Raw genomic sequence first — 56,955 nt, forward strand, 5'->3', positions numbered from 1 at the left:
AACGGGCCGCCGAGCTGGGCGGAAATGGAGCGGGTGCTCGACAGCAAGCCGCGCCATGCCGGCGGGTCGGCGGAGCCGGAACAGGACGGGCCCCTGTCGCGCAAGCGCGCGACGTATCGGCCGCCGGGTGACCGCCGGGCGTCCCGCTCGTCCGTCGCCTATGCCGAACTGCATGCGCATTCCGCGTTCAGCTTCCTCGACGGGGCGAGCACGCCCGAGGAGCTGGTCGAGGAGGCGGCCCGGCTGGGCCTGCGTGCCCTGGCGCTCACCGACCACGACGGCTTGTACGGGGCGGTGCGGTTCGCCGAGGCCGCCGCCGAACTCGACATGCGTACCGTGTTCGGCGCCGAACTGTCGCTGGGCTGCGAGGCCCGCACCGAGCGCCCCGATCCGGCCGGGCCGCACCTGCTGGTGCTGGCCCGCGGCCCCGAGGGTTACCGGCGGCTGTCGCGGCAACTGGCCGCGGCGCACCTGGCCGGCGGCGAGAAGGGCAAGCCCCGTTACGATTTCGACGCGCTGACCACCGCCGCCGGTGGGCACTGGCACATCCTGACCGGATGCCGTAAAGGCCATGTGCGCCAGGCGCTTTCCAGTGGTGGGCCGGACGCGGCGGAGCGGGCGCTGGCCGACCTGGTGGACCGGTTCGGCGCCGCGCGGGTCAGCATCGAACTGACCCACCACGGTCAGCCCCTCGACGACGAACGCAACGCGGCGCTGGCCGCGCTGGCCCCGCGCTTCGGGGTCGGCGTCGTCGCCACCACCGGTGCGCATTTCGCGGGGCCGTCGCGGCGCCGGCTGGCCATGGCGATGGGCGCCATCCGGGCCCGGGAGTCCCTGGACTGCGCCGCCGGGTGGCTGGCCCCGCTGGGGGGTTCGCACCTGCGCTCCGGTGAGGAGATGGCCCGGCTGTTCGGGCAGCGGCCCGACGTGGTGACCGCGGCCGCCGAGCTGGGCGAGCAGTGCGCGTTCGGGTTGGCGCTCATCGCGCCCCAGTTGCCCCCGTTCGACGTGCCCGACGGGCACACCGAGGACAGCTGGCTGCGGCAGTTGACGATGGCCGGGGCGCGCGAACGCTACGGGCCGAGCGCACCGCGCGCGTACTCCCAGATCGAGCACGAGCTGAAAGTCATTGCCCAGCTGCGGTTTCCGGGCTACTTCCTGGTGGTGCACGATATCGCCCGATTCTGCCGGGACAACAACATCCTGTGTCAGGGTAGGGGGTCGGCGGCCAACTCCGCGGTCTGCTACGCCCTCGGCGTCACCGCCGTCGACCCGGTGGTCAACGAACTCCTGTTCGAGCGCTTCTTGTCACCGGCCCGCGACGGCCCGCCCGACATCGACATGGACATCGAGTCCGACCAGCGCGAAAAGGTCATCCAGTACGTCTATGGCAAATACGGTCGGGACTACGCCGCCCAGGTCGCCAACGTCATCACCTATCGCGGAAAGATCGCGGTGCGCGACATGGCCCGCGCCCTGGGCTTCTCGCAGGGGCAGCAGGACGCCTGGAGCAAGCAGATCAGCCACTGGAGCGGGCTTGCCGACTCGCCCGATGTCGAGGGCATCCCCGAGCCGGTGATCGAGCTGGCGAACCAGATCCGGAACCTGCCGCGGCACATGGGCATTCACTCCGGCGGCATGGTGATCTGCGACCGCCCGATCGCCGACGTGTGCCCGGTGGAGTGGGCGCGGATGGAGAATCGCAGCGTCCTGCAGTGGGACAAAGACGACTGTGCGGCAATCGGTTTGGTGAAGTTCGATCTGCTCGGGCTGGGCATGCTGTCGGCGCTGCACTACGCCATCGACTTGGTGGCCGAGCACAAGGACATCGAGGTGGACCTGGCCCGCCTCGACCTCTCCGAGCCGGCGGTGTACGAGATGCTGGCCCGCGCCGATTCCGTCGGCGTCTTTCAGGTGGAGTCGCGCGCGCAGATGGCCACCCTGCCGCGGCTGAAGCCGCGGGTGTTCTACGACCTGGTGGTGGAGGTCGCGCTGATCCGCCCCGGCCCCATCCAGGGTGGGTCGGTGCACCCCTACATCCGGCGGCGCAACGGCCTGGACCCGGTGCTCTACGATCACCCGTCCATGGAATCGGCGCTGCGAAAGACGCTGGGGGTACCGCTCTTTCAGGAACAGCTGATGCAGCTCGCGGTCGACTGCGCCGGCTTCTCCGCCGCCGAGGCCGACCAGCTGCGCCGCGCGATGGGCTCCAAGCGCTCCACCGAACGGATGCGACGGCTGCGCGGCCGGTTCTACGACGGCATGCGCGCGCTGCATGGCGCGCCCGACGAGGTGATCGACCGCACCTACGAAAAGCTGGAGGCGTTCGCCAATTTCGGTTTCCCGGAAAGCCACGCGCTGAGCTTCGCGTCGCTGGTGTTCTACTCGTCGTGGTTCAAGCTGCACCACCCGGCGGCGTTCTGTGCCGCGCTGCTGCGCGCCCAGCCGATGGGTTTCTATTCGCCACAGTCGTTGGTGGCCGACGCGCGCCGGCACGGCGTGACGGTGCACGGCCCGGACGTCAACGCCAGCCTGGCGCACGCCACCTTGGAAATCAGAGGAACCGAGGTGCGCCTCGGTCTGGGGGCCGTCCGTCACATCGGCGACGACCTGGCCGAGCAACTGGTCGAGGAACGAAAAACCAACGGCCCGTTCACCTCTCTGCTGGACCTGACCACCCGGCTGCAGCTCTCCGTGCCGCAGACCGAGGCGCTGGCCACCGCCGGGGCGCTGGGCTGCTTTCACATGTCCCGGCGCGAGGGGCTGTGGGCGGCCGGGGCGGCGGCCACCCAGCGGCCGGGCCGATTGCCCGGGGTGGGCTCGTCCTCGCACATCCCGGCGCTGCCCGGGATGAGTGAGCTGGAACTGGCCGCCGCCGACGTGTGGGCCACCGGCGTCTCCCCGGACAGTTACCCGACGCAGTTCCTGCGGGAAGACCTGGACGCCATGGGGGTGGTGCCCGCCGAGAGGCTGGGATCGGTGACCGACGGCGACCGCGTGCTGATCGCCGGTGCGGTGACCCACCGGCAGCGCCCCGGGACGGCCCAGGGGGTGACGTTCCTCAACCTGGAGGACGAAACCGGGATGGTCAACGTGCTCTGCGCGCCGGGGGTGTGGGCGCGGCATCGCAAGCTGGCGAACTCGGCGCCGGCGCTGCTGGTGCGCGGGCAGGTCCAAAACGCCAGCGGCGCGATCACCGTCGTCGCCGAGCGGTTGGGCCGCATCACCCTGGCGGTCGGCTCCCGCTCGCGCGACTTCCGGTGAGGATGCGTCGCGAGACTGCAACTAGCGACGGGTGCACTCGAGAAACGCGTCGTGGAATACAGTTTCGCGGTCGAAGGTAACCTCCACACATGACCCTCAACCTGTCCGTGGACGAAGTCCTCACCACCACCCGCTCGGTCCGCAAACGCCTCGACTTCGACAGGCCGGTGAGCCGTGACGTGCTGACGGACTGCCTCGAACTCGCGCTGCAGGCGCCCACCGGCTCCAACGCGCAAGGCTGGCAATGGGTCTTCGTCGAGGACGCCGAGAAGAAGAAGGCGATCGCCGACATCTACCTGGCCAACGCCCGCGGCTACCTCAGCCTGCCGTCCGCCGAATATCCCGATGGCGACACCCGTGGCGAGCGGATGCCCAAGGTCAAGGACTCCGCGGTTTATCTCGCCGACCACATGCACGAGGCGCCGGTGCTGATGATCCCCTGCCTCGAGGGGCGGGTGGAGAAGGCGCCGCTGGGGCTGAGCGCGTCGTTCTGGGCGTCGCTGTTCCCGGCGGCGTGGAGCTTCTGCCTGGCGCTGCGCTCGCGCGGGCTGGGCACCTGCTGGACCACGCTGCACCTGATCAACGACGGTGACCGGCAGGCCGCCGAGGTGCTCGGCATCCCGAACGACCGCTACAGCCAGGGCGGCTTGTTCCCGATCGCCTACACCAAGGGCACCGACTTCCGACCGGCCAAGCGGCTGCCCGCCGAGCAGGTCACACACTGGAACACCTGGTAGGCCAGCCGTGGCGATCGCGAGGGCGGCGCAGCCGGACGAAGCGGGTCGCCACCATCAGATGTCTACACCGCCCCGGCGTACCCCTGCTGCCGCCACGCCTCGTAGACGGCGATCGCCGCGGCGTTCGACAGGTTCAGCGAACGCCGGCCCGCCAGCATCGGAATGCGAACCTGCGCGGTGATGTGCGCGTCGGCCAGCGTCGCCGCGTCTAACCCGGTGGGCTCGGGACCGAACATCAGCACGTCCCCGGCGCGGTAGCGCACGTCGGCGAACGAGGTGGGCGCGTGCGAGGTGAACGCGATCACCCGCTGCGGCGACAGCGCGTCCCAGGCGGCCGCCAGCGACGCATGCACCGTGACCGAGGCCAGGTCGTGGTAGTCCAGCCCGGCCCGCCGCAGCTTGGGTTCGGACAGGTCGAACCCCATCGGCTCGACCAGATGCAACTCGCAGCCCGTCGCCGCCACCGTCCGGATGGCGTTGCCCGTATTGGGCGCGATGCGTGGGGAGTGGAACATCAGTTTGAACACAACGCGATAATGGTCGCATGGTCGAACAGAGCATTTGGATGCAGAAGGTCGCCGCCGATCCCGGGCATTCGCAGTGGTATATCGAGCGATTCCGGGCCATGGTCCGTGCGGGTGACGACCTGGCCGGCGAGGCGCGCTTCGTGGATGCCATGGCGCCCCGCGGCGCCCGGATTCTCGATGCCGGGTGCGGGCCCGGCCGGCTGGGCGGGTTCCTGGCCGCCGCCGGCCACCAGGTGGTCGGCGTGGACGTCGACCCGGCGCTCATCGAAGCGGCCGAGCAGGATCATCCCGGCCCGCGCTGGCTGGTCGGTGACCTCGCCGAACTCGACCTGCCCGCGCGCGGCATCGCCGAACCGTTCGACGTCATCGTCTCCGCCGGCAACGTCATGACATTCGTAGCCCCGAGCACCCGGGCCCAGGTGCTGAGGCGCCTCCGCGCCCACGTCGCCGCCGACGGGCGCGCGGCGATCGGCTTCGGGGCCGGCCGCGACTATGACTTCGACGTGTTCCTGGGCGACGCGGTCGACGCGGGATTCGCGATCGATGTGCTGCTGTCCACCTGGGATGTGCGCCCGTTCACCGACGATTCCGACTTCCTGGTGGCGGTTCTTCGGCCCGCTTGAGTTTTCGCGGCCTTTCGCGATCCCGGTGTTTGCCAGGGGTGACCGCGGGCGCGCGGCACCACCTTGGAGGGACCTGTCTGCTCAGTAACGATTCTGGTGGGCTGGGCCGCGGGCTGTCATACTCGTCGGATTGCCACACTGACACGCGCGCGCCTATCTGGCGCGGGACGGGTGGAAATAAAGCAGGAAGTTTCATGAGCCTCTCGTTTTGTTCAGCGCTTCGCGTCAGCGCAGCGGCCGGTCGCGCGGCCGCGATGACGTGACCATGTTCACCCGCCCGGCCACGCCGGCCGAGGCGGACGCCCCCCGGCCCGCACCGATCCGCGCCACCGACACCGCGGCCGCCAAACGCCCGCCCGCCTGGTCGCTGGGCAACTGGCCGGTCGGCTGGAAAGTGCTGGCGATTGTGCTGGTCCCGCTGGTATTGGCGACGGTTTTCGGTGCGCTGCGCATCCACACCGCGATGGCCAGCTCGGCGGGTCTGCGGCTGGCCGCCACCCGCGCCGACGTGGTTCCGGTGATCACGAAGTACATGTCGGCTTTGGACGTCGCGCTGCAGGCCGGCTCCGCCGGACGCGACGTCGAGGGCGCAAAGAAGAACTACGAGGCACGCAAACTCGAACTGCAGGGCAGGCTGGCCGACACCGACGTCACCGACGATGTCCGATCGGGCGTGACCACCCTGCTCGACGGCGGTCAGATGCTGGTGAACAAGGTGGCTGACAACGGCCTCGGTTTGCGGGAGCGGGTGACCCTCTACGCGCCGATCCTGTTGACGGCCGAAGACGTCATCAACGCATCGGTGCGCGTCGACAACGAGCAGATCCGCGCCCAGGCGCAGGGGTTGAGCCGGGCGGTCGGCGCGCGCGGGCAGATGACGATGCAGAAAATCCTGGTCACCCGTGGTGCCGATCTGCCCGAGCCGCAGCTGCGCACCTCGATGGCCACCCTGGCGGGCACCGAACCGTCCACGCTGTTCGGCATGAGCGAAGTGCTCGGGGCCGGGTCGCCGGAGGCCAAGACACTGCAACAGCAGATGGTGAGCCGGATGGCGATCATGTCCGATCCGGCCAGCGTGCTCGTCGACAACGCCGATCTGCTGCGATCCATCCAAACCACCGACGAGATCGCCGAACAGGTCATCAAGAACGTCACTGCCTCGGTGACCAAGTCGGTGCACGCCCAGGCCGCCGATCGGCGCGGCGCCGCGATCCTGGACACCGTGTTGGTGCTGGCCGCGATCGTCATCGCGCTGGCCGTGGTGCTCCTGGTGGCGCGCGCGCTGGTGCGGCCACTGCGCATCCTGCGCGACGGCGCGCTCAAAGTCGCCCACACCGATCTCGAGGAGGAGATCGCCCGCGTGAAAGCCGGTGGGGCCGAACCGGTTCCGACGCCGCTGCCGGTGTACACCACCGAGGAGATCGGCCAGGTCGCCCACGCCGTCGACGAACTGCACACCCAGGCCCTGCTGCTTGCCGGCGACGAGGCGCGGTTGCGGCTGCTGGTCAACGACATGTTCGAGACCATGTCGCGGCGCAGCCGGTCGCTGGTCGACCAGCAGCTGGCGGTCATCGACCGGCTGGAGCGCAACGAAGAGAATCCCGAGCGCTTGGACGGCCTGTTCCGGCTGGACCACCTGGCGGCCCGGCTGCGCCGTAACAGCGCCAACCTCCTGGTGCTGGCCGGCGCGCAGCTCGCGCGCGACCAGCGCGACCCGGTGCCGCTGGCGACGGTGATCAACGCCGCGGTGTCCGAGGTCGAGGACTACCGCCGCGTCGAGATCGCCGGGCTGCCCGAGTGCGCGCTGGCCGGTGCGGCCGCGGGCGGCGCGATCCATCTGTTCGCCGAGCTGATCGACAACGCCCTGCGCTACTCGCCGCCGGCGACGTCCGCGCGGGTGTCGGCGTCGCGAAGCGGCTCAGATCCTCAACGGGGAGTCGTGGTGCGGATCGCCGACGCCGGGCTGGGAATGAACGACGCCGACCGGCGCATCGCCAACATGCGGCTGCAGGCCGGCGGCGATGTCAGCCCCGACAACGCCCGCCACATGGGTCTTTTCGTGGTCGGCCGGATCGCGGCCCGGCACGGCATCCGGGTGGGGCTGCGTGGCCCGGCGGCGAACGAGTCGGGCTCGGGCACCACCGCCGAGATCTACCTGCCGCCCACCGTGCTCACCGGGCTGGGCGCGGTGGAAGCGGCCGCGCCCCGGCATATCCGGGCGGTGTCGTCCCCGAGCGCCAAACTCGCCAGTTCGATCGCCGCGCCCGCACCCGCCGGCGACGCCGGGCGAGGCGACGGCACGCACGAACCGGCGGCCCGCAGCGCCCCGGACGCGGCCGGGCCGCCTGTCACCCTGCTGCCGCGCCGCAATCCGGGTTCCAGCGGCATCACCGAGGTCCCCACCCCGCCCGCCGAACAGCGGCCCCCGCGGCAGCGCCGCGAGCTGGCGACCCCGTGGTGGGAAAGCGCGCCCAAGGCCGCGCCGGCTCCCAGACCCGCTGAGCCCCAGCCGGCGCCCGAGCCGGCGGCGCCCGCACCCAAACCGGTTCCGGCGCAACCGGTTCGGGCGGCATCGGACACCTCGGCCTTCTTCGCCGCCCGGTCCCGGGAGCCCGGGCAAGACACCCCCGCCAACCCGGCGGCCGACGATGACGTCATCTACCGGCGGATGCTCTCGGAGATGCTGGGCGATCCGCATGACCTGGTCAACAGCCCCGACCTCGATTGGCAGTCGGTCTGGGACCGCGGCTGGACCCTGGCGGCCGCGGCCGAGGACAAGCCCGTCGAGGCGCAGACCACCGACCACGGCCTGCCGGTCCGCACCCCCGGCGCCCGGCTGGTGCCAGGCGGCGCCAACGGAACCGGTCTGACCGAGCGGGACGAGCCCGAGCACGGCCTCAACGGCGGATCGGCGTCGCACCGAGAGCCGCAGCACGCGGCCGTCACCCGGGACCCCGAGGCGGTTCGCGCCTCGTTCAGCAACCATTTCGGTGGCGTGCGCACCGGACGCTCGCACGCCCGTGAGACGGATCGTGACAGTAGTGAAGGACCCGACCAACAATGACGTCACCCGACAACTCCTCCGAGGGGTCCCTGGACTGGCTGGTGACCAGGTTCGCCCGCGAGGTCCCCGGCGTCGCGCACGCGCTGCTGGTGTCCGTCGACGGGCTGCCCATCGCCGCCAGCGAGCACCTGCCCCGGGAACGCGCCGACCAGCTGGCCGCCGTCGCCTCCGGACTGGCCAGCCTGGCGACCGGCGCCGCGCAGCTGTTCGAGGGCGGGCAGGTGCTGCAGTCGGTGGTCGAGATGCAGAACGGCTACCTATTGTTGATGCGCGTCGGCGATGGCTCGCATCTGGCGACGCTGGCCGTGACGTCGTGCGATATCGGTCAGATCGGCTACGAGATGGCCGTCCTCGTCGAACGGGTGGGGGGCGTGGTGCAGTCGGCCCGCCGGTCAGCCGTGCAGCACCACTCGTGAGCCGCGATGGACACCCCCGAGACCTGGCCCGCACACCGTAAGGGAAACCTGGTCCGCCCGTACACCCTGACCTCGGGACGGACCGACACCAATGTCGAGCTGCCCCTGGAGGCGCCGATTCAGACCCTGCAGGCCGGCCTGACCCACCGGTGGCCGCCCAACGATGCGCGCGGCAGAATCATCCAGCTGTGCGGCCAGGGCCCGCCGAGCCCGTCGGTGGCCGAAATCTCGGCGCGCCTGGACCTGCCGCTCGGCGTCGCGCGCGTCCTGGTCGGGGATCTGGTCCTGTCCGGTTACCTTCGGGTGCACAGGACTTTGTCCGAGCGTTCTAGCTCCGATGAGCGCCACGAACTCATAGGAAGGACCCTGCGTGGCTTACGCGCACTCTGAGGTGCAGCCCGACTCCAGCGCCCACGCGTCGACGAAGATCGTGATCGCCGGCGGATTCGGGGCGGGCAAGACCACGTTCGTCGGCGCGGTGTCGGAGATCATGCCGCTGCGCACCGAGGCGATGCTCACCGACGCCTCGACCGGCGTCGACGCGCTCGAGGCCACCCCGGACAAGCGGACGACCACCGTCGCGATGGACTTCGGCCGGATCACGCTGGCCGAAGACCTGGTGCTCTACCTCTTCGGCACCCCGGGGCAGCGCCGCTTCTGGTTCATGTGGGACGACCTGGTCCGCGGCGCCATCGGTGCGGTGGTGCTGGTCGATTGCCGGCGCCTGCAGGACAGCTTCGCCGCCGTCGACTTCTTCGAGCACCGCAACCTGCCGTTCCTGGTCGCGGTCAACGAGTTCGACGGCGCGCCGCGCTACCCGGTTGCCGAAGTGCGCGAAGCGCTGACCTTGCCGCCGCACATTCCGATGATCACGGTCGACGCCCGGGATCGCCGGTCGGCGACCGACGCCCTGATCGCGGTCAGCGAATACGCTCTGGCCAGCCTCACGCCCAATTGACCGACGCCGATCTGGGGCAACTTCAGCGGCGAGGCCTGATCGCTCAGCGTTTCAGCCGGATATGCCAGCGGACGAAGCCGGTGTAGGCGATCGACAGCAGCGTGAGCATGGCCATGTCGAAGACGAAGATGTGTTTCGAGTGCTGCCAAATCGGGTCGTTGAGCGGGATCTGCCTGACCTTCACCAGCGACGGGAAGTCGATCGAGGACGCGCCCGCGGCGTACCCCCAACGCGCGGGTGTCAGCCACGCCAGCTGTTCGAGACCGATCCGCTGGTAGACCGGGATCATCCCACTGGAGAACACCAGCTGCGACATGATCGACACCACGAGCAGCGGCATGATCTGCTCGTTGGACTGCGCCAACGCCGACAACAGCAGGCCGAGCATCGCCGACGCCACACAGGTGCCCGCCACGGTGACGAACAGCGAGAACGTGGAGTTGCCGAAGAACTGGGGATGTGCTGTCGGCGCCCCCTTGCCCAGCCGCACGATGATGGTCGCCACCGCGGCCTGGGCGGTCGCGAACACGCAGAACACCGCGATCTTGGCCAGCAGATATGCGGTGGTGGACAGGCCGACGGCCTGCTCCCGCCGGAAGATGGCGCGCTCGCCGATCAGATCTCGGATGGTCAGCGCGGTGCCCATGAAGACGGCGCCGATGTTCAACAGCACCATGATGTACTGCGGTTGCGTGGGCGCGGGGCCCATCGGGTCGGCCGGCCCAAGGCCGGGGTGCGGGCCCTTCACCGTCAGCGACAACGCGCCGATGAGGAACGGAAGGACCGCCAGGAAGATCGTGTACCCGCGGTCGGACACGACCAGGCGGACCTGGCGGCGGGCGATCGTGGATAGCTGCCGCCACAGGTTGGATTGGGGTGGCTCGCCCAGATCCGCCGGACTCTGCGGACTCGGTGGCCGCTCCGATCGCTGGTCGCGCTCCTTGAAGCGCCGGTTGGCCTCGTCCGGGTCTGCACCCACCTTGGCGAAAATGTCGGCCCAGTTGCGGGTGCCCATGGCGGCCTCGACCTGGTCGGGCGGACCGCAGAACGCGGTCTTGCCGCCCGGCGCGATCAGCAGGATCTGATCGCACACGTCCAGGTAGGACACCGAGTGGGTCACCACCAGCACCACGCGGCCCGCGTCGGCGAGCTGACGCAGCATCAGCATGACCTGACGGTCCAGCGCCGGGTCCAGGCCGGACGTCGGCTCGTCGAGGAGCAGCAGCGACGGCTGGGTGAGCAGCTCGAGGGCGACCGAGGCGCGTTTGCGTTGGCCACCCGAGAGCTTGTCCACCCGGGTGTCGGCGTGCTGGGTCATGTCGAGTTCCTCGAGCACCTGAGCGACGACGCGGGCCCGTTCCTCGTCGCTGGTGTCGGGCGGCAAACGCAGTTCGGCGGCGTAGTTCAGGGCCTGGTTGACCGTGAGCTGGCGGTGCACCACGTCGTCCTGCGGGACCATGCCGATCCTGCTACGCATGGACGCGTACTCGGTGTGGATGTTGTGGCCCTCGAAGGTCACCATGCCCGACGTGGGGCTGGTGTAGCCGACGATCAGCCGTGACAGCGTGGTCTTCCCGGCGCCCGAACCGCCGATGATGGCCGTCAGCGTCCCGGGCCGGGCGGTCAGCGAGATGTGGTCGAGCAACTGCTTGCCGTGGTCGACGGTGTAACAGACGGAGTTGACCTCCAGCCCGCCGGTCCGCGTGGCCGCCTCGGTGCGCCGGACCAGGCTGTCGCCGGTGAACACCAGGTCGACGTTTCCGATGGTGACCACGTCGCCCTCGGTCAGCACCGCCGAGCCGACCCGGACGCCGTTGACGAAGGTGCCGTTCACGCTGTGCGAGTCGCGGATCTCGGTGCCCAGCGGCGTCGGGATCAAAAACGCGTGGTGGCGTGAGGCCAGCACGTCCTGGATGACGATGTCGTTGTCGGTGGCCCGGCCGATGGTTTGCGAGCCGGCCGGCTGCTGGATCGCGCCGGACCGCGACGGCAACAGCGCGTGGAACATCTTCGTCGCCAGGTTCGCGACCTCGGGCGGCTTGGCGTAGGCGGGCGCCGCTCGGGTGTGCGGGGGCGCCGCGGGGGCCATCGAGCCGGGGGCCGGCGGGGCGTTGTGCAGCGGGGGCGGCGGCGCGGGCGGGTATGCCGGCGGTCGCCCACCGCCGCCGCCGTACATGGTGTGCCCCGGGGGCCCGGGCCGGTGCACCGGCGCGGGCTGCGGCCGCCTCGGCGGCGCCGCCCAGTTGGGTGCGCGCCCGGCCGGGGGCGGCGGGCCGGGTGGAGCGGCGACGGGCGAAGCCGGTTGCGCCGACCACGCCGCGGGCGGCGGCGCCGCCATCGGGATGCCCATCGATTCGGTCTTGGGGGGCCGCCCGGCCATCCCTTGGTGACGGCCGACGTCGAACGTCAGCAGCGGTCCGTCCGGGTTTCCGATGTTGAGGGTTTGCCCGTCATGGATCTCGACCACCGGCACGCGCCGGCCGTTCACAAAAGTTCCGTTGAGCGAACCGTTGTCGATGGCCAGCCACTTGCCCTGGTCGAAACGCAGCAACAGGTGGGCGCGTGAAATCAGTGGGTGCGTGATGCGCATGTCGGCTCGCAGATCGCGTCCGACGACCACATCGTGGCCCGCTGCGAAGGTACGTTCGGATCCTTCGTGATGGACGGTTAGCGCTGGCTGGGCTGGTGCTGACATCGCCACAACTGTAGCTTGCGGCCCTGTGGATCAGCGTGGAGCGCCGACGGCGTCGGGCGCCCCCGTGACCACGCAGTGGGTTCGGGTGTAGATCGTGGGCATGCACCGGTTGCAGTGCGTGCACGCCGAGTGCACCCGATGCTGGGCGTCCTCGGCGGCGATCCGGTTGATCAGATCCGGCTCGGCCAGCAACGCCCGGGCCATCGCGACGAACTCGAATCCCTCCGCCATCGCCAGCTCCATCGTGTCCCGGTTGGTGATGCCGCCGAGCAGGATCAGCGGCAGCGTCAACTCGGCGCGGAACAGCTTGGCGTCGCGCAATAGATAGGCCTCGCGGTAGGGGTATTCGCGCAGGAACTTCTTGCCCGTCATGCGCATGCCCCAACTCAGCGGTGGCTTGAACGCACCGGCGAACTCCTTGAGCGGCGCGTCGCCGCGGAACAGGTACATCGGATTGACCAGCGAGCTGCCCGCGGTCAGTTCGATCGCGTCCAGCCCGCCGTCGGACTCCAGCCACTTGGCGGTGGTGAGCGATTCCTCGGTGCTGATGCCGCCGCGCACGCCGTCGGCCATGTTCAGCTTGGCGGTCACCGCGATCGGTGTGCCTTCCTTTTCCACCGCACGCCGAACGGCCATCACCATGCCGCGGGCGACCTTCGCCCGGTTCTGCAGCGATCCGCCGAACTCGTCGTCGCGGCGATTGATCAGTGGGGACAGGAACGAACTCGCCAGATAGTTATGGCCCAGATGGATTTCGACGGCGTCGAAGCCGGCTTCGATGGCCAGCCGCGCGGCGTTGGCGTGTCCGGCGATGACGTCGTCGATGTCCTCGCGGGTTGCCTTCTTGGCGAACCGCATTCCGATCGGGTTGAAGAACCGGACCGGGGCCAGGGCCTTGGCCTTGTTGGACTTGGCGTTGGCCACCGGGCCGGCGTGGCCGATCTGGGCGCTGACCGCGGCGCCCTCGGCGTGGATCGCGTCGGTGAGCCGGCGGAACCCGGGCACCGCTTCCGGTCGCATCCAGATCCCGTTGCCCTCGGTGCGGCCGCCCGGGGACACGGCGCAGTAGGCGACGGTCGTCATGCCGACGCCGCCGGCCGCCGGCAGCCGGTGGTATTCGATGAGGTCGTCGGTCACCAGGGCGTCCGGCGTGCGCGCCTCGAACGTGGCGGACTTGATGGTCCGGTTACGCAGCGTTATCGGACCGAGCTTCGCGGGGCTGAACACGTCCGGAGGACTAGACATACCGGGAGCCTAATGGCGATCGCAAGCGCGGCGAAGCCGGGCGTGGCGGGTCGCCATCATCGGACACCGTGGCGATCGCAAGCGCGGCGAAGCCGGGCGTGGCGGGTCGCCATCATCGATATCTGCCAGACTGTCAGCGTGGGAGCAATCACGCTGGACGGCAAGGCCACCCGCGACGAGATCTTCGTCGACCTCAAAGAGCGGGTGGCCGCGTTGACCGCATCGGGACGCACCCCCGGTTTGGGCACCATCCTGGTGGGCGAGGACCCGGGCTCGCAGGCTTACGTGCGGGGCAAGCACGCCGACTGCGCGAAGGTCGGGATCACCTCGATCCGCCGCGACCTGCCCGCCGACATCAGCACCGCCACGCTCAACGAGACCATCGACGAGCTGAATGCCAACCCCGACTGCACGGGGTACATCGTGCAGTTGCCGCTGCCCAAGCACCTGGACGAGAACGCGGCGCTCGAGCGCGTCGACCCGAACAAGGACGCCGACGGGCTGCACCCGACCAACCTGGGCCGGCTGGTGCTCAACAACCCGGCCCCGCTGCCGTGCACCCCGCACGGCATCGTGCACCTGCTGCGCCGTTACGACGTCGAGATCGCCGGGGCGCACGTGGTCGTCATCGGCCGCGGTGTCACGGTCGGCCGCCCGTTGGGGCTGCTGCTGACCCGCCGTTCCGAGAACGCCACGGTGACGTTGTGCCACACCGCAACTCGCGACCTGCCGGCGTTGACCAGGCAGGCCGACATCATCGTCGCCGCCGTCGGAGTCCCGCACCTGCTGACCGCCGACATGGTGCGTTCGGGCGCCGCGGTGCTCGACGTGGGGGTCAGCCGCACGGACGACGGACTCGTCGGCGACGTACACCCCGATGTGTGGGATGTGGCCGGCCACGTGTCACCCAACCCCGGCGGCGTGGGCCCGTTGACCCGCGCGTTTCTGCTGACCAACGTTGTCGAGCTGGCCGAGCGGGAATGACCGCGCGGACGATGCTGCGGGCCCAATGGCCGATCCTGTTGGTGGGTCTGACCTTTGCCGCGGCGCTGGCCCTGGTGGGGGCCAACTTCTGGCGTCGCGGTTCGCTGCTGATCGGCATCGGGGTGGGCGTGGCCGCGCTGCTGCGATTGGTGCTGCCCGAGGAACGGGCCGGCCTACTGGTGGTGCGCGGCAAGGGAATCGACTTCATGACCACCGCGGCGGTCGGAGCGGCAATGGTCTATATCGCGTGGACCATCGACCCGCTGGGCACCGTGTAGCAGGTCGGCTCAGATACCTGGCAGCGCCGGAACCTGTCCCGGCAGCTGACCGGTCATTCCCGTCATGCCCGGTATCTGGCCCGCCATGCCGGGGACCTGCCCCGTCATGCCCGGGATCTGTCCCGCCATCCCGGGCATTCCCGGGATCTGCGGCATGGCACCGGACAGGTTTCCGCTGGCGATGTTCGCCATCGCCCCGGGGCAGTACGTCTGAATCGCGATCGTGGTGAACATGCTGGCCATCTGCGGTGACATGCCCCGACCGGAGACGCTGGACGCGGCCGCGGCGAAGCTGCCGCCGGGTTGCGAGAGCATCGGGCAGATCGACTCGCCGACGGCCATCGCGTTTCCGGGTTCGCCGAAGTCGATGCCGGCGTGATTGAGCGCGTCGATGAAGTCGTCGCCGTTTCCCTCCGCCCCGGCCGGCGCGGCGAACGCCGAGGCCAGGGTGAGCAGGCCGGCGGCCGCGGTCAGCAGGCGAATGGTGAGGGGCTGGTGACGAAAATCCCAGATCCGTCGATGAGTTCGTGCAAGTGCCTTCACGCCAGCCTCCCCGTCCGCATGGAGTGCACCGACGGCACTCGAATCACGCCTACGAACTCTGATCTATCACTGTCACGTTTGTGAAACGGTGGGGTAAAGGTTCGCACAATAAGCGTTTCGTGAGGTCGGTGTGCTCGCGGTGTCGATTATTGAGCCGCCTCATCGGGCGGGCGGATCGACGCCACACTGTGATCAGAACACGGGTCGCGCCAGCGGATTTCCGGGCGCACCATGGGCCAGAATCCGCCCCATGACGACGAATCGCAACCGTCCGTCCGACCATGAGATCTCGCGCCAGACCTTTCTTCGCGGCGCCGTCTCAATGTTGGCGGCGGGAGCGGCGTTCGGCGCCCCGCCGGCGGCCGCGGACCCCGCCGCCGGTTGGGGCGGCTTGGCCTCGTCCATCGGCGGCAGTGTGCTGCTGCCGGCCAACGGGGCCCAATTCTCCACCGGCAAGCAGGTTTTCAACTCGTTCTACAATGGCTCCAATCCCGCTGCGGTGGTGAAGGTTTCGTCGCAGGCCGATGTCCAGAAGGCAATGGCGTTCGCCAAGGCCAACAATCTCAAGGTCTCCCCACGCGGCGGCGGACATTCGTATGTCGGCGCGTCCAGCGCCAACGCCACCATGGTGCTGGATCTGCGCGGTCTTCCCGGTGCGGCGAACTTCGACGGCGGCAACGTCACGGTGACCCCGGCGACGAATCTGTATGCGGTGCACCAGGCGCTGGCCGGCGCCGGCCGCGCGGTACCCACCGGCACCTGTCCCACGGTCGGCATCGGGGGATTGGCGCTCGGTGGCGGGGTGGGGCCGGACGTGCGGCGCGCGGGGCTCACCTGCGACGCGTTGCGGTCGGCGACCGTGGTGGTCCCCAGCGGCGACGTGGTCACCGCGTCCGCCAGCGACAATCCGGATCTGTTCTGGGCGCTGCGCGGTGGTGGCGGTGGCAATTTCGGGGTGACGACCTCGATGACCTTCGCGACGTTCGCCACCGGCGACAGTGATCTGGTCCGGCTCGATTTCCCGCCGTCGTCGGCGGTTCAGGTGCTCACCGGGTGGCAGTCCTGGCTGGCCAACGCCGACCGCAACACGTGGGGGATGGTGGACCTCTCGGTCGGCTCGGCCCAGGCGAATTGCCATGTGCTGGCGACGTCTCCGCCCGGCACCGGCTCCGGCGTGGTCGACGCCCTCAAATCGGTGATCGGGCTGGCGCCCACCGCGGTGGCGAACAAGACGATCGGCCACATGGACCTGGTCACCTATCTGGCCGGCGGCAGCGCGACCAGTCCGCCCCGCGCCTTCGTGGCCGGATCGGATGTGCTCGGTCCGATGACTTCCGCTGCGGCGCATGCCATTGCGACCGCCATCGGACAGTGGCCGGCGTCGGGTGCGGGACAGGCCTCGGTCCTGATCGATCCGCTGGGCGGGGCCGTCGCCGAGGTGGCCCCCGGCGACACCGCGTTTCCGTGGCGCAACCAGTCCGCGGTGGTGCAGTGGTATGTCGAGCCGTCGAGCAACCGGGTCGCCGCCGCGAACACCTGGCTCGGCACCGCACACCAAGCGGTGCAACAGTTCTCGGTGGGCGGCTACATCAATTACCTGGAGGCCAACGCCGCACCGGCGCGCTACTTCGGCGCGAACTTGCCGCGGCTGACCACCGTCCGCCAGAAATACGATCCGAACCGGCTGATGTTCTCGGGACTGGATTTTTAACGAAATCAATTGCGCGAGTGTGAATCTATGGCGGTCTGGTCGGCGATTCTTGTCGGTGGTCGCCGCTAGTTTGGCGGTGTGAGTTCAACCGGTCTGCCCGATGTCGACGCGGTGTTCGACGCGCTCGAGGCCGAGGTGGACCGCGCCTGCGCGCTGGTGCTCGACGCACTGAACGTCCAGCAGCAATTGGCGGTGTTGGAGCGCTGCGAGAGGTTGCGCCGGCGCATCCCGGCCATCGAGCATCCGCTGATCAATTCCCTTGCCAGCCAGGCCCCATCCCAGGAACTGGGCGGCACGTTATCCCATGCGCTGACCGAATCGGTGCTGATCAGCCGCGCCGAAGCCTCCCGGCGCGTCAAAGAGGCCGCCGATCTAGGTCCACGCCATGGGCTGACCGGTGAACCCCTGCCAACCTCGAGCGCGGTCAACCCCGCACCAACACCTTCCACCACCCCGAAAAGCTGTTGCGCGACGGGGATGATGACGACACGTGGTAACTCGCTTGGAAACTTGGATTACGGTTAGGAGTCTGAGAAGTCGGGCACTGTGATCGTGCCGTCCTCGGCCAGCGCGAACCCGGGGTTGTGGGCGATCTCCCACGCGTGGCCATCGAGATCGCGGAACGCACCCGCATATCCGCCGTAGAACGTCTCGGCGGCAGCGCGGGTAATGGTCGCGCCCGCACCCTCTGCCGCGGCCATGATCTCGTCCACCTCGGTGCGCGAGCGCAGGTTGTGAGCCAAAGCGACGCCGCCGAAACCGTCATCGCCTTGGTCGGTGATGCCGAGATCGGCTGAAAGCTTTTCCCTCGCCCACAGACCCAGCGCGAGACCGCCGGCCTGGAAGAAGACCGTCTCCTGCACCTCTTGACCGTGCCAGCCAAGGCGCTCGTAGAAGCGGCGGGCGCGATCCAGATCGGCAACGCCCAGGGTAATCAGACTCACCCGTTGCTCCATGCCGTTACCCTGCCAGCGTCGCCCGGGTGCACATGGTGACATAGGGCAGCGCCAAGCCGGTCGCATTCGCCAGCGCGGGATGGGTGGCCAGCAACTGGCGCACCTGGTCGAGCGTTTGCGTGCGGACCTCGGTCGGGGACGTGATGCAGTAGCTGCGCGACGCGACGAGGTCGATCAGTGCTTGCGGCGTAAGGTAACTCGTCCACTCGACCCGATGCTGTGCGAGTTCGGTGAACGGCTCGGGGAGCTTCACCTGGGTGCGGCCGCCGTCGCCGTCGCTACCGATGATCTGTCCGAGTTCGCGCACCCAGCCGAGCCGCTCGTCGCGGGTGTTCCACACCAGGCCCAGCCGCCCGCCCGGCCGCAGCACGCGTGCCACCTCCGGAATCGCGCGCTCGGGGTCCACCCAGTGCCACGCCTGCGCCACCAGCACCACGTCAACGCTGTTGTCGTCCAACGGAATCTCTTCCGCCGTACCCAGCAGGGCCCGGGTTTCGGGCAGCGAGGTCCGCAACACCTCCAGCATGTCCGGGATCGGGTCGACGGCCACCACGTCCAGGCCGCGCTCCACCAGCCGGGTCGTCAGCTTGCCGGTGCCCGCACCGAGGTCGAGCACCTGACGCGCGCCGACCGGCAACAGCCAATCGATCGCCTCGGGGGGATAGGAGGGGCGGCCACGCTCGTAAGCTGCGGCCGCCGAGCCGAACGACAAGGAGCGGTCCTGCCGCGAGCGGGTCACCGTTGCGACGTGCCTTCCCTGCTGTCCGCGTCGGCCAACGCCAGTGTCTCGCGGATCAATTCGCCGACCGCGTCGGATTCCACCAGGAAGCCGTCGTGCCCGCAGGGGGAGTTGACCACCCGCAGAGCGGCGCAGCCCGGCAGCTGCTCGGCCAGCTCCTCCTGCAAGCGCAGCGGGTACAGCCGATCGGACGTGATGCCGCCGACCACCACCGGCACCGGGCAGCCACCCAACGCTTCGGGCACCCCGCCGCGCCCCCGGCCGACGTCGTGACTGTTCAGTGCCTCGGTCAACACCACGTAACTGCCCGCGTCGAAGCGCTCCAGCAGCTTGTCACCCTGGTACTCCAGGTAGCTCTGCACCGCGTAGCGGCCGCCGTCGGCGGGATCCTCGTCGCTCTGCCCATCGTTGGCGAACCGGGTGTCGAGGTCGACTTCACCGCGGTAGGTCAGGTGGGCGAAGCGCCGCGCGATCGCCAGCCCGGTGTCGGGCGTGGGTCCCGTGTCGTGATAGTCGCCGCCCCGCCAGTTCGGGTCGGCCTTGATCGCCGCGATCTGCGTGGACTGGGTGCCGATCTGATCGGCGGTGGCGCGCGCGCCGACCGCCAGCAGCAGCCCGGCCCGAACCCGGTTCGGGTGACCGACGATCCACTCCAAAGCCCTTGCGCCGCCCATGGATCCACCGACCACAGCGGCGACCTTGTCGATCCCCAGCGCGGCCAGCGCGGCGATGTCGGCTTCCACCTGGTCGCGGATCGAAATCCGCGGGAACCTTGAGCCCCAAGGCTTTCCGTCCCGGTTCCGCGAGCTGGGCCCGGTCGAGCCGCGGCAACCACCCAGCACGTTGGTGGCCACCGCGCACCAGCGGTCGGTGTCGATCGGCGCGCCCGGCCCGACCATCCCGTCCCACCAGCCGCCGGTGGGATGTCCGGGTCCGGCCGGCCCGGTGATGTGCGAGTCACCGGTCAGCGCGTGCAGCACCACCACCACGTTGTCGCGCGTCGGCGACAACTCGCCCCAGCGCTGCACGGCGATATGCACGTCGTCGATCACCGCGCCGCTTTCGGTGGTCAGCGAGCCGATATGGACGAAGCCGATTTCGCCTTCGTCGGGCAGCGTTTGCGTGGGCATGTCGGAGATCGTCATCGGCCGGGCTCCTCTAGAACGCCGCCACAGCGTGCGGATCGGTGCCCGACGCCCCCGCGGCCGCAGCGAATTTGCTTGCCGCGGCGAAGCCGAGCTCCAGGTCGGCCAGGATGTCGTCGATCCCCTCGATGCCGACGGACAGTCGCACCAGCCCCGGGCTCACCCCGGTGCTCAGCTGCTCCTGCGGGGACAGCTGGGCGTGCGTCGTGGAGGCCGGGTGGATCACCAGGGAACGCACGTCGCCGATGTTAGCGACGTGGCTGTGCAGCTTCAGCGCGTTCACGAAGGCCTTGCCGGCGTCGACGCCGCCGGCCAGCTCGAAGGCGAGCACCGCCCCGGCTCCCTTGGGCGCCAGCTTCTTTGCCCGCTCGTACCAGGGTGAGCCGGGCAGGCTGGCGTAGTTGACCGACAGCACGCGCTCGTGGCCCGCCAAAAACTCGGCCACGCGCCGCGCGTTGGCGACGTGGCGTTCCATGCGCAGGCTCAGCGTCTCGATGCCCTGGGCGACCAGGAACGCGTTGAACGGTGCGGCGGCCGAACCGAGATCACGCAGCAGTTGTACCCGCGCCTTGAGCGCGTAGGCGGGCGGACCGAGTTCGGCGTACACCACGCCGTGGTAGCTCGGGTCGGGCGTGGTGAATCCCGGGAAACGACCCTGCGTCCAGTCGAAGGTGCCGCCGTCGACGATGACTCCGGCGATCGCGGAGCCGTGCCCACCGAGGTACTTGGTGGCCGAGTGCACCACGATGTCCGCGCCGTGCTGCAGCGGCTGGATCAGGTACGGCGTGGCGATGGTGTTGTCGACGATCAGCGGGACGCCGTTGGCGTGGGCCACCCCGGAGACCCCGGGGATGTCCAGGACGTCGATCTGCGGGTTGGAGATGGTCTCGGCGAAGAAGGCTTTGGTGTTCGGCCGTACCGCGGCCTGCCACGAATCCAGATCGTCGGGGTCCTCCACGAAGCTGACCTCGATACCTAGCTTGGCCAGCGAATAGTGGAACAGGTTGTACGTCCCGCCGTAGAGGCGCGGGCTGGAGACGATGTGATCTCCGGCACACGTCAGGTTCAATATGGCGAACGTCTCAGCGGCCTGCCCGGAGCTGAGGAAGAGCGCGGCCACGCCGCCCTCGAGCGCGGCGATGCGCTGCTCGACGACGTCGGTGGTCGGGTTTCCGATCCGGGTGTAGATGTTGCCCGGAACCTCCAGCCCGAACAGGGCGGCGGCGTGTGTGGTGTCGTCAAAGACGTACGACGTGGTCTGGTAGATCGGCAGCGCGCGGGCGTTGGTGGTCGGGTCGGGATGCTGACCGGCGTGCACCTGCTTGGTCTCGAACGACCAGTGTGCGGTCGGATCGGTGTCGTCGCCGCTGGTAGTGCCCTCGGAAGAGGCGTGGGAAGGGGCGTTGTCGGAACTCACGGGGGTTGGCTTTCTCCTGGGAAGTGGGCTTCTGATCTCAGCGGGATCTTCAGCGGGGTCTCAGCGGGATCTTTGCGGCGGCCGGCCGGCTAGCACCGGCACACGATTGCGCACGTCGGTGGATCTGAAAGGGTGAGCCGATCGCAAGGAGCTGGACAGAAGCACATCACGTGTCCCCTCTAGTCAGGGGTCCGTTATGGCGGACCCGCGCTTGCCGCGCAGCCTGTGGCTACTAGACCTGGTCATCACCCGGGGCACCCCACCGCGGTTGGAGGGTTGCCGGCCAGCAAGCCGGGGCTTGACGCTGGCGCTCATGACCAATACGAAGACTATCTTATTGAGCCGACCCGCTGCCAACCCTGGCGGCGCACATGCAGGTCGACACGTGTCCAAACACCCTTGATAACGTGGCAGTTAGATTGCCGAGCCCCCCACAGATTTGTCCGATATCGAAGATCTTGCCGCCGGGAGAGGGACCGTGAGCGCCGAAGAGCCGACCGTCATCTACACGCTGACCGACGAGGCGCCGCTGCTGGCGACCTACGCGTTCCTGCCGATCGTGCGTGCCTTCGCCGAACCGGCGGGCATCGAGATCAAGACCAGCGACATCTCGGTGGCGGCCCGGATCCTCGCCGAGTTCCCCGAGCACCTCACCGACGAGCAGCGGGTTCCGGACAACCTGGCCGAACTGGGCCGGCTGACGAAGCTGGCCGACACCAACATCATCAAGCTGCCGAACATCAGTGCCTCGGTGCCCCAGCTGATTGCCGCCGTCAAGGAACTGCAAGGCAAGGGATTCAAGGTTCCGGACTTTCCGCAGAGTCCGAAGACCGACGAGGACAAGGAAATTCGCGCTCGCTACGCCAAATGTCTGGGCAGCGCCGTGAACCCGGTACTGCGGCAAGGTAACTCGGACCGACGCGCCCCCAAGGCCGTCAAGGAGTATGCGCGCAAGCACCCGCACAGCATGGCGGACTGGTCGCCGGCATCGCGCACGCATGTCGCGACCATGCGGGTCGGCGACTTCTACCACGGCGAGAAGTCGATGACGCTGGACCGCGCGCGCAACGTGAAGATGGAGCTGGAGACCGAAAGCGGTGAGACGATCGTGCTCAAGCCGATGGTGTCGCTGCGCAACGCCGACGTCATCGATTCCATGTTCATGAGCAAGAAGGCCCTGATCGAGTTCTACGAAGAGCAGATGCAGGACGCCTACGAGACCGGCGTGATGTTCTCGCTGCACGTCAAGGCGACGATGATGAAGGTCTCCCACCCGATCGTCTTCGGCCATGCCGTGAAGATCTTTTACAAGGACGCCTTCGCCAAGCACGAGGCGCTCTTCGACGAACTCGGCGTCGACGTCAACAACGGATTGGTCGATCTGTACAGCAAGATCGAGTCACTGCCCGCGTCGCTGCACGAGGAGATCATCCGCGACCTGCACGCGTGCCACGAGCACCGGCCCGAGCTGGCGATGGTCGATTCAGCCAAGGGCATCACCAACTTTCATTCGCCCAGCGACGTGATCGTCGACGCGTCGATGCCGGCGATGATCCGTGCGGGCGGCAAGATGTGGGGTGCCGACGGGCGGCAGAAGGACACCAAGGCCGTCAACCCCGAGTCCACCTTTTCCCGGATCTACCAAGAGATCATCAACTTCTGTAAGACCCACGGGCAATTCGATCCGACGACGATGGGAACGGTCCCCAACGTCGGGCTGATGGCGCAGCAGGCCGAGGAGTACGGCTCGCACGACAAGACGTTCGAGATCCCCGAGGGCGGCGTCACCAAGATCGTCGACCTCGACACCGGGGAAGTCCTGCTGACCCAGAAGGTGGAAACCGGCGACATCTGGCGCATGCCCATCGTTCGCGACGAAGCGATCCGCGACTGGGTCAAGCTGGCCGTCACCCGCGCGCGCAACTCGGGCATGACGGTGGTGTTCTGGCTGGACACCGAACGTCCGCACGAGGTCGAGCTGCGCAAGAAGGTCAAGGAGTACCTCAAGGAGCACGACACCGAGGGCCTGCAGATCCAGATCATGCCGCAGGTGTGGGCCATGCGCTACACGCTGGAGCGCGCGATGCGCGGCCAGGACACCATCGCCGCCACCGGAAACATCCTGCGCGACTACCTCACCGACCTGTTCCCGATCCTGGAACTGGGCACCAGCGCCAAGATGCTGTCGATCGTGCCGTTGATGGCCGGCGGCGGAATGTATGAGACCGGGGCGGGCGGTTCGGCGCCCAAGCACGTCCACCAACTGGTCGAGGAGAATCATCTGCGCTGGGATTCCCTGGGCGAGTTCCTCGCCCTGGGAGCGTGTTTCGAGGACATCGGCATCAAGACCGACAACGAGCGCGCCAAGCTTCTGGGCAAGACGCTGGATTCCGCGATCGGAAAGCTGTTGGACAACAACAAGAGTCCGTCGCGCAAGACCGGTGAACTCGACAACCGGGGCAGCCAGTTCTATCTGGCGCTGTACTGGGCGGCCGAACTTGCCGCGCAAAACGACGACGAGGACCTGCGGAAGCGTTTCGCCGCGCTGGCCGACTCGTTAGCCGAGAACGAGGAGGCGATCGTGACCGAACTCGCCGAGGTGCAGGGCGAGGCGGTCGACATCGGCGGCTACTACTACCCGGACAACGAGAAGACGACGGCAGTGATGCGGCCGAGCAAGACGTTCAACGAGGTGCTAGCGGCTGCGCAAGGCTGAGGCAGCAGGGAGGTTTCGGACGCCGTGAAACCAAGCATGTCCAACTCGGCTTCCAAAGAAGCCAAGATCAAAGTCAAAGGCCGCGTGGTCGAGCTCGACGGCGACGAAATGACCCGCGTCATCTGGAAACTGATCAAGGACTTGTTGATCCTTCCGCACCTCGACATCGATCTGGACTACTACGACCTGGGCATCGAGCACCGCGACCGCACCGACGACCAGGTGACGATCGACGCCGCCTACGCGATCAAGAAGCACGGTGTGGGCGTCAAGTGCGCGACGATCACCCCCGACGAGGCGCGCGTGCAGGAGTTCAACCTCAAGAAGATGTGGCTCTCGCCGAACGGGACGATCCGCAACATCTTGGGCGGCACCATCTTCCGCGAACCGATCGTCATCTCCAACGTGCCGCGCCTGGTTCCGGGCTGGACCAAGCCGATCGTCATCGGCCGCCACGCTTTCGGCGACCAGTACCGGGCGACCAACTTCAAGGTCGACCAGCCCGGCACCGTCGCCATCACCTTCACCCCCGCGGACGGCAGCGAGCCGATGGTGCACGAAATGGTGTCCATCCCCTCCGACGGCGGTGTCGTGATGGGGATGTACAACTTCAAGGATTCCGTGCGCGACTTCGCGCGCGCGACCTTCAAGTACGGCCTGAACGCCAAATGGCCGGTGTACCTGTCCACCAAGAACACCATCCTCAAGGCCTACGACGGCATGTTCAAGGACGAGTTCCAGCGCATCTACGACGAGGAATTCAAGGAGCAGTTCGAGGCCGCGGGCCTGACCTACGAGCACCGGCTGATCGACGACATGGTCGCCGCCTGCCTCAAGTGGGAGGGCGGCTACGTGTGGGCGTGCAAGAACTACGACGGCGATGTGCAGTCCGACGCCATCGCGCAGGGCTACGGCTCGCTGGGCCTGATGACCTCGGTGCTGATGACGGCCGACGGCAAAACGGTCGAGGCCGAGGCCGCGCACGGCACCGTCACGCGGCACTTCCGGCAGTATCAGGCCGGCAAGCCGACCTCGACCAACCCGATCGCCTCGATCTTCGCCTGGACGCGCGGGTTGGCGCACCGCGGCAAGCTGGACGACACACCCGAGGTGATCGAGTTCGCGCAGACGCTGGAAACCGTCATCGTCTCCACCGTCGAGAGCGGGAAGATGACCAAGGACCTCGCCATCCTGATCGGCCCCGATCAAAAGTGGCAGCAAAGCGAGGAATTCCTCGACTCGATTGCCGAGAACCTGGAAAAGGAGCTGGCTAACTAGCCGAGGGGTTGGCGCCCCGGGCCGCCGGGTTGCACTCATCGAGGAAGCCGGTGATCAAGTCGGCGACGCGCTCCGGGGCCTCGAACATGGGGATGTGTCCCACGCCGTCGAGCTCGGTGACCTGGTGGTCGTGGGGCAAATGCGTGGTGAAATGCCGGCTGAACCTGGGCGCGGGCACAACGCGATCCTTTTCGCAGATGACCAGGTGCGCCGGGACGGCGTTCTCGGCCAGTTCCCGCAGGCCGGGCAGCAGCAGGGACTTGACCAGCAGCTGGAAGTAGGCGGGGCAGTGCGCGACGTCGTCGATGCAGCCCAGCAGCTGTTCGTCGCTGACTCCCTCCGGCGATGCGCTGATCGCATAGGTGGCCAACCGGCGACTGAACGGCAGCCGCATCACCTTCGGGCCGAACAGCGCGGCCAGCACCAGCAGCGGAATACCCAGGATGAACTTGGCGATCACCTCGAACTTCGCGGGGCTCCATCGCGTCCAGCCGCCGGCCGGGGCGATGCCCATCACGCTGCGCGCCCGTCCGCGCCGCTCGAGTTCGAACGCGACCCAACCACCCAGCGAATTGCCCACGATGTGCGCGGTGTCCCAGCCCAGCTCGTCCATCTGCCGCTCCACGTGGTCGGCCAGCACCGCCGAGGACAGAAACCAGGTGCCCGCGGACGCACCGCCGTTGTGGCCGGCCATCGTCGGGGCGAACACCTCATACCGCCCGGTGTCGGCCAGCCGTTGAGCGACGTCCTCCCACACCGCCTGGGACAGCAGGAATGGGTGCAGCAACACCACCGGTTCCCCCGAACCGAGGTGGATCGGTGGACGGACCGAAGGCGACGCCGAGTGAGCGGGGCTCACGAGGAGGCAGCCGAGCAGACGAGCTTGCGCATAGCCCGACATTAAAGGCGGTACCGCCGGTACCGCAAGACGGGCTGATCGCGAGCGTGCGGCAGGCCGCACACACGGCACCGAGGGTGAAGCTGGCCGCGCACTCGGCGGCGCGGCGGCGCGTGAAAAGATCGGTGCATCATGAGCACCGCTACCGGATCCAGCCGCATTTTTTCCGGCGTGCAGCCCACGTCCGACTCGCTTCACCTGGGTAACGCGTTGGGCGCGGTCACACAGTGGGCCCAGCTGCAGGACAACCATGACCCGTTCTTCTGCGTGGTGGACCTGCACGCCATCACCATCGCCCAGGATCCCGCGGCGCTGCGTCAGCGGACCCTGGTCACCGCCGCGCAATACCTGGCGCTGGGCATCGACCCGGCCCGCAGCACCGTCTTCGTGCAGAGCCATGTGCCCGCCCACACCCAGCTGGCCTGGGTGCTGGGTTGCTTCACCGGCTTCGGGCAGGCGTCGCGGATGACGCAGTTCAAGGACAAGTCGCTGCGCCAGGGCGCCGACTCCGCCACCGTGGGCTTGTTCACCTACCCGGTGCTGCAGGCCGCCGACGTGCTGGCCTATGACACCGATCTGGTGCCGGTGGGCGAGGACCAGCGCCAGCATCTCGAGCTGGCCCGCGACGTGGCGCAGCGGTTCAACGCCCGATTCCCGGGCACGTTCGTGGTGCCGGACGTGCTCATTCCCAAGGCCACCGCGAAGATCTACGACCTGGCCGACCCGACGTCGAAGATGAGCAAGTCCGCGGCCACCGATGCCGGGCTGATCAACCTGCTCGACGATCCCGCGTTGTCGGCCAAGAAGATTCGCTCGGCGGTGACCGACAGCGAGCGTGAGATCCGCTTCGACACCGACGCCAAGCCCGGCGTGTCCAACCTGCTGACCATCCAGTCCGCGGTCAGCGGTGTCGGCGTCGACAAGCTCGTCGAGGCCTATGCCGGAAGGGGTTACGGCGATCTGAAGAAGGACACCGCGGAGGCGGTGGTCGAGTTCGTCGCCCCGATCAAGGCCCGAGTCGACGAACTGACGGCCGACCCGGCCGAATTGGAGGCCGTTTTGGCGGCCGGAGCCGAAAGGGCCCAGGAAGTGGCCGGCAAAACGGTCCAACGCGTCTACGATCGGCTTGGGTTCCTTCCGCAACGGGGGTACGAAGTTTCACCATGAGCGAGCCGGCGGAGGCGGGCATTTTTGATCGGCTGCGGGCCCGCTACGGGTGGCTCGACCATGTCATCCGCGCCTACCAGCGTTTCGACGGGCGCAACGGCGGGTTCTTCGCCGCCGGCCTCACGTATTACACGATCTTCGCGCTGTTTCCCTTGCTCATGGTCGGTTTCGCGATGTTCGGATTCGTGCTGGCCCGGCGGCCTCAGCTGCTGAGCTCGATCGACGATCACATCCGCTCCCAGGTGTCGGGCGCGCTGGGCAATCAGCTGCAGGAGTTGATGAACTCGGCCATCGATGCCCGGACGTCGGTCGGTGTCATCGGTCTGGTCACCGCGGTGTGGGCGGGCTTGGGCTGGATATCGCACCTGCGGCAGGCGTTGACCGAGATGTGGTGGGACCGCCACTTTGAGCCACCGGGCTTCGTTCGCGGCAAGTCCTCCGATCTGCTGGCGATGGTGGGGACGTTCGCGGTGATCGTGGCCACCGTCGCGCTGACCACCGTCGGCCAGGCCGCACCCATGGCCACGTTGTTGAAATGGCTTGGCGTACCGCAGTTTGTGGTGCTCGACTGGCTTTTCTGGCTTTTCTCGATCCTGATCGCGACGCTGGTGTCGTGGCTGCTGTTCACGTGGATGATTGCGCGCCTGCCCCGGGAAAAGGTGAGCTTCGTCGATTCGATGCGGGCCGGGCTGATCGCGGCGATCGGCTTCGAGGTGTTCAAACAGGTGGCGTCGATCTATCTGAAGGCGGTGTTGCGCAGCCCGGCGGGCGCCGCCTTTGGTCCGGTGCTGGGGTTGATGGTGTTCGCTTACATCACCGCCTATCTCGTCCTGTTCTGCACCGCGTGGGCGGCGACGGCGTCCACCGATCCGCGCGACCAACACGTCGAGCCCCCGGCCCCGGCGATCATCGCGCCGCGGGTGCACCCGGATGAGGGCCTGGGCACCCGCCAGGTGCTGACCGCGATGGCATTGGGAGCCGTTGGGGCGCTGGTGCTTTCCCGCATCGCGGGTTTTACCCACCGGAATCGCTAGCTGACCAGCTTCAAACCCGCGATGCAGGCCACGATCCCGGCGATCAGCGACAGCTTGGTCAACGACGCCGGTTCGTCGCCGGTCAGCGCCGCGTAGCCCACGGTGAGCGCGGCCCCGATGCCGACCCATACCGCATAGCTGGTTCCGACCGGCAGGGTGCGCATCGCGGTCGCCAGCCCGGCCATCGAAAGCCCGAGCGCGACAACGAAGACCAATGACGGGCCAAGCCGGGAGAAGCCGTCGGACTTGCTCAGAGCGGTCGCCCACACCGCCTCCAAGACACCCGACGCGATCAAGACGAGCCACGCCATCACGCACCTCCGCGGCCCGGATGGTCATGCCAGTCGCCCCGCCGCATGACGGCCATGACCCGTAGATCGGGGTCCAGCACAACAAGGTTGGCGTCGTAGCCGGGCCGCAGGCTGCCGACCCGATCCAGGCCCAGAGCCCGGGCCGGCGTCGTCGCGGTCGTCTGAACCGCGGCAGCGAGCGCGGCATCGGGGTCGGCATTGGGCCCCGGCCCGGCCGCGGCGCGGAAGAGCCGGTCCATGGTGGCCGTGCTGCCCGCGATCGTCGACGTCCCGTGCACCCGCGCGACACCGGACACCACATCGATGCGCACCGCGCCGAGCCGGTACGCGCCGTCGGCGCGGCCCGCCGCGGCGATCGCGTCGGTGATCACGGCGACCCGGTCCGCGCCGGCCGCCTCGATCACCGCGTGTACCACGCCCGGGTGCAGGTGCACGCCGTCGGCGATGAGCTCGACGGTCACCCGCGGGTCCCGCAGCAGCGCGAGCGCCGGGCCGGGCTCGCGATGGTGCAGCGGCGGCATCGCGTTGAACAGATGCGTGCCGACCGTGGCGCCCAGCGCGACGGCGTGCCGCGTTTGCTCGTACGTCGCGTCGGTGTGTCCCACCGCCACAACGACTCCCGCATCCACGAAACGCCGGATCGCGGCATCGGCCCCGGGCAGCTCGGGCGCCAGGGTGACCATCTTGATCGCGTCGCCGCCGGCGCTCAGCACCGCGTCGATCTCTTCGGGGTCGGGGTACCGCATCTGGGTGTGGTCGTGCGCTCCGCAACGCGCCCGGTTCAGCCAGGGGCCTTCCAGATGAATGCCCGCGACGACGCCGGCCCCGGCCGCTTCGGCGAGCGCGCGCACCCCGCTGAGCAGCTCCGGAGGCGAGGCGGTCACCAGGCTGGCGAGCGTGGTGGTGGTGCCGTGGCTCAGGTGAAAGGCGGCGGCATCGCCGATGCCGTCGGCGTCGGTGTAGGAAGCCCCGCCGCCGCCGTGCACGTGCATGTCGATAAAGCCCGGCGCCACAGTGCAATCGGGAAAATCACGGTCGGCCGGGCGCGGCGGCGGGCCGGACGCGCAGGCCACGATCCGTCCGCCGGAGGCCTCGAGCCAGCCCGGCCGGCAGATCCGCCCGCCGAGCACCATCGTTCCCGCGGCGATCAATCCCACCGGCCGCCGTTTTCCCAGAAGTGGCGGATGTCCTCGAGCTGGCGGCCCTTGGTCTCCGGCGCATACCGGTAGACGAAGGCGAACGCGACCACCGTGAGCACCGCGAACACCGCGAAAGCCCCTGCGCCACCCAATGAATGCAACATGGTGAGGAAGACGGCGGCGATGATGGCGTTGGCCACCAGGTTGGAGGTCAGCATGGTGCTCGACCCGAGGGACCGCAGCCGGGACGGGAAGCTTTCGCTGGCGTACACCCAGCCCAGGGAGCCGAAACCCATGGTGTAGCCGAAGATGAACAGCAGCACGCCGGCGAACCCGGCGGCCGCGCCGCCGGCACCGCGGCCGAACACGGCCATCAGGACCACATCGGCGGCGATCATCATGGCGGTGCCGCACAACAGGATCGGCCGCCTGCCCAGCCGGTCGACCAACAGCAGCGCCGCGCCGACGGCCGCCAACCCGGCCACCTGCACCAGCGCCGGCAGCCCCAGCAGCGCGAAATCACCGGTGAAGCCCATGGCCTGAAATATCCGGGGGCTGTAGTAGATGATCGCGTTGATGCCGGTGATCTGGATCAGGAAGCCGAGGACGACCACGAACACGGTGGCGCGAAGATAGGGCCTGCGAACCATTTCCGGCAGCATCTCGGAGACGCTGCCGCCGCCCACATTCAACGCGCGGCCGATCTCGGCCAGCTCGTCGTCGACCTGCGCGTCGGGCTCCACCCTCAGCAGCGCCCGCCGGGCGTCGTCGACCCGGCCTTTGAGCAGGTACCACCGCGCGGTGTCGGGCATCCGAATCACCAACGGCGCCAACAGCACTGCGGGCACGCAGGCCAGCCCCAGCATCCACCGCCAGCTGTGGGTTCCCGCCAGCAGGTAACCGGTCGAGTAACCGACGATGAGCCCGCTGACGATCGCCAGCTGATAGGCCGTCAACAGCGAGCCGCGCACCGCCGTCGGCGCCGATTCGGCCACGTACACCGGGACCACCACCACCGTCACGCCGATGGTCAGGCCGACGAGCAGTCGCGCCGCCAGCAGCATCGGCAGCGAGACCGAAAACGCGGCCAGCAGCGCGAAAACCGCGTAGGCGAACAGGATCAGCACCACCGACTTTTTCCGCCCGATCACGTTGGCCAGCACGCCGGCGCCGAGCGCTCCGATGATCTGACCGATCACCACCATCGTCGTCAGCAGTTCCTGTTGCCGGGTGGACAGTCCGAAATCCTCGGTGACGAACAACTGCGCGCCGGCGATGATGGACAGGTCGTAGCCGTAGACGACACCCACGCTGGCGGCGGTCAGCCCGACCAGCAGGCCGCGCCGCGATCCGGTGGTCACCGGCGCTCAGCGGTGTTGGGGTCGACGGTTCATGGAGCGTGCGGCCATGATCAAGCTAAACACGACGATGCTGCCGATGACACCGACGCCCACCCGGACCGGCAAAGCGTCCGCCGAGCGGATGATCCCGCCGGCCGCAGCGTTATTGGCGATCCGGTCGGCGGCGGTGTCGTGCTTGGCGGGCGCCAGGGACGGGTCGGGCGCGACCAGCGAGCCGACCTGAGTGCCCTGCGGGGTGGCGAACCCGTAGTCCAGCAGGTGCGCGGCCTGTTCCCACGGTGCGATCGGCTGCCGCGTCCCGTGCAGCAGCACCGCAACCAGCCGCCGCCCGTCGTGGTTGGCCGCGCCGACGAACGTCTGGCCCGCGTCGTCGGTGTACCCGGTCTTGCCGCCCAGGGCGCCGGGATACTGGTAGAGCAGCTGGTTGTCGTTCTCCAGCTCGTAGCCCGGGTGGTCGCCGTGGCCGGGGAAGTCGAAGGTCCGCGTCGCGACGATGTCGGCGAACGTGGGGTTCTGCCACGCGTAGCGGTAAAACAGCCCGACGTCGTAGGCCGAGGTGCTCATGCCGGGCGCGTCCAGCCCCGACGGCGTCGCCACCCGGGTGTCCTGGCCGCCCAGCTTGACGGCCAGCACGTTGATCTTCTCCAGCGCCTGCTGCATGCCGCCGAGCTGCATGGCCAGCGCGTGGGCGGCGTCGTTGCCGGAGTGCATCAGCAGCCCGTGCAGCAGCTGGTTGACGGTGAACACGCCGCCCTCCTGGACGCCGACCTTGGTGCCCTCGGCGGCCGCGTCGTCGGCGGTTCCGGGAACCGATTTGTTCAGGTTGAGTGTGTTGATGGAGGCCATCGCCACCAGCACCTTGATGATGCTGGCCGGGCGGTGCCGACCGTGCGGGTCTTTGGCGGCGATGACGGCGCCGCTGTCCAGGTCCGCCACCAGCCAGGCCTCGGCGGACACGTCGCCCGGTGGCGGCGCCGTGTTCGGCGCGGCGACGATGCCGCAGCCGCCCAGGGCGTCACCGCCGACGGGCTTGGCGGGCACCGCCAGCGGGATCGGGGGGTCGCCGGCCGTGGGGACCTCCGACGAATCCACCGCCGCCGGGGTGTTCACCTTGTACGGGCAGCTCGCGGGTGCGGCATTGGGTTCGGCGCCGGGTTCGGCCCGTCCCAGCGGCAACGCCGCCGGTACCGCGACCGTGGCCGGGGCGGCCATCAGGAAAAACGCCGCTGCCAGGCATGATGCGGAACGTAACAGGGTCATCGTCTGTGCACAGTAGGCGATCGAGGGCCCGAATCCGGGGAGCCGCGCTGTGACTGATGAGACGGAAGTTACTCGGCCGGGCCGAGGGACCCGGGTTAGGCTGGGCGGCGGTCAGCGGGAACGCGCCCGCCCGCACCGATTCCAGAGGTTTGCCATTTCCGACGATCGATTGTGGACCAGGTGGCGGCGGCGCCAGCGCGATGGCGCGGGTGCGGCGCCCGGCGCGGGCCCACGCGCGCTGAAGGATCTGCTCAAACAGGTCGAGAAGGCAACCCAGGTGCGGCGTTCCGGGCTGGATCAGGTGCTGGCGGAGCTGAAGCTGCATCGTGACGCCACCACCGAGCCGGAGCGGCGGTCGGCGCTCGCCTGGCTGTGCAACTCCGTGTCGCGGTTCGCGCACAGCCCGAGCGCCCCGCACGCCCGCGAGGTGATGCTGGCCGCCGATGCGGTCAGGCGCGCGCCCGCCGGTTAGTGGCGATCGCAAGTGCGGCGCAGCCGGGCGCAGCGGGTCGCCACCATCGGGCTAGAGCCGCTCGGACTCCTCGCGCAGGACGCCGCGCAGGATGGATTCGATGGTGTCGAATTCGGCCTGGCCGCTGATCAGCGGCGGCGCCAGCTGGATGACGGAATCGCCGCGGTCGTCGGTGCGGCAGTACAGCCCGGCAGCGAAGAGCGCCGAGCCCACCCGGGCCAGCAGCGGGCGGCGCTCTTCGTCGCTGAAGGTCTGCTTGGTCGCCTTGTCCTTGACCAGTTCCACGCCGTAGAAGAAACCCTCGCCGCGCACGTCGCCGACGATGGGCAGGTCGTAAAGCTTTTCCAGGGTGGCCCGGAGGGCGGGCGCGTTGGTCTTGACGTGATCGTTCAGCCGCTCGCGCTCGAAGATGTCGAGGTTGGCCAGCCCGACGGCCGCCGAAACCGGGTGGCCGCCAAAGGTATAGCCGTGCGGGAACATCGTCGCGCCGTCGTTGAACGGCTCGAACAAGCGCTCGCTGGCGAGCATGGCGCCGATCGGCGAATAGCCCGACGTCATCCCCTTGGCGCAGGTGATCATGTCGGGCACGTAGCCGAAGTCGTCGCAGGCGAACATCGACCCGATGCGGCCGAACGCGCAGATCACCTCGTCGGAGACCAGCAGCACGTCGTAGGAGTCGCAGATCTGGCGCACCCGTTCGAAATAGCCTGGGGGAGGGGGGATGCTGCCTCCGGCGTTCTGCACCGGCTCGAGGAATACCGCGGCCACGGTGTCGGGGCCCTCGAACTCGATGGCCTCGGCGATCCGGTCCGCGGCCCACCGCCCGAAGGCTTTTGCGTCACTTTCCAGACCGGCTCCAAACGGTTCCGGCGCCCGATAGAAGTTGGTGTTGGGCACCCGGAAGCCGCCGGGCGTCACCGGCTCGAACGGCGCCTTGTATTTCGGCAGCCCGGTGATCGCCAGCGCGCCCTGGGTGGTGCCGTGGTAGGCGACCGACCGCGAAATCACCTTGTGCTTACCGGGTTTGCCGGTGAGCTTGAAGTACTGCTTGGCCAGTTTCCACGCGGTCTCGACGGCCTCGGTGCCGCCGGTGGTGAAGAAGACCCGGTTCAGGTCGCCCGGCGTGTAGCCGGCAAGACGCTCGGACAGCTCGATGGCCGTGGGGGTGGCATACCCCCACAGCGGGAAGAACGCCAGCGTGCCCGCCTGCCGGGCGGCGGCCTCGGCGAGCTCGGCCCGGCCGTGGCCGACCTGCACGGTGAACAGCCCGGAAAGGCCGTCGAGGTAGCTCTTACCGCGGTCGTCGAAGATCGTGACGCCCTCGCCGCGGGTGATGATCGGCGGCGTGATTCCCGGGCCGTGCCGGGAGAAGTGCAGCCACAGGTTGTCGGTCATGTTGGTGGTGAGCGTAGCGCTAGTCTGGTCGGTATGACCTCGACGCAGGTCGCCGAATTCGAAGCCCTTCGGCCGCATCTCATGTCGGTCGCCTACCGGCTGACCGGCACCGTCGCCGATGCCGAGGACATCGTTCAGGATGCCTGGCTGCGCTGGCACCGGCAGGACACGGCGATAGCCGACCTGCGGGCGTGGTTGACCACGGTGGTGAGCAGGCTGGGTCTGGACAGGTTGCGCTCGGCCGCGCATCGTCGCGAGACCTACACCGGAAACTGGCTGCCCGAGCCGGTGGTCACCGGGTTCGGTCCCGCTCCTTCTTCGGAAGCCGATCCGCTGTCCGCGGTGGTGGCCGGCGAGGACGCCCGATTCGCGGCGATGGTGGTGCTGGAACGGCTCTCGCCCGATCAGCGGGTCGCGTTCGTGTTGCACGACGGGTTCGCCGTGCCGTTCGCGGAGGTGGCCGAGGTGCTGGGAACCAGCGAGGCAGGGGCCCGGCAGCTGGCGTCGCGGGCGCGCAAGGCCGTCACGGCCGAGCCGCCGCCCCAACCGGATCCGGCGCACGACGAGGTGGTCGGCAAGTTGTTGGCCGCCATGGCATCCGGCGATCTGGAAGCGGTGGTGGCGCTGCTGCACCCGGACGTCGTTTTCACCGGCGATTCGAATGGCAAGGCGCCCACGGCGGTTCAGGTCATCCACGGAGCCGACAAGGTGGTCCGCTTCATGTTCGGCCTTGCGCAACGCTACGGCCCGTCGATGTTCACCGCCTATCAGTTGGGGTTCGTCAACGGCGAACTCGGCATCTACACGGCCGGCTGCCCGGCCAGCGACGGCTACCGCGAGATGGCGCCGCGGATCACGGCGGTGACGGTGCGCGACGGAAAGGTCAGCGCGCTCTGGGATATCGCCAACCCCGAGAAGTTCACCGGCTCTCCGCTGCGCCCGTCTCGTTGAGCTGGTCCATCCAGGGCACGCGGCACGCGTCACCGGAATTGAAGCCCTGTTCGGTGATGCCCAGCGCGGAATTCACCCGCGCGCGCATGTTCTCCAACCCGATCTGGTAGGTCAGCTCGAACACACCGGCGTCGCCGAAGCGCGCCCGGAGGTCGTCGACCTGCTCGTCGGTGACGGTGTGCGGGTCGCTGGTGATCGCGGCGGCATAGGTGATGGCGGCACGCTCGTCGTCGCTGTAGGCCGGCGAGGTGGCGTAGTCGTCGATCTCCGTGAGCCGCGCCACGTCCAGGCCGTCCAGGCGCTGCAGCATCGATCCGAAGTCGACGCACCACGAGCAGCCGATCTGGCGCGCGGTCCACAGCACCGCCAGCTCACGCGCGCTGGCCGGCAGCGTTTTCGACGCCCGGTCGACCATCGTCTCGTGCAGGGCGCTTGCGATCATCAGCTTGCGATGATGCGCGGCCACGGCGAACGGCTCGGGAACTTGGCCGTAGCGCCGCTTGGCGATCCGGTACATGGCCCGGGTCAGCAGCCCGGCGCGCCTCGGGGGCAGGGGCTCGATGCGGGTTTTCTGTGTCATACCGGTCAGACGAGACAGGCCCGCGATGTGTGACGGTCGGTGGCGGCCAATCAGCGCGAGAACATGATCGCGCGCTTGACCTCTTGGATCGCCTTGGTGACCTGGATGCCGCGCGGGCAGGCCTCGGTGCAGTTGAACGTGGTGCGGCACCGCCACACGCCGTCGACCTCGTTGAGGATGTCGAGGCGTTCGCTGGCGCCCTCGTCGCGGCTGTCGAAGATGAAGCGGTGCGCGTTGACGAACGCCGCCGGTCCGTAGTAACTGCCCTCGTGCCAGAAGACCGGGCAACTGGTGGTGCACGCCGCGCACAGGATGCACTTGGTGGTGTCGTCGTAGCGGGCGCGGTCGGTCGGGCTCTGGATGCGTTCGCGGGTCGGCGGGTTGCCGGAGGTGATCAGGTACGGCTTGACCGCGCGGTAGGCGTCGAAGAACGGCTCCATGTCGACCACCAGGTCCTTCTCGACCGGCAGCCCGCGGATCGGCTCGACCGTGATGGTGAGCGGCTTGCCCGCCTTCTTGGGCAGGAGATCGCGCATCAGCACCTTGCACGCCAGCCGGTTGACACCGTTGATCCGCATGGCGTCCGAACCGCACACCCCGTGCGCGCAGGAGCGGCGGAAGGTCAGCGTCCCGTCCAGGTAGCTCTTGATGTAGATCAGCAGGTTGAGCATCCGGTCGCTGGGTAGGCACGGCACCCGAAAGCTTTGCCAGCCACCGGTTTCCGCGAAGGCGTCGGGCTGGTCGGGGTTGAACCGGGCGATCTTGACGGTCACCATCACCGCCTCGTCGGGAACCGGCGGCAGGGGCGGTTCCAAGGTCTCCACCTGCGGCTCTGCAACGTCCGTCATCAGTATTTCCGTTCCTTGGGTTCGTAGCGCGTCTGTACCACGGGCTTGAAGTCCAGCGCGATGTCGCTGAGCAGGTCGGTGCCCTGCTTATAGGCCATGGTGTGGCGCATGTAGTTGACGTCGTCGCGGTTCGGGTAGTCCTCGCGGGCGTGGCCGCCGCGAGACTCTTTGCGGTTCAGCGCCCCGACCACGGTGACCTCGGCCAGCTCCAGCAGAAAGCCCAGCTCGATGGCTTCCAGCAGGTCGCTGTTGAAGCGTTTCCCCTTGTCGTGCACGGCGATTCGGGAATATCGCTCCTTCAAAGCGTGGATGTCGGTCAGCGCCTGCTTCAGCGTCTCTTCGGTGCGGAACACCGCGGCGTTGTTGTCCATGGTCTGCTGCAGGGCGCCCCGGACGTCGGCGACGCGCTCGTTGCCGTGTTCGCTCAAGATGGCGCCCACCCAGCCGACGACCATCGCCGCCGGCTCCGGGGGCATGTCGACGAAGTCGTGTCCCCGCGCGTAATTGGCGGCGGCGATCCCGGCCCGGCGGCCGAACACGTTGATGTCCAGCAGCGAGTTGGTGCCCAGCCGGTTGGCGCCGTGCACGGACACGCAGGCGCACTCGCCGGCCGCGTACAGGCCCGGCACGGTGGAGGTGTTGTCGGCCAACACCTGTCCGGTGACGGTGGTGGGGATGCCGCCCATCACGTAGTGGCACGTCGGGTACACCGGCACCAGCTCGTGCACCGGGTCCACCCCCAGGTAGGTGCGGGCGAACTCGGTGATGTCGGGCAGCTTGGCCGCGAGCACGTCCTCACCGAGGTGGCGGACGTCGATGTAGACGTAGTCCTTGTGCGGCCCGGCGCCGCGGCCCTCCAGGACCTCCAAAACCATGGAACGGGCGACGATGTCGCGCGGCGCCAGGTCGACGATCGTCGGGGCGTAGCGCTCCATGAACCGCTCACCCTCGCCGTTGAGCAGCCGCCCGCCCTCGCCGCGCACGGCCTCGGAGATCAAGATGCCCAGTCCGGCCAGGCCGGTCGGATGGAATTGGTGAAACTCCATGTCCTCCAACGGAAGTCCCTTGCGGAAGACGATGCCGATACCGTCGCCTGTCAGGGTGTGCGCGTTGGAGGTGGTCTTGTACATCCGGCCCGAGCCGCCGGTCGCGATGATGACGGCCTTGGCGTGGAAGACGTGGATCTCCCCGGTGGCCAGCTCGTAGGCGACCACACCGGTGGCCACCGGCCCGCTCGGGGTCTGGGTGAGCACCAGGTCCAGCGCGTAGAACTCGTTGAAGAACTGCACGTCGTGACGGACGCAGTTCTGATACAGCGTCTGCAGGATCATGTGCCCGGTGCGGTCGGCGGCGTAACAGGACCGGCGCACCGGGGCCTTGCCGTGGTCGCGGGTGTGGCCACCGAAGCGGCGCTGGTCGATGCGGCCCTCGGGGGTGCGGTTGAACGGCATCCCCATCTTCTCCAGGTCAAGCACCGCGTCGATGGCTTCCTTGGCCATGATTTCGACCGCGTCCTGGTCGGCGAGGTAGTCGCCACCCTTGACGGTGTCGAAGGTGTGCCATTCCCAGTTGTCGTCCTCGACGTTGGCCAGCGCCGCGCACATCCCGCCCTGGGCGGCGCCGGTGTGGCTGCGGGTGGGGTAGAGCTTGGTCAGCACCGCGGTACGTGTCCGCGGAGCCGCTTCCACCGCCGCCCGCATCCCGGCCCCGCCCGCACCGACGATCACCACGTCGTACCGGTGTTGCTGGATCACGGGTCAGCCTCCCTCGATCAGGCGTGAATGTTGGGGTCGAATGTCAGCAGCACGTAGGTGCCCAGCACCAACGTGAACCCCATCGACAACAACAGCAGGCTGTTGAGCCAGAACCGGGTGCTGTCCTTGCGGCTGTAGTCGTCGATGATGGTGCGCAGGCCGTTGCCGCCGTGTAGTTGGGCAAGCCACAGCAGCGTCAGGTCCCAGACTTGCCAGAACGGCGACGCCCAGCGCTGCGCCACATAGTTGAAGTCGATCCGGTAAACGCCGTGGTCCCACATCAGCATGATGAACAGGTGACCGATCGCCAGCACGAACAGTGCGATGCCCGAGAACCGCATGAACAGCCAGGCGAACTTCTCGAAGTTGGGGATGCCGGCCCGGCGCCGCGGCGAACGCGGATTGTCCAGGCTGGCGGGGCGGTCGTGGGAGCGCTGCTTGACCGGCGCCGTCTGGCCCCGGGTCAGCTGAAGGTCTGGGCTGCTCATCCGAAGTGGTCCATCATGTGGACCACGGTCACCACGCCGGCGGAGACCATCAGCAGCAGGAACACGACGCCGACGATCCAGAACATCAGCCGCTGGTGGCGCGGGCCTTCGGACCAGAAGTCGATCAGGATCACCCGGATCCCGTTCAGGCCGTGGAAAGCGACCGCGGCGATCAGGCCGTATTCCATCAGGCCGACGATCGGCATCTGATAGTCGCGGATCACCGCGTTGTAGGTCTGCGGGCTGATCCGCAGCATCGCGGCGTCCAGGACGTGCACGAACAGGAAAAAGAAGATCGTCGCGCCGCTGATGCGATGCAGCACCCACGCCCACATTCCGGGATCTCCCCGGTACAGGGTCCGCGGCGGCCTGCGTCTGCGCGATGAAACCGGTGCCGGATCCGCGGTTGTCGGTTGCGTACTCACCCCAGTGTCACCCCAGTCCTCGCCTTTTTGCGACCTTCGTTGTGCGACGTTGCGCGACAGTCACGCCGGGCACTTGAGCTTAGCTCGCACACGAGGTGGCTTGCGCCGATGTCCTCAAGCGACATGCCGTTTTGCGGCTAGGGTGACTGTCGGAATCGGCCATGGGTGAGCGGGGTTGCGTGATGCCGGATATCGACTGGAATATGCTGCGGGACAAGGCAACACAAGTCTCGGCGGCGGCTTATGCGCCGTACTCCAGGTTCCGTGTCGGTGCGGCCGGGCTGGTCGACGACGGGCGTGTGGTCACCGGCTGCAATGTGGAGAACGTCTCATATGGCCTTGGTCTCTGCGCCGAGTGCGCCGTGGTGTGTGCCCTGCATTCGACCGGCGGCGGCCGGCTGGTCGCGTTGGCGTGCGTGGATCAGCGCGGATCGGTGCTGATGCCGTGCGGGCGATGCCGCCAGGTGCTGGCCGAACACGGGGGCCCCGAGCTGTTGATCGACCATCCGCGCGGGCCGCGCCGGCTCGGTGACCTGCTGCCGGACGCCTTCGGCCCCGACGACCTCGCCGCGGGGCGCGACTGATGCCGCCCGCGTTCGACGCGCCCACGGTGATCAGGACCAAGCGCGACGGCGGCCGGTTGTCCGACGCCGCGATCGACTGGGTCGTCGACGCCTACACCGACGGCCGGGTGGCCGAGGAACAGATGGCGGCCCTGCTGATGGCGATCCTGTTGCGCGGTATGGATCGCGGCGAGACCGCCCGCTGGACGGCGGCGATGCTGGCCTCGGGCGAGCGGCTCGACTTCAGCGACCTCGACGTGCCCACGGTGGACAAGCACTCCACCGGCGGGGTGGGGGACAAGATCACCCTGCCCCTCGTGCCCGTCGTCGCCGCCTGCGGCGCGGCGGTGCCGCAGGCGTCGGGCCGCGGGCTCGGCCACACCGGCGGCACCCTGGACAAGCTGGAATCCATCGCCGGGTTCACCGCCCAGTTGTCCAACCGGCGCGTGCGCGACCAACTGCGCATCCTCGGCGCGGCCATCTTCGCCGCCGGGGACCTGGCCCCCGCCGACGCCAGGCTGTACGCGCTGCGCGACATCACCGCCACCGTCGAGTCGCTCCCCTTGATCGCCAGCTCGGTGATGAGCAAGAAGCTGGCCGAAGGGGCCGGCGCGCTGGTGCTCGACGTGAAGGTCGGTTCCGGCGCGTTCACCGACTCCGAGGCGCAGTCCCGCGAGCTGGCGCGCACCATGGTCGAGCTGGGCGCCGCGCACGGGGTGCGGACCCGCGCGCTGCTGACGGACATGAACCGCCCGCTGGGCGCGACCGTCGGCAACGCCCTCGAGGTCGCCGAGTCGCTCGAGGTGCTGGGCGGGGGCGGCCCGCCCGACGTCGTCGAGCTGACGCTTCGGCTGGCTTCCGAGATGCTCGAGCTGGCCGGGATCGACGACCACGATCCCGCCGAGACGCTGCGCGACGGCACCGCGATGGACCGATTTCGCCGGCTCATCGCCGCCCAGGGCGGAGATTTGTCGGTGCCGTTGCCGATCGGTCGGCACGCCGAGACCGTGACCGCCGCCCGGGGCGGCACAATGGGCGATATCGACGCGATGGCAGTGGGGCTGGCGGCTTGGCGGCTCGGTGCGGGCAGATCCCGTCCGGGCGATCGGGTGCAGTTCGGCGCCGGTATCAGGATGCACCGCCGCCCCGGCGAGCCGGTCACGGCCGGTGAGCCGCTGTTCACCCTGTACACCGACACCCCGGAGCGCTTCGGCGCGGCGCTGGGCGAGCTGGATGGTGGCTGGAGCGTCGGCGACACGCCCCCGGCTTCCCGGCCGCTGATCATCGATCGGATCGTCACATGACCGCGCCACTGGGCCTCGAGCAGATCCGCAAGGCGCCCAAGGCGCTGCTGCACGATCACCTCGACGGCGGGCTCCGCCCGTCGACCGTGCTGGAGATCGCCGGGCAGATCGGCTATGACGAGCTGCCCGCCACCGATGTCGACGAGCTGGCGACGTGGTTTCGCACGCGTTCGCACAGCGGATCGCTGGAGCGCTACCTGGAGCCGTTTTCACACACCGTCGCCGTGATGCAGACACCCGAGGCGCTGCATCGCGTCGCCTACGAGTGCGTGGAAGACCTGGCCGCCGACTCGGTGGTCTACGCCGAGATCCGGTTCGCACCCGAGCTGCACATCGACCGTGGGATGTCCTTCGACGCCATCGTCGACGCCGTGCTGGCCGGATTGGCCGACGGTGAGAAGGCCTGTGCCGGCGCTGGCCGTCCGCTGGTGGTGCGCCTGCTGGTCACCGCCATGCGGCACGCGGCGGTGTCCCGGGAGATCGCCGAGCTGGCAATCCGGTTCCGGGACAAGGGAGTCGTCGGTTTCGACATCGCCGGCGCCGAGGCCGGCAACCCGCCGACGCGGCACCTGGACGCCTTTGAGTACATGCGAGATCACAACGCCCGCTTCACTATTCATGCCGGCGAGGCGTTCGGTTTGCCGTCCATCCACGAGGCGATCGCCTTCTGCGGCGCCGACCGGCTGGGCCACGGGGTGCGGATCGTCGACGACATCGAAGTGCTGCCCGACGGACAGGTTCGGTTGGGTCAACAGGCAGCGATTTTGCGGGACAAGCGAATTCCGTTGGAGCTGTGTCCGAGCTCCAACGTGCAGACCGGCGCCGTCAAGAGCATCGCCGAGCATCCGTTCGATCTGCTGGCCCGCGCGCGGTTCCGGGTGACCGTCAATACAGATAACCGGTTGATGAGCGACACCTTCATGAGCCGCGAAATGCTGCGCCTGGTCGAGGCTTTCGGCTACGGCTGGAGCGACCTCGAGCGGTTCACCATCAATGCGATGAAGTCCGCATTCCTCCCGTTCGACGAGCGCCTGGCGATCATCGACGAGGTGATCAAGCCGCGCTACGCCGTGCTGATTGGATAGCGGGCGGCGTCGACGTTCTAAGCCGCTCCGAAATTCATCGGCTCGGCTTTTGCGCCGCCCCCGCATACTCACCGATGAAGCCGTTGCGCAACCACCACCTGGGGCTGGTGTGCTTGAAGATCTTCTCGTCGAGGGCGCGAGTGCGCACCGACCTCCTGACCGGGAACGGATTCATCCCAGACTTGTACTCGAGGCCGACCATGGCCGGCGCGGTCGGCCGACCTCGCCGGGGCAGCAACTCGAAACCGGCGTCCTGAAGGAGGCTATTCAGCTCCGCCGGGCGGGGGAATCGCCGAAAGTCGTGGTTGGACTTGTGCAGACCGAACACGTACAGCGGCCCAATCGCGACGAAGCAAAGCCAGGTGAACAGGTTGCGATCCGGCGTGACGTAGAACATCCGGCCGCCCGGCTTCAGCGCGCGTAATACGCTGTCGAACAGACGGCGGTGCTCGGTGCAATGGTCGAGGACCCCGTGCAGGTAAACAAGATCGAACCGACTGGTCGCCAACACATCCGCGGTTCGTGCATCGCCGACAATGAACTTCAGCCTGGTGTTGTCGGTGAAGCGCTTGCGGGCTGCGTCGATCGCTTTATAGTCGACGTCGACGCCGACGATGTCCCACTCGCCCAACTCTGGATATCGTTCCAGCAATCCCGCGATCGCCCCGCCGCTGCCGCAGCCGACCACTGCCATCTGCGGGCGTTCGGTGTTTGCGTATGGAAGGTAGTCGCGTAGGAATTCCCATGCGGTGTAGTCGATTTCGCTGACTAGTTCTGCGGTGAAGCGCCACTGTGCGCTGACGTCAGCGTTGGAGAAATAACGGACGCCGCGCTCGATCGTGCCGTTACAGACCCGCATCAGAGCGCGATCGATCATCGAATAGCGGTACTCGGGCTCACCGGCTGCGTCATTGGCACGTTCCCGGTCGAGGAACTCGAAGTAGCTCCGCTCTTCGGGTCCGATTGCCGCTTCCCATGATTGGGCCTTGCCGAGCACACGCTCCCGAATCCACGAGTCGATGACCCGGCTGTAGACGGTTCTGTCGAACAACATGAGCTGATGGCCGCCGCCGGGCATCATGAAAAAGTCCTTGGTTCCGCCGATCCGCTCAAAGCATGCGCGGCAGTGCTCGGCGCCGACGATTTCATCGTGCTCGCCGCAGGTGATCAGAACGGGTTTCGTATTGGCGGCGGCGGGCAGAGGCGGGACATAGTTGAACACCGAGTGGTAGCTCTTGAATCCATACGACCAGACGTAGAACGGGTCCTTCTTCTTCGTGTCCAGCAATCCGGGGTCTTCTTGGTAGGCGGCCTTGAAGTCTATGAACCGTCGCAGCGGGACCGGCAGCCGATCACCTATCCTGGCTGCCGCGCATTGCGCTGGGCGCGACTGAAACAGTCGGATCGCCGTCCTCATTGGCGTCTCGTGGTTCAACAAGATGTTCATGCACACACCGGCCGCCACGGCCGGGCACGCGTCGAGCGCGTGAAAGGCGACTTCGCCACCCTGGCTGGCGCCGTGCACGACGACGGGTAGCGAAGTGCGTCGTGCGGCGTAATCGGTTACTGCCCTGGTGTCTTCGAGAAAGTCTTCGAAGGTGAACACACCCGCCATGCCCTCGGTGCGACCGTGCCCGGTGAGGTCGAACGAGTAGACCGCCGCCCGATAGTGGCGGCGCATGTGCTCGGCGAACGTGTCGTAACCCTCGCTGTTCCCGGCGGTCCCATGCACCAGCACCAAGACATAGTCGGCGTTGTCATTGTCGTAGCGGCGCACGAAAATACGTCTGGCACCGGATCCTGTCACCGCGTCTTCGACCATCGGCGGCACTGGCGCCGTGGTGGTGTTCGGGATCATCAGCTTCTCCGATCCAATCCTTGGGTGATGTGGGTGCCGATCATGCGCGCGAAAGCATCGAAATCGCTGCGGAAGCGTGAAGTATCGGAGATGAACGGACGCTGCATCGACATGCCCAGCAGCACGATTTCGAAGAGATGCACCGTCTCGTCGATCAAACCCGGCGGCGCATCGTCACCAATGATCGTGCGTAGCAGCTCGGCGATCCGCCCGCGCTGGGTATCGCGATAGTCGACATACGCGGTCCGCAAGAACTCGTTGTGGTTGGCCGCCGCGGCGAACTCGACCATGAAGGTGACGGCGTCGAGGTTATCGATGAACAGGGTGTAGACCAGATCGCCCGCCTTGGTCAGGCCGTCACCCACGGACACCGCGTCCGTCAGTCGGGCCGAAGCGGTGGAGAACATCGTCTTGGCCATGTCGTCGATCGCCGCCTGGAAGAGCTTCTCCTTCGTCTCGAAGTGATAGTGCAGCAGCGTCTGCGAAACGCCGGCCTCGTTCGAGATGAGCTTCATCGAGGATTTCTCGTAGCCGTACGCGCCGAAGCACCTCACCGTGGTCCGCAGGATTCGCTGCCGGGCGTCGCCTGCCGTCGCGGCGGAACCAGCGTTGTGCTGAGCCTCCGGAACTGTTGCGGTCAACATCGACTCTTCTCTTCGGCACCGGTTACCCGATAACATACTGTCTGATCGATCAGTCAGGCAACCATGATGTGACGGGTGAGGACCTGCATGCATGCGAATGTGACGCCGAAGATCACTTTGACCTTCGACAACGGCCCGACGCCTGGAGTCACGGATCGGGTTCTCGATGCGCTGGCGCAGCGGCGGATGTCCGCTATCTTCTTCGTCGTCGGGGAGAGGGTTTGCGCGCCGCAGGGACGCGCGCTGACGGCGCGGGCCGTGCGTGATGGGCATCGGATCGGCAATCACTCCTTCACCCATGGTCGACCTCTGGGCGAGCTATCACCGGCGGAAGCTATTCACGAAATCAACGGTACGCAAAAGCTTTTGGATGATTTCGCTGATGCAGATCGGTACTTCCGACCATGGGGAACGGAGGGCGTGCTCGACCGGCGCTGTCTGAATCAGGCGGCGGTCGATCACCTCATCGCGGAGAAGTACAGCTGCGTCCTGTGGAACAGCGTCCCGCGCGACTGGGCCGATCCCGGCGGCTGGGTGAGCCGGGCGCTCGCCGATACCCGCAGCTACCAGCACACCGTGGTCGTGCTGCACGACCTCCCCACCGGCGCGATGGAGCCGCTACCGAGATTTCTCGACGAACTGACCCGCTCCGGTGTGCAGGTCACCACAGAACTCCCGGGGGATTGCGTGCCGATCGTCCGCGGTCGGATGCGAACACCCGTCGATCACCTGCGACCGGAGTCCTAGAACACCGACAGTCGCATGGCCCGCACCGTGCCGGCCAAGTGGGTCTGCACCGCCTGCAGTGCACGCGGTAAGTCGCCGTCGCGCAACGCTTCCCCGATGCCCCGGTGCTCCGCCAGGATCGTGGCCACCCGATCGGGCTCGCGCAGTGCCGATTCCCCGATCATCCGCATCTGGCGGTCGCGCAGGGAGGCGTAGAAGCCCGACAGGATGGCGTTGCCCGACTCCTGCAGCGTGATGGCGTGGAAGGCGCGGTCGGCCTCCACGAACTCCCGCCAGTCCGTCGCGGCCGCCGCGTCGCGTTGCCGGGCCAGCTCGACGGACAGGCGCTCGAACACGGCCGCGCACGCGGTCGCGCCGCGCCCGATCACCTTGCCGGCCGCGAACTGCTCCAGCACCAAGCGTGCCTCCATCACCGCGCGCACCTCGTCCGGCGACACCGGAACCACCAGCGCGCCGCGCTGCGGATACAGGCGCAGCAGCCCCTCGGCCTCCAGCCGCAAAAACGCCTCGCGTACGGGCGTTCGCGACATCCCCAGCGCGGTGGCCACGTCGCCCTCGCTGATCAGCTCGCCGCCGGGGAACTCCCCGGCGAGCACCCGCGTCTTGACGTAGTCGAGCGCGCGATCCTTGGCCGTCCCCGACCGGGCGTCCTTTGCTGCCACGCCGCGCCCCCTCTGGTAGCTAAGTCGTATCTCAACCGTGCTGATGACCGTACACCCGCGGCGCCTACCTGCGGCGTTTGACACTTAGATACAAGATAAATACTATTCAGACACGAGATAGACATCAGCACTAAGGGAGACGGGCATGCCCACCACGCAGCAGCTAGCGACACCGAACCTGGACCCGACGGTCCCCGCACCGATGATCAACGTCGCCGAGTACGGGTTCGAGGGCCGGTTCGAAGAGTGGGCCGAGCGCGCCGAGTACTTCGAGTACTCCAAGGCCGCCAACCCGATCGGCTCGGGTCTCACCCCCCGGGTGCCGATCAGGCGGTTCGGTCCCGAGACCTACCTGGACGCGCCGACCGGCGTGATCCCGCTGGATCTGTCCACCGAGCTGGGCGCCACGACGGGGCCGGCGACCAGCCCCGCGCTGCTGGCCAACTTCGTGCGCATCCGCGCGAACGAACACGTCGATACCAACCCCAACGCCACCTCGCAGCTGTACTACGTGCTCGATGGGCGGGGCTTCGCGGCGGTCAACGGCCGGCTGGTCGAATGGGAGAAGGGCGACTTCCTGACGCTGCCCGCCGGCGCGCACTCGGTGTTCTACGCCGCCACCGACACGGCCCTGTACTGGGTGCACGACGAGCCGCTCATGCGCTACCTCGGCGCCGACGCGACCCGGCCGCGGTTCCGCGCGACCAAGTTCCGCCGCGCCGACGTGGTGGCCAAGCTGACCGAGATCGCCTCGCGCCCGGGCGCCAACGACAAGAGCCGGGTCAGCGTGCTCCTGGCCAACGCCGATCAGGATCAGACCCTGACCATCACCCACGTGTTGTGGGCCATGCTCGGCGTGCTGCCGCCCCACCAGGTGCAGCGCCCGCACCGGCACCAGTCGGTCGCGTTGGACCTCATCCTGGATGCGCCCCCGGCCGGCTGCTACACGCTGCTGGGCACGCGTCTCGACGAGCGCGGCGACATCGTCGATCCCATTCGGGTGGACTGGCAGGCCGGCTGCGCCTTCACCACCCCGCCCGGAATGTGGCACGCGCACTACAACGAGACCGACGAGCCAGCGCACCTGATCCCCGTCCAGGACGCCGGGCTGCAGACCCACCTGCGCAGCCTCGACATCAAATTCACGCAGCGCCGCGATCTCGTCGCCGGATGAGCCGCCGCGACGGCGGGGGCGATGCGGCGTCCACATCTGACGCATAGTGTGGCTGGACATGAAGTTGCCCCTGCTGGGCCCGGTGTCGCTGACTGGATTCCAGAACCCCTGGTTCTTCCTGTCGCTGCTGGTGGTGCTGCTCGTGATCGGCCTTTACGTCGTGCAGCAATTCGCCCGCCGTCGCCGGGTGCTGCGGTTCGCCAACATGGAGGTGCTCGAGCGCGTCGCCCCGCCGCACCCGAGCCGGTGGCGGCACGTGCCGACCATCCTGCTGGCCGCGTCGCTGGTGCTGCTGACCACGGCGATGGCCGGGCCGACGTCGGACGTCCGGATCCCGCTCAACCGCGCGGTCGTGATGCTCGTCATCGACGTCTCGGAATCGATGGCCTCCAACGATGTTCCGCCGACCCGCCTGGCCGCGGCGAAGGAGGCCGGCAAGCAGTTCGCCGACCAGCTGACGCCGGCCATCAACCTGGGGCTGGTGGAGTTCGCGGCCAACGCCACTCTGTTGGTTCCCCCGACGACGAACCGCGGCGCGGTGAAATCGGGCATCGACAGCCTGCAGCCCGCCCCGAAAACCGCTACGGGAGAAGGCATTTTCACCGCGCTGCAGGCGATCGCGACGGTCGGTTCGGTGATGGGTGGCGGCGACGGGCCGCCGCCGGCGCGCATCGTGCTGGAGTCCGACGGCGCCGAGAACGTGCCGCTGGACCCCAACGCGCCGCAGGGGGCGTTCACCGCGGCCCGGGCGGCCAAGTCGGGGGGCGTGCAGATCTCGACGATCTCGTTCGGCACCCCGTACGGCACCGTCGACTACGAGGGCTCCACGATTCCGGTTCCGGTGGACGATCAGACCCTGCAGAAGATCTGCGAGATCACCGACGGGCAGGCGTTCCACGCCGACAGCCTGGACTCCCTGGAGAACGTGTACACGACGCTGCAGCACCAGATCGGCTACGAAACCGTCAAGGGCGACGCGAGCCTGGCCTGGATGCTGCTCGGTGCCGTCGTGATGGCCGGCGCCGTCTTGGCCGGCCTGCTGCTGAACCGCAGGCTGCCCGCCTGAAACCCCGGGTGGCCCCTAGGTCGGCAGGCGCCGGTTGATCAGCAGTGCCAACGCCGTCGCGATCAGGGCGGCCAGCACCCCGAGCCGCAGCCAGCCGGAGCTGCCCGGCCCCGGCACCGTGCGGTAGCCGATCTCGTTCTCGATCGCGTTGTAGGTCTTGTTGAGCTCGCCGATGTTGGTGGCGGTGTAGGACTGTCCGCCGGAGAGCCTGGCGATCGTCTTCATCTGGTCGGTCGACACGGGCACCGCGACGCGTTGCCCGTCCATCTCGATTTCGCCGCCCTTGGTTCCGAACGAGATCGTCGAGATCTGCACGCCCTCGTCCTTGGCCAGGCGCGCCGCCGTGTAGACACCGTCGTGCGGATCGCTGGGATTGGACGGTCTGTTCTCGCGGCCGTCGGAGAGCAGCACGATGCGGGCCGGCGGTGGGTTGTCACCGCCGGTGACCGCCGTGGCGCCGATCGCGTGCAGGGCGGTGAAGATGGCTTGGCCGGTGGCCGTGCTGTCGGCGAAGTCCAGCTTCTTCAGCGCGTCGACGGTCGCCTGGTGTTGCGGGGTGGGCGGCACCAGCAAATAGGGCGTGCCCGCGAAGCCGACCAGCCCGAGGTTGATGCCCGGCGTCAGCTGTTCGGCGAACTGGCTGGCGGCCTGTTCGGCGGCCTTGAGCCGGTTTGGCTCGACGTCGGTTGCCCGCATGGACTGCGACATGTCGATGACCAGCATGATGACGGCGCGGTTGCGGGGGATGCGCATGTCGTGGGTGGGCGTGGCCAGCGCGATGGTCAGCAACGCGAGGCAGAGCAGCGACGCGGCGATCGGCAGATGCCGCCACGGCGACTGCGCCACGGCGGCGTCGGTGTACCGGTGCAGCCGGCGGCGGCGGCGAGCCTGGACGAGGAGGTAGACGGCCAGCAGGGCCAGCGGCACCACACCGAACAACAACATGCCCGGACGCTGGAACCCGTAGAGCGGCAGCGGGCCGATTCCGGGAAGCGACACGTCACTCAACCTTCCCGTCTCCTGATGCTGCCGCCAGTAAAGAGGAGGCTCGGGGACCCGTCAAACCTGAGGCGTCGGGCGCACCCTATTCGCGGCGGAGCCGCCCCTCGACGAATTGCTCCAATTTCTCCCACTCGCGTACCGCCGCGGCGTAGGGGGGCGACGGCGTGGTGACCGAGTCGGGCTCGAGCACGGCGGCCACCAGCTTGCCCAGCGGCCTGTTGGTTTCCAGCGCCTTGTCGACCGCGGGATCCTCGGAGTAGTCGCCGATGTCACGGAGCACCTCGACGGCCAGCTCCAGTTGCTCCCGGTCCACGGCGTCCGGCCCGTCGGCGAGGTCGTCGGCCAGGCCGCTGAGCACGTAGACGTTGTCGTCGGTGATCTCCACCGCCAGGGAACCGTCGGTGGCGGCGGTGCGGATGTCGTCATAGGTGCTCAGATCGGACAGGTCGTGGTCGTGCTCGTCGGCCAGGTAGCGGGCCAGCGCGCGCTCGGACGTGAACACGCTGATCCGTCCGTTGCGGCCCAGGAAGATCGGCTGGTCGTCGAGGTAGCAGCGCAGTGTGTAGAGGGTGCCCGAGCTCGTCATGATCCGGATCGGGTCGATGCCCACCTGCAGCCAGAAGTCCTTGTCGCCGCCCAGCACCGCGCTGTCGCCGGCCGTCTGGTGGTCGGCGTCGGCGGTGTCCTCGTCCTCGCCTTCGTCGTCCTCGGATTCCTCGGGGGTGTCGGTGTCGGCGGCGGCGTCTTCGGTGCCGGCTTCGTCGACTTCGTCTTCGTCGCGCTCCTCGGCCAGTTCGTCGGCGGCCTTTTCCGACAGCGCGTCATCGACCTCGGGGGTGGTGGCGATGTCGTCGATCGCGCCGAGCACGTCGTCCCAGCTGCGCCCGATGACCTCGGCGATCGAATGCCAGCGTTTGGCGCCGGCCTTGCCGGTGAAGTGCTCGAACCCGCCCGACACGGTGCCCAGGCTGGGGTTGCCGTTGAAGAACTTCGACACCGCCGCCAGCTCGCACACCGATCCGATGGACGAGACGATGGCCAGCGTGCCCGCCAGTGCGGCCACCGACTCAGCGGTGGGCTTCTCCGACACCAGCTCCTCGACGGCGACCAGATCGAACTGCTTGTCCTCAGCGGGTTCGAAGTCGTGCGCGTGCGCCGAGGTCAGGGCCTTCCATGCCGGATGGTCGGTCAGATCGTTGTCGGTGTCCGACCGCACGAATGCGACCAGGTCGGCCACGGAGGTGAAGACGAACAGGTCCTCGTCCTTGCCCAGGAACGCCTCCCACTCGTCGCCGGCGTCGCGCCAGCGGGGCGCCCACACGGTGTAGCGGTCACCGGCGGACAGGCTCAGGCGAATGGGCACGAGGTCAGCAGCCATGCGGCACACAATAGCGACGACGGGCGAACGTGCCGTCGCCACCATCAAGGTAGTGGCGATCGCGAGCGCGGTGTGGCCGGGTGAAGCGGGTCGCCACCATCAAGGTAGTGGCGATCAAGGTAGTGGCGCTCAGCCCCAGATGTCGGTGATGGGCGCGGCGTTGGCGGCGTAGCCCGTCTTGGGCAGCCCGTACATCTGTTCCACCGTGGACAGCACGTTGTAGTGGTTGATCTGCTCGCTGTAGTTGCCGGGGCGGACGTGGGCGCCATAGAACACCGTGGGGATCTGGTTGCGGCTGCCGTTATCGTCCTCGTCGAACGTCAGGATCAGCAGGCTGTTGTTGGCCACCGCCCAATTGGCGTAGCCGGACAGCTGGCGGTTCAGCCAGGCGTCGGCCTGTGCGATGGAGCCGTCGTGCATGTTGTTGTCGTTGTTGGGGATGACGAACGACACGGTCGGGAGGCTGGCGTAGTTGCCCATCGGGAACGCGGAAAACGGCAACGAGTTCGCCGCCGGCACGTTGGTGAAGTTGGTCCACGGCACGTGCTTGCGCGCGTACTTGCCCGCGGTGCAGACCGGTGAGCCGACCGCCGGCAGGCCTTCGGCGAAGCCGACGAACGTGTGGCCCGCGGCCAGTAACTCGGATCCGAGGTTGGGTGCGGCGCCGGCGTTGACCGGGCACAGGTCCTTGGTCACCCCGAATGTGTTGCCGGCGAACAGCGCCAGGTAATTCGGTTCGCTGGGGTGTGTTTCGGCGTACGACTGCGTCATGTTGGCGCCGTTCGCGGCCAGGGAGGTGATGAAGGGCGCCGACTTGTTGCCGATGATGCCGTTTTCGGAACGGTTTTCCTCCACCACGATCACGATGTGCGCCGGTTGCGGAACGGCCGCTGCCGCAAGGCCTATGCGCGGGGTCAGCGGGCTTGCCGCCAGTCCGACCACGGCCACCACGCCGAGCGCCAGCAGTAGGCGGTGCGCCCTGCCGAGCAGCCTTCTCGGACTTCGAGTTTCGCGCGACACCCCGGGAGTATACGAACCGGCGTAGGCGATGCCCGGGATGAGCGCGAGCGTGTCAGAAGGGCTTTGCCCGATCGTTATATACCCTTCATGGGATGGACGTGTGCGTGATCGACCACCCGTTGGTCGCGGCCCGGCTGACGGTGCTGCGTGACGAACGCACCGACAACGCCGGGTTTCGGGCCGCGCTGCGCGAGCTCACGCTGATGTTGATGTACGAAGCCAGCCGGGTGGCGCCGTGCAAGCCGGTCAAGATCCGGACCCCGGTGGCCGCGGCGGCTGGGACGCGGCTGGTCAATGCGCCGCTACTGGTTCCGGTGCTGCGGGCCGGGCTGGGCATGGTCGAGGCCGCACAGGCGGCGATACCCGAGGCGGAGGTGGGCTTCGTCGGGGTCGCCCGCGACGAGGAAACCCACCTGCCGGTCCCGTATCTCGAGGCGCTGCCGGACAAACTTGCGCGCAGGCCGGTGCTGGTCCTTGACCCCATGCTGGCCACCGGCGGGTCGATGGCGCACACCATCGGCCTGCTCCAGCGCCGCGGTGCGACGGATATCACCGTGCTGTGTGTGGTGGCCGCACCGGAAGGCCTTGCGGCGGTGCGGAAAGCGGCGCCGAACGCGCGAGTCTTCACCGCTGCGGTCGACAAGGGTCTCAACAAGTCGGCCTATATCGTGCCGGGCCTCGGCGATGCCGGTGACCGCCAATTCGGGCCCAACCTGTTCACCAGCCCCGTACCGCAGCGACCAGCTCCGCGCGCAGGGCGCCGGCGCGCCGGCGCGAAGAATCCAGATCGCCGCCAGGCGCGCAGCGAATCTCCAAGTAGCACTTCAGCTTCGGCTCGGTCCCGGAGGGCCGCACCACCAGCCTGACCGACGTATCGTCGTCGCCGCCGGTGAAGATCAGCGCGTCGGTGATGTCGGTGAGGTGCGCGGCGAACCCGGCCAGTGTCGCCGGCGGGGTGGTCCGCAGCCGGCGCATCAGGACGGCGGCCTCGGCGGCGTCGGCGACCCGCCGCGACACCGCGGCGACGTCGTGCACCCCGTAACGGCGGGCCAGCTCGTCGAGCAGGTCGACAACCGAACGGCCTTGGCGCAGCAGCGCGGAGACCAGGTCGCACACCAGCACCGCGGCGCCGATGCCGTCCTTGTCGCGCACCGCGGCCGGGTCGACGCAGTGCCCGATCGCCTCCTCGTAGGCGTACACCAGGGTGCCGCCGGGCACCTCCGCGTCGGCGCGCGCCAGCCATTTGAATCCGGTGAGCGTTTCGACATGGACGGCGCCGTGGTGCGCGGCGATGGCCGACAGCATGCGCGAGGACACCACCGTGCTGGCCACCACCGGCGTTTCGGCACGCTGCGGCTGGGAAAGGAGGTAATCGCCTAGCAGCCAACCGGTTTCGTCGCCAGACAGCATGCGCCATCCCGACCCGTCGGGAATGCCGACGGCGCATCGGTCTGCGTCGGGGTCCAGCGCGATCGCCACGTCGGCACCCACGTCCGCGGCCAGGCCCAGCAACGCATCGGCGGCGCCGGGCTCCTCGGGGTTGGGGAACGCGACGGTGGGAAAGTCCGGGTCGGGTGCGAATTGTGCGGCGACGGTGTGCACCCGGGTGAACCCGGCGCGGTGCAATGTCTCCACGGCCACCGCGCCGCCCACCCCGTGCAGCGGCGTGAGGGCCACCCTCGCCGAACCGGTGCCGCGCCGCAGGCCGGCGGCACGCTCGATGTAGCGCTCGACCAGGTCGGCCTGTGCGGGTTCGACCGGTGTCCTGCCGATGTGGTCGGCCGGCGGTGCGTCGGCCATCGCGGCCTCGATCTCGCGGTCGGTGGGGGAGACGATCTGGATACCGCCGTCGGCATACACCTTGTAGCCGTTGTCGGCCGGCGGGTTATGCGAGGCCGTGATCTGGATCCCCGCGAGCGCGCCGGTGTGCCGCACCGCGAACGCGACCACCGGAGTGGGCACCGCACCCGGCAGAAGAAGTACCGAAAACCCTTGATCGGCAAGCACTTCGGCGGTCACCGTGGCGAATATCGCTGAGCCGTGCCGGGCGTCTCGCCCCACGATCACCTGCGCGCCGGCCGGGGCGCACCGCTTGAGTACCTGTGCCACCGCCCAGGTGGCCCGCGACACCACCGCGACGTTCATGGCGTCGGGGCCGCCGCGCACCGGGCCACGCAGACCCGCGGTGCCGAACGTCAGGGGATGGGCGAAGCGCGCGGCGAGTTCGTTGGGGTCGCACGCGGCGAGCTCGGCGGCCGTCCGTGGGTCGGGGTCGTGGGCGATCCACTCCTCGGGCGTCATGGCCCTAAAACCGGGGCAGCCGCTCGAGGATCAGGGCGAGCAGGGCGCCCATCCGGCTGGCGGACGCGGCACCGGCGGAGAGCACCTCGACGTGGCTCAGCGGCTCGCCGCCGATGCCGGCTGCCAAATTGGTCACCAGCGACACCCCGAGCACCTCGGCGCCGGCCGCCCGCGCCGCGATGGTCTCGTGCACCGTCGACATGCCCACCAGATCGGCGCCCAGCGTCCGCAGCATCCGGATTTCCGCGGGAGTCTCGTAGTGCGGGCCGGGCAGGCCGGCGTAGACGCCCTCGGTCAGCGTCGGGTCGGCCTGGCGGGCGAATTCGCGCAGCCGTGGGGAGTAGGCGTCGGTCAGGTCGACGAATTGCGGGCCGACCAGCGGGGAACGCGCGGTCAGGTTCAGATGGTCGCTGATCAACACCGGTTCGCCGACCGCCATGTCCGGGCGCAGTCCGCCCGCCGCGTTGGTGAGCACGACCGCGCGCACGCCGGCCGCGCAGGCCGCCCGTACGGGATGCACGATGTGGCACAGGTCGTGGCCCTCGTAGGCGTGGATGCGGCCGACCAGCACCAACACCCGGTGTGCGCCGATGCGCATCGACAACAGCTCGCCGGTGTGCCCCATCGCGGTGGGCGGCCGGAACCCGGGCAGGTCGGCTTGGGGCAGCACGGCGGTCGGCGTGCCGCGCGCCGCGACCGCCGGCGACCATCCCGAGCCGAGGACGATGGCGACGTCATGCTCGGCGATTCCGGTGCGCTCAGCGATGACCGCGGCGGCCCTGCGAGCGAGGTCGCCTGGGTCGGACGGGGTTTCGGCCACAGGGAAGGAGCCTAGCCCGGCGACGGCGAGCGCCGGTGAGGCGCGAGTGAGGAGTCGGGCGATCGGGTCTAGCCCGGTGCGGGTGAGGAGTCGGGCGATCGGGCCTATCCCGGCGACGGCCTCCGCCGGGATTATGTCAAGATCTGGCGTATGAATCTTCGTAGATGGCCGGCGGCTGGCCCGGTCATTGGGATAACGGTTGCTGTTGTGCTGTCAGTGGTTTCGATCACATTCGGACCGGCGCCGACGGCGGCCGCCGACTGTCCGGCTGTCCAACTCATCTTCGCCCGCGGCACCGCCGAGCCGCCCGGCCTGGGGATGGTGGGCGACGCGCTGTTCGCCGCCCTGCAACCCGCCTTGGGGTCGCGCACCGTCGACTCCTATGCGGTGAACTATCCGGCCAGCTACAACTTCCTGACTACCGCCGACGCCGCCAACGACGCACGTGATCACATCGCGGAGATGGTCGACCAGTGTCCGTCGACGCGGCTGGTGCTCGGCGGCTTTTCGCAGGGTGCCGCCGCGGTCTCGATGCTCGCCGGCGTGCCGCCCGTCGGCCAGCGCATCGGCAACTTCGGGTCGGCACCCGCGCTGGATCCCGGCCTGGCCAACAAGATCAGGGCCGTCGCGGTGTTCGGCAATCCCGGCAACCGCTTCAACACGCCCCTGTCGTCGACGGGTGCGTTCGCCGGCCGCGCCATCGATCTGTGCAGCGAGGGCGATCCCGTCTGCGTCGTCGGCGGTCGCGACCGGGATGCACACCACGACTACTCCGTACCGCCCTATCCCGACCAGGCGGCGGGATTCATCGCCGGGCGGGTGTAGCCCTTCAGGCCCTCAGGGCGCTCGGTCGGTCAGTGACATACTGCGAGAGTGCTAACCGCCGCGTCAGATAGCCCGTTGGACAGCGTCGAGGCTGTCGTGCGGCGGCGCGGCGCCGACCTCGTCGAGTTGTCTCACGCCATTCACGCCGAGCCTGAGCTGGCGTTCGCCGAGCACCGCAGTTGCGCCAAGGCGCAGGCACTGGTCGCCGAACGCGGCTTCGAGATCACCGCGGCCGCCGGCGGTCTGGACACCGCCTTTCGCGCCGACTTCGGCAGCGGGCCCCTGACCGTCGGGGTGTGTGCCGAATACGACGCGCTGCCCGAGATCGGGCATGCCTGCGGCCACAACATCATCGCGGCGTCGGCGGTGGGCACCGCGCTGGCGCTGGCCGAGGTGGCCGACGACCTGGGCTTGCGGGTGGCGCTGCTGGGGACCCCCGCCGAGGAGGCCGGCGGCGGCAAGGCGCTGTTGCTGCGGGCCGGGGTGTTCGACGACATCGCCGCGGCGGTGATGCTGCATCCCGGGCCGGCCGACATCGCCGCCGCCCGCTCACTGGCGCTGTCCGAGGCAACGGTGAAATACCTCGGCAAGGAATCGCATGCCGCCGTCGCGCCGCACCTGGGCGTCAACGCCGTCGACGCCGTCACCGTCGCGCAGGTGGCGATCGGGCTGCTGCGCCAGCAACTGGCGCCCGGGCAACTGGTGCACGGGATCGTCACCGACGGCGGGCAGGCGGTCAACGTCATCCCCGGCCACGCGACCCTGCAGTACGCGATGCGGGCGACCGAATCGGATTCGCTGCGGCAGCTGGAGGGCCGGATCTACGCATGCTTCGCCGCGGGCGCGCTGGCCACCGGTTGCGAATACGAAATCGCCAACCCGGCACCCGCGTACGACGAACTCCACCCCGACCAATGGCTGGCCGACATCTTTCGCGAGGAGATGCGCCGGCTCGGCCGCGAACCGGTGGCCCGCGAATTCGAAGCGGCGCTGCCCATGGGCAGCACCGACATGGGCAACGTGACCCAAGCGTTGCCGGGCATCCACCCGGTGGTCGGGGTCGACGCCGGCGGGGCCACCGTTCACCAGCGGGCCTTCGCCGACGCCGCGGCCGGCCCCAGCGCCGA

50 protein-coding genes, 3 pseudogenes and 1 riboswitch (1 of these 54 only partly in view) are annotated in these 56,955 nt (G+C 68.4%); of the genes and pseudogenes, 26 read left to right on the top strand and 27 right to left on the bottom strand.

The features are described 5' to 3' along the window. Positions 1-3,264: error-prone DNA polymerase (locus Q0W90_RS01285; protein WP_297772772.1), on the top strand; the 3,264-nt coding region annotated here is incomplete at its 5' end. Positions 3,265-3,353: 89 nt separating this feature from the next. Beyond that, on the top strand, positions 3,354-4,001 hold the full coding sequence (locus tag Q0W90_RS01290; RefSeq protein ID WP_297772774.1) for a nitroreductase family protein: 648 nt from the start codon (positions 3,354-3,356) through the stop codon (positions 3,999-4,001). A 62-nt stretch (positions 4,002-4,063) separates the two neighbouring features. On the opposite strand, the gene Q0W90_RS01295 is transcribed toward Q0W90_RS01290, so the two are convergent. Beyond that, a complete protein-coding gene (locus Q0W90_RS01295) occupies positions 4,064-4,528 on the bottom strand; it encodes a tRNA (cytidine(34)-2'-O)-methyltransferase (RefSeq protein WP_297772776.1) in 465 nt (154 codons plus the stop codon). Between the two features lie 17 nt (positions 4,529-4,545). Here Q0W90_RS01295 and Q0W90_RS01300 point away from each other — a divergent pair, with 17 nt between their 5' ends. The 5 genes from Q0W90_RS01300 to Q0W90_RS01320 all read left to right on the top strand — a co-directional run bounded on the left by Q0W90_RS01300 (position 4,546) and on the right by Q0W90_RS01320 (position 9,589). Further along, entirely contained in the window at positions 4,546-5,151 is a 606-nt protein-coding gene (locus Q0W90_RS01300; protein WP_297595194.1) for a methyltransferase domain-containing protein, read from the top strand. 265 nt (positions 5,152-5,416) lie between these two features. After that, positions 5,417-8,215: an ATP-binding protein gene (locus tag Q0W90_RS01305; RefSeq protein ID WP_297772812.1), complete on the top strand. Its 2,799-nt coding sequence runs from the start codon at positions 5,417-5,419 to the stop codon at positions 8,213-8,215. Next, on the top strand, positions 8,212-8,631 hold the full coding sequence (locus tag Q0W90_RS01310; protein ID WP_297595195.1) for a roadblock/LC7 domain-containing protein: 420 nt from the start codon (positions 8,212-8,214) through the stop codon (positions 8,629-8,631). The genes Q0W90_RS01305 and Q0W90_RS01310 overlap by 4 nt, the downstream gene beginning before the upstream one ends. Before the next feature lie 6 nt (positions 8,632-8,637). Then, positions 8,638-9,021 carry a DUF742 domain-containing protein gene (locus Q0W90_RS01315; protein ID WP_297595196.1) on the top strand — a complete coding sequence of 128 codons (384 nt, stop codon included), beginning with the start codon at positions 8,638-8,640 and terminating at the stop codon, positions 9,019-9,021. A 1-nt stretch (position 9,022) separates the two neighbouring features. Beyond that, positions 9,023-9,589, top strand: a complete 567-nt coding sequence (locus tag Q0W90_RS01320; RefSeq protein WP_297595223.1) for an ATP/GTP-binding protein — start codon at positions 9,023-9,025, stop codon at positions 9,587-9,589. 43 nt (positions 9,590-9,632) lie between these two features. Here Q0W90_RS01320 and Q0W90_RS01325 read toward each other — a convergent pair whose 3' ends face one another. Then, complete coding sequence (locus Q0W90_RS01325; protein ID WP_297595197.1) at positions 9,633-12,284, bottom strand: FHA domain-containing protein; 2,652 nt, start codon at positions 12,282-12,284, stop codon at positions 9,633-9,635. Positions 12,285-12,314: 30 nt separating this feature from the next. After that, on the bottom strand, positions 12,315-13,529 hold the full coding sequence (locus Q0W90_RS01330) for an NADH:flavin oxidoreductase (RefSeq protein ID WP_297701457.1): 1,215 nt from the start codon (positions 13,527-13,529) through the stop codon (positions 12,315-12,317). A gap of 138 nt (positions 13,530-13,667) precedes the next feature. On the opposite strand from Q0W90_RS01330, the gene Q0W90_RS01335 reads away from it, so the two are divergent. Together Q0W90_RS01335 and Q0W90_RS01340 are read left to right on the top strand one after the other, a co-directional pair. Then, a complete protein-coding gene (locus Q0W90_RS01335; RefSeq protein WP_297772780.1) occupies positions 13,668-14,513 on the top strand; it encodes a bifunctional methylenetetrahydrofolate dehydrogenase/methenyltetrahydrofolate cyclohydrolase in 846 nt (281 codons plus the stop codon). Further along, the gene (locus tag Q0W90_RS01340; RefSeq protein ID WP_297772782.1) at positions 14,510-14,791 is read left to right on the top strand and encodes a DUF3017 domain-containing protein; all 282 of its coding nucleotides are present in this window, start codon (positions 14,510-14,512) and stop codon (positions 14,789-14,791) included. Before Q0W90_RS01335 ends, Q0W90_RS01340 begins: the two co-directional genes overlap by 4 nt. Before the next feature lie 9 nt (positions 14,792-14,800). Here the strand turns inward: Q0W90_RS01340 and Q0W90_RS01345 are convergent, their stop codons facing one another. Continuing rightward, entirely contained in the window at positions 14,801-15,334 is a 534-nt protein-coding gene (locus Q0W90_RS01345) for a DUF732 domain-containing protein (protein WP_297772784.1), read from the bottom strand. Between the two features lie 250 nt (positions 15,335-15,584). Between Q0W90_RS01345 and Q0W90_RS01350 the strand changes: the two genes are divergently transcribed. Together Q0W90_RS01350 and Q0W90_RS01355 are read left to right on the top strand one after the other, a co-directional pair. Next, on the top strand, positions 15,585-17,045 hold the full coding sequence (locus Q0W90_RS01350; protein WP_297697374.1) for an FAD-binding oxidoreductase: 1,461 nt from the start codon (positions 15,585-15,587) through the stop codon (positions 17,043-17,045). 78 nt (positions 17,046-17,123) lie between these two features. Further along, a pseudogene (locus Q0W90_RS01355) lies at positions 17,124-17,456 on the top strand (DUF222 domain-containing protein); the annotation flags it as partial. Between the two features lie 110 nt (positions 17,457-17,566). On the opposite strand, the gene Q0W90_RS01360 reads toward Q0W90_RS01355, so the two are convergent. From Q0W90_RS01360 to Q0W90_RS01375, 4 genes are read right to left on the bottom strand one after another with little or no spacing between them, the layout of a single operon-like run. Continuing rightward, entirely contained in the window at positions 17,567-18,001 is a 435-nt protein-coding gene (locus Q0W90_RS01360) for a VOC family protein (RefSeq protein ID WP_297772786.1), read from the bottom strand. A 4-nt stretch (positions 18,002-18,005) separates the two neighbouring features. Next, positions 18,006-18,740: a class I SAM-dependent methyltransferase gene (locus Q0W90_RS01365; protein ID WP_297595203.1), complete on the bottom strand. Its 735-nt coding sequence runs from the start codon at positions 18,738-18,740 to the stop codon at positions 18,006-18,008. Then, positions 18,737-19,885, bottom strand: a complete 1,149-nt coding sequence (locus Q0W90_RS01370; RefSeq protein WP_297595204.1) for a homoserine O-acetyltransferase — start codon at positions 19,883-19,885, stop codon at positions 18,737-18,739. The genes Q0W90_RS01365 and Q0W90_RS01370 overlap by 4 nt, the downstream gene beginning before the upstream one ends. Positions 19,886-19,898: 13 nt before the next feature. Further along, positions 19,899-21,302, bottom strand: coding sequence for a bifunctional o-acetylhomoserine/o-acetylserine sulfhydrylase (locus tag Q0W90_RS01375; RefSeq protein WP_297595205.1), 1,404 nt, complete (start codon positions 21,300-21,302; stop codon positions 19,899-19,901). 202 nt (positions 21,303-21,504) lie between these two features. Then, positions 21,505-21,621, bottom strand: a riboswitch (SAM riboswitch). A gap of 159 nt (positions 21,622-21,780) precedes the next feature. Here Q0W90_RS01375 and Q0W90_RS01380 point away from each other — a divergent pair. Together Q0W90_RS01380 and Q0W90_RS01385 are read left to right on the top strand one after the other, a co-directional pair. Next, positions 21,781-24,018 carry an NADP-dependent isocitrate dehydrogenase gene (locus tag Q0W90_RS01380; RefSeq protein WP_297595206.1) on the top strand — a complete coding sequence of 746 codons (2,238 nt, stop codon included), beginning with the start codon at positions 21,781-21,783 and terminating at the stop codon, positions 24,016-24,018. A gap of 36 nt (positions 24,019-24,054) precedes the next feature. Next, complete coding sequence (locus tag Q0W90_RS01385) at positions 24,055-25,296, top strand: NADP-dependent isocitrate dehydrogenase (protein ID WP_297595207.1); 1,242 nt, start codon at positions 24,055-24,057, stop codon at positions 25,294-25,296. Here the strand turns inward: Q0W90_RS01385 and Q0W90_RS01390 are convergent. Beyond that, positions 25,289-26,086, bottom strand: coding sequence for an alpha/beta hydrolase (locus tag Q0W90_RS01390; RefSeq protein ID WP_297697384.1), 798 nt, complete (start codon positions 26,084-26,086; stop codon positions 25,289-25,291). The genes Q0W90_RS01385 and Q0W90_RS01390 overlap by 8 nt on opposite strands. A gap of 240 nt (positions 26,087-26,326) precedes the next feature. Here Q0W90_RS01390 and trpS point away from each other — a divergent pair, with 240 nt between their 5' ends. Together trpS and yhjD are read left to right on the top strand one after the other, a co-directional pair. Beyond that, complete coding sequence (gene trpS, locus Q0W90_RS01395) at positions 26,327-27,361, top strand: tryptophan--tRNA ligase (protein ID WP_297595210.1); 1,035 nt, start codon at positions 26,327-26,329, stop codon at positions 27,359-27,361. Further along, positions 27,358-28,395 (top strand): inner membrane protein YhjD, encoded by a 1,038-nt coding sequence (gene yhjD, locus Q0W90_RS01400; protein ID WP_297595211.1) that lies wholly within the window; start codon positions 27,358-27,360, stop codon positions 28,393-28,395. The genes trpS and yhjD overlap by 4 nt, the downstream gene beginning before the upstream one ends. Here yhjD and Q0W90_RS01405 read toward each other — a convergent pair. The 4 genes from Q0W90_RS01405 to Q0W90_RS01420 are packed head-to-tail and all read right to left on the bottom strand — an operon-like array spanning position 28,392 to position 32,466. Then, complete coding sequence (locus Q0W90_RS01405; RefSeq protein WP_297697371.1) at positions 28,392-28,706, bottom strand: multidrug efflux SMR transporter; 315 nt, start codon at positions 28,704-28,706, stop codon at positions 28,392-28,394. The two genes, yhjD and Q0W90_RS01405, sit on opposite strands and share 4 nt — an antisense overlap. After that, positions 28,706-29,863, bottom strand: coding sequence for an N-acetylglucosamine-6-phosphate deacetylase (nagA, locus tag Q0W90_RS01410; protein ID WP_297772791.1), 1,158 nt, complete (start codon positions 29,861-29,863; stop codon positions 28,706-28,708). The genes Q0W90_RS01405 and nagA overlap by 1 nt, the downstream gene beginning before the upstream one ends. Further along, entirely contained in the window at positions 29,854-31,206 is a 1,353-nt protein-coding gene (locus Q0W90_RS01415) for a sugar porter family MFS transporter (protein WP_297772793.1), read from the bottom strand. Before Q0W90_RS01415 ends, nagA begins: the two co-directional genes overlap by 10 nt. Before the next feature lie 6 nt (positions 31,207-31,212). Next, a complete protein-coding gene (locus Q0W90_RS01420) occupies positions 31,213-32,466 on the bottom strand; it encodes a D-alanyl-D-alanine carboxypeptidase family protein (protein WP_297697368.1) in 1,254 nt (417 codons plus the stop codon). Positions 32,467-32,515: 49 nt separating this feature from the next. On the opposite strand from Q0W90_RS01420, the gene Q0W90_RS01425 reads away from it, so the two are divergent. Continuing rightward, positions 32,516-32,938 carry a hypothetical protein gene (locus Q0W90_RS01425; protein WP_297595217.1) on the top strand — a complete coding sequence of 141 codons (423 nt, stop codon included), beginning with the start codon at positions 32,516-32,518 and terminating at the stop codon, positions 32,936-32,938. 51 nt (positions 32,939-32,989) lie between these two features. Here Q0W90_RS01425 and Q0W90_RS01430 read toward each other — a convergent pair whose 3' ends face one another. Further along, entirely contained in the window at positions 32,990-34,411 is a 1,422-nt protein-coding gene (locus Q0W90_RS01430) for an aspartate aminotransferase family protein (RefSeq protein ID WP_297697367.1), read from the bottom strand. Between Q0W90_RS01430 and Q0W90_RS01435 the strand changes: the two genes are divergently transcribed. Further along, on the top strand, positions 34,367-35,284 hold the full coding sequence (locus Q0W90_RS01435; protein ID WP_297595219.1) for a sigma-70 family RNA polymerase sigma factor: 918 nt from the start codon (positions 34,367-34,369) through the stop codon (positions 35,282-35,284). The genes Q0W90_RS01430 and Q0W90_RS01435 overlap by 45 nt on opposite strands. On the opposite strand, the pseudogene Q0W90_RS01440 reads toward Q0W90_RS01435, so the two are convergent. The 5 genes and pseudogenes from Q0W90_RS01440 to sdhC all read right to left on the bottom strand — a co-directional run. After that, positions 35,253-35,876 (bottom strand): annotated as a pseudogene (locus Q0W90_RS01440) (carboxymuconolactone decarboxylase family protein); the annotation flags it as partial. The gene Q0W90_RS01435 and the pseudogene Q0W90_RS01440 overlap by 32 nt on opposite strands. A 38-nt stretch (positions 35,877-35,914) precedes the next feature. Further along, positions 35,915-36,712 carry a succinate dehydrogenase iron-sulfur subunit gene (locus Q0W90_RS01445; RefSeq protein ID WP_297697366.1) on the bottom strand — a complete coding sequence of 266 codons (798 nt, stop codon included), beginning with the start codon at positions 36,710-36,712 and terminating at the stop codon, positions 35,915-35,917. Then, a complete protein-coding gene (gene sdhA, locus Q0W90_RS01450) occupies positions 36,712-38,466 on the bottom strand; it encodes a succinate dehydrogenase flavoprotein subunit (protein WP_297697365.1) in 1,755 nt (584 codons plus the stop codon). Before sdhA ends, Q0W90_RS01445 begins: the two co-directional genes overlap by 1 nt. Before the next feature lie 17 nt (positions 38,467-38,483). Further along, positions 38,484-38,954 carry a succinate dehydrogenase hydrophobic membrane anchor subunit gene (locus Q0W90_RS01455; RefSeq protein ID WP_297697364.1) on the bottom strand — a complete coding sequence of 157 codons (471 nt, stop codon included), beginning with the start codon at positions 38,952-38,954 and terminating at the stop codon, positions 38,484-38,486. After that, a complete protein-coding gene (gene sdhC, locus Q0W90_RS01460) occupies positions 38,951-39,289 on the bottom strand; it encodes a succinate dehydrogenase, cytochrome b556 subunit (protein WP_297697363.1) in 339 nt (112 codons plus the stop codon). Before sdhC ends, Q0W90_RS01455 begins: the two co-directional genes overlap by 4 nt. Before the next feature lie 272 nt (positions 39,290-39,561). Here sdhC and Q0W90_RS01465 point away from each other — a divergent pair, with 272 nt between their 5' ends. From Q0W90_RS01465 to Q0W90_RS01475, 3 genes are read left to right on the top strand one after another with little or no spacing between them, the layout of a single operon-like run. Further along, positions 39,562-39,963 (top strand): cytidine deaminase, encoded by a 402-nt coding sequence (locus Q0W90_RS01465; protein WP_297599193.1) that lies wholly within the window; start codon positions 39,562-39,564, stop codon positions 39,961-39,963. Next, the gene (locus tag Q0W90_RS01470) at positions 39,960-41,246 is read left to right on the top strand and encodes a thymidine phosphorylase (RefSeq protein ID WP_297772815.1); all 1,287 of its coding nucleotides are present in this window, start codon (positions 39,960-39,962) and stop codon (positions 41,244-41,246) included. The genes Q0W90_RS01465 and Q0W90_RS01470 overlap by 4 nt, the downstream gene beginning before the upstream one ends. Then, complete coding sequence (locus Q0W90_RS01475; RefSeq protein WP_297772797.1) at positions 41,243-42,331, top strand: adenosine deaminase; 1,089 nt, start codon at positions 41,243-41,245, stop codon at positions 42,329-42,331. The genes Q0W90_RS01470 and Q0W90_RS01475 overlap by 4 nt, the downstream gene beginning before the upstream one ends. Before the next feature lie 34 nt (positions 42,332-42,365). Here the strand turns inward: Q0W90_RS01475 and Q0W90_RS01480 are convergent, their stop codons facing one another. Together Q0W90_RS01480 and Q0W90_RS01485 are read right to left on the bottom strand one after the other, a co-directional pair. Beyond that, positions 42,366-44,189 carry an alpha/beta fold hydrolase gene (locus Q0W90_RS01480; RefSeq protein WP_297599176.1) on the bottom strand — a complete coding sequence of 608 codons (1,824 nt, stop codon included), beginning with the start codon at positions 44,187-44,189 and terminating at the stop codon, positions 42,366-42,368. Continuing rightward, positions 44,189-44,833, bottom strand: a complete 645-nt coding sequence (locus Q0W90_RS01485) for a TetR/AcrR family transcriptional regulator (RefSeq protein WP_297697362.1) — start codon at positions 44,831-44,833, stop codon at positions 44,189-44,191. The genes Q0W90_RS01480 and Q0W90_RS01485 overlap by 1 nt, the downstream gene beginning before the upstream one ends. A gap of 99 nt (positions 44,834-44,932) precedes the next feature. Here Q0W90_RS01485 and Q0W90_RS01490 point away from each other — a divergent pair, with 99 nt between their 5' ends. Next, complete coding sequence (locus Q0W90_RS01490; RefSeq protein ID WP_297697361.1) at positions 44,933-45,580, top strand: polysaccharide deacetylase family protein; 648 nt, start codon at positions 44,933-44,935, stop codon at positions 45,578-45,580. Here Q0W90_RS01490 and Q0W90_RS01495 read toward each other — a convergent pair. Continuing rightward, entirely contained in the window at positions 45,577-46,242 is a 666-nt protein-coding gene (locus Q0W90_RS01495; RefSeq protein ID WP_297599181.1) for a GntR family transcriptional regulator, read from the bottom strand. The genes Q0W90_RS01490 and Q0W90_RS01495 overlap by 4 nt on opposite strands. Before the next feature lie 145 nt (positions 46,243-46,387). Between Q0W90_RS01495 and Q0W90_RS01500 the strand changes: the two genes are divergently transcribed. Then, positions 46,388-47,416, top strand: a complete 1,029-nt coding sequence (locus Q0W90_RS01500) for a cupin (RefSeq protein ID WP_297772799.1) — start codon at positions 46,388-46,390, stop codon at positions 47,414-47,416. Between the two features lie 58 nt (positions 47,417-47,474). Next, positions 47,475-48,482, top strand: a complete 1,008-nt coding sequence (locus Q0W90_RS01505) for a VWA domain-containing protein (protein ID WP_297599185.1) — start codon at positions 47,475-47,477, stop codon at positions 48,480-48,482. A gap of 15 nt (positions 48,483-48,497) precedes the next feature. Here Q0W90_RS01505 and Q0W90_RS01510 read toward each other — a convergent pair whose 3' ends face one another. The 3 genes from Q0W90_RS01510 to Q0W90_RS01520 form a co-directional block, all read right to left on the bottom strand. Beyond that, complete coding sequence (locus Q0W90_RS01510; RefSeq protein WP_297599187.1) at positions 48,498-49,481, bottom strand: VWA domain-containing protein; 984 nt, start codon at positions 49,479-49,481, stop codon at positions 48,498-48,500. A gap of 85 nt (positions 49,482-49,566) precedes the next feature. Further along, complete coding sequence (locus tag Q0W90_RS01515) at positions 49,567-50,862, bottom strand: primosomal protein (RefSeq protein WP_297772801.1); 1,296 nt, start codon at positions 50,860-50,862, stop codon at positions 49,567-49,569. A gap of 129 nt (positions 50,863-50,991) precedes the next feature. Beyond that, positions 50,992-51,810 carry an alkaline phosphatase family protein gene (locus tag Q0W90_RS01520; protein ID WP_297697382.1) on the bottom strand — a complete coding sequence of 273 codons (819 nt, stop codon included), beginning with the start codon at positions 51,808-51,810 and terminating at the stop codon, positions 50,992-50,994. 164 nt (positions 51,811-51,974) lie between these two features. Here Q0W90_RS01520 and upp point away from each other — a divergent pair. Beyond that, a pseudogene (upp, locus tag Q0W90_RS01525) lies at positions 51,975-52,592 on the top strand (uracil phosphoribosyltransferase); the annotation flags it as partial. Between the two features lie 7 nt (positions 52,593-52,599). Here the strand turns inward: upp and Q0W90_RS01530 are convergent. Together Q0W90_RS01530 and Q0W90_RS01535 are read right to left on the bottom strand one after the other, a co-directional pair. Further along, positions 52,600-54,183: a phospho-sugar mutase gene (locus Q0W90_RS01530; RefSeq protein WP_297697358.1), complete on the bottom strand. Its 1,584-nt coding sequence runs from the start codon at positions 54,181-54,183 to the stop codon at positions 52,600-52,602. A gap of 4 nt (positions 54,184-54,187) precedes the next feature. Continuing rightward, positions 54,188-55,003 (bottom strand): purine-nucleoside phosphorylase, encoded by an 816-nt coding sequence (locus Q0W90_RS01535; protein WP_297772803.1) that lies wholly within the window; start codon positions 55,001-55,003, stop codon positions 54,188-54,190. Between the two features lie 210 nt (positions 55,004-55,213). On the opposite strand from Q0W90_RS01535, the gene Q0W90_RS01540 reads away from it, so the two are divergent. Continuing rightward, on the top strand, positions 55,214-55,828 hold the full coding sequence (locus tag Q0W90_RS01540) for a cutinase family protein (RefSeq protein ID WP_297697381.1): 615 nt from the start codon (positions 55,214-55,216) through the stop codon (positions 55,826-55,828). A 48-nt stretch (positions 55,829-55,876) separates the two neighbouring features. Continuing rightward, positions 55,877-56,955, top strand: partial view of a M20 family metallopeptidase gene (locus Q0W90_RS01545; RefSeq protein WP_297595796.1) — the 5' portion only. It continues 124 nt past the right edge of the window; only the first 1,079 of its 1,203 coding nucleotides appear in the window; the start codon lies at positions 55,877-55,879; its stop codon lies beyond the right edge, outside the window.

The organism is Mycobacterium sp., assembly GCF_025933915.1.
Lineage (GTDB): Bacteria > Actinomycetota > Actinomycetes > Mycobacteriales > Mycobacteriaceae > Mycobacterium.

What these genes read in the sequence shown, in the direction of transcription:
- Q0W90_RS01500 (WP_297772799.1), top strand. Translation starts at nt 46,388, where the DNA reads ATGCCCACCACGCAGCAGCTAGCGACACCGAACCTGGACCCGACGGTC.
- Q0W90_RS01370 (WP_297595204.1), bottom strand. Translation starts at nt 19,885, where the DNA reads ATGACGATCTCCGACATGCCCACGCAAACGCTGCCCGACGAAGGCGAA.
- Q0W90_RS01300 (WP_297595194.1), top strand. Translation starts at nt 4,546, where the DNA reads ATGGTCGAACAGAGCATTTGGATGCAGAAGGTCGCCGCCGATCCCGGG.
- Q0W90_RS01315 (WP_297595196.1), top strand. Translation starts at nt 8,638, where the DNA reads ATGGACACCCCCGAGACCTGGCCCGCACACCGTAAGGGAAACCTGGTC.
- Q0W90_RS01530 (WP_297697358.1), bottom strand. Translation starts at nt 54,183, where the DNA reads ATGACGCCCGAGGAGTGGATCGCCCACGACCCCGACCCACGGACGGCC.
- Q0W90_RS01475 (WP_297772797.1), top strand. Translation starts at nt 41,243, where the DNA reads ATGACCGCGCCACTGGGCCTCGAGCAGATCCGCAAGGCGCCCAAGGCG.
- Q0W90_RS01385 (WP_297595207.1), top strand. Translation starts at nt 24,055, where the DNA reads ATGTCCAACTCGGCTTCCAAAGAAGCCAAGATCAAAGTCAAAGGCCGC.
- Q0W90_RS01505 (WP_297599185.1), top strand. Translation starts at nt 47,475, where the DNA reads ATGAAGTTGCCCCTGCTGGGCCCGGTGTCGCTGACTGGATTCCAGAAC.
- Q0W90_RS01420 (WP_297697368.1), bottom strand. Translation starts at nt 32,466, where the DNA reads ATGACCCTGTTACGTTCCGCATCATGCCTGGCAGCGGCGTTTTTCCTG.
- Q0W90_RS01485 (WP_297697362.1), bottom strand. Translation starts at nt 44,833, where the DNA reads ATGTTGACCGCAACAGTTCCGGAGGCTCAGCACAACGCTGGTTCCGCC.
- Q0W90_RS01340 (WP_297772782.1), top strand. Translation starts at nt 14,510, where the DNA reads ATGACCGCGCGGACGATGCTGCGGGCCCAATGGCCGATCCTGTTGGTG.
- trpS (WP_297595210.1), top strand. Translation starts at nt 26,327, where the DNA reads ATGAGCACCGCTACCGGATCCAGCCGCATTTTTTCCGGCGTGCAGCCC.
- Q0W90_RS01350 (WP_297697374.1), top strand. Translation starts at nt 15,585, where the DNA reads ATGACGACGAATCGCAACCGTCCGTCCGACCATGAGATCTCGCGCCAG.
- Q0W90_RS01310 (WP_297595195.1), top strand. Translation starts at nt 8,212, where the DNA reads ATGACGTCACCCGACAACTCCTCCGAGGGGTCCCTGGACTGGCTGGTG.
- Q0W90_RS01325 (WP_297595197.1), bottom strand. Translation starts at nt 12,284, where the DNA reads ATGTCAGCACCAGCCCAGCCAGCGCTAACCGTCCATCACGAAGGATCC.
- Q0W90_RS01360 (WP_297772786.1), bottom strand. Translation starts at nt 18,001, where the DNA reads ATGGAGCAACGGGTGAGTCTGATTACCCTGGGCGTTGCCGATCTGGAT.
- Q0W90_RS01465 (WP_297599193.1), top strand. Translation starts at nt 39,562, where the DNA reads ATGCCGGATATCGACTGGAATATGCTGCGGGACAAGGCAACACAAGTC.
- Q0W90_RS01480 (WP_297599176.1), bottom strand. Translation starts at nt 44,189, where the DNA reads ATGATCCCGAACACCACCACGGCGCCAGTGCCGCCGATGGTCGAAGAC.
- Q0W90_RS01435 (WP_297595219.1), top strand. Translation starts at nt 34,367, where the DNA reads ATGACCTCGACGCAGGTCGCCGAATTCGAAGCCCTTCGGCCGCATCTC.
- Q0W90_RS01405 (WP_297697371.1), bottom strand. Translation starts at nt 28,706, where the DNA reads ATGGCGTGGCTCGTCTTGATCGCGTCGGGTGTCTTGGAGGCGGTGTGG.
- Q0W90_RS01445 (WP_297697366.1), bottom strand. Translation starts at nt 36,712, where the DNA reads ATGACGGACGTTGCAGAGCCGCAGGTGGAGACCTTGGAACCGCCCCTG.
- Q0W90_RS01455 (WP_297697364.1), bottom strand. Translation starts at nt 38,954, where the DNA reads ATGAGCAGCCCAGACCTTCAGCTGACCCGGGGCCAGACGGCGCCGGTC.
- yhjD (WP_297595211.1), top strand. Translation starts at nt 27,358, where the DNA reads ATGAGCGAGCCGGCGGAGGCGGGCATTTTTGATCGGCTGCGGGCCCGC.
- Q0W90_RS01515 (WP_297772801.1), bottom strand. Translation starts at nt 50,862, where the DNA reads ATGGCTGCTGACCTCGTGCCCATTCGCCTGAGCCTGTCCGCCGGTGAC.
- sdhC (WP_297697363.1), bottom strand. Translation starts at nt 39,289, where the DNA reads ATGTGGGCGTGGGTGCTGCATCGCATCAGCGGCGCGACGATCTTCTTT.
- Q0W90_RS01305 (WP_297772812.1), top strand. Translation starts at nt 5,417, where the DNA reads ATGTTCACCCGCCCGGCCACGCCGGCCGAGGCGGACGCCCCCCGGCCC.
- Q0W90_RS01330 (WP_297701457.1), bottom strand. Translation starts at nt 13,529, where the DNA reads ATGTCTAGTCCTCCGGACGTGTTCAGCCCCGCGAAGCTCGGTCCGATA.
- Q0W90_RS01430 (WP_297697367.1), bottom strand. Translation starts at nt 34,411, where the DNA reads ATGCGGCCGAAGGGCTTCGAATTCGGCGACCTGCGTCGAGGTCATACC.
- Q0W90_RS01290 (WP_297772774.1), top strand. Translation starts at nt 3,354, where the DNA reads ATGACCCTCAACCTGTCCGTGGACGAAGTCCTCACCACCACCCGCTCG.